The sequence below is a fragment of the Exiguobacterium sp. s40 genome, from assembly GCF_018617905.1.
Lineage (GTDB): Bacteria > Bacillota > Bacilli > Exiguobacteriales > Exiguobacteriaceae > Exiguobacterium > Exiguobacterium mexicanum_A.
On sequence record NZ_JACSLC010000016.1, the window covers coordinates 1 to 56997 of the forward strand.

The 56997-nt window shown below is 53.1% G+C and carries 58 protein-coding genes, 1 pseudogene and 2 other annotated features; of the genes and pseudogenes, 36 read left to right on the plus strand and 23 right to left on the minus strand.

The annotated features are described in order from the left end of the window. Positions 1-174: 174 nt before the first annotated feature. Positions 175-1029 (plus strand): HAD family hydrolase, encoded by an 855-nt coding sequence (locus tag KNP02_RS12605; protein WP_214709739.1) that lies wholly within the window; start codon positions 175-177, stop codon positions 1027-1029. Between the two features lie 559 nt (positions 1030-1588). On the opposite strand, the gene KNP02_RS12610 is transcribed toward KNP02_RS12605, so the two are convergent. After that, positions 1589-1921 carry a hypothetical protein gene (locus KNP02_RS12610; RefSeq protein WP_214709741.1) on the minus strand — a complete coding sequence of 111 codons (333 nt, stop codon included), beginning with the start codon at positions 1919-1921 and terminating at the stop codon, positions 1589-1591. A gap of 97 nt (positions 1922-2018) precedes the next feature. Here KNP02_RS12610 and KNP02_RS12615 point away from each other — a divergent pair, with 97 nt between their 5' ends. Beyond that, positions 2019-2180, plus strand: coding sequence for a hypothetical protein (locus KNP02_RS12615; RefSeq protein WP_214709743.1), 162 nt, complete (start codon positions 2019-2021; stop codon positions 2178-2180). 15 nt (positions 2181-2195) lie between these two features. On the opposite strand, the gene abc-f is transcribed toward KNP02_RS12615, so the two are convergent. Next, the gene (gene abc-f, locus KNP02_RS12620) at positions 2196-4034 is read right to left on the minus strand and encodes a ribosomal protection-like ABC-F family protein (RefSeq protein ID WP_214709745.1); all 1839 of its coding nucleotides are present in this window, start codon (positions 4032-4034) and stop codon (positions 2196-2198) included. A 326-nt stretch (positions 4035-4360) separates the two neighbouring features. Here abc-f and KNP02_RS12625 point away from each other — a divergent pair, with 326 nt between their 5' ends. Continuing rightward, positions 4361-5278 (plus strand): DMT family transporter, encoded by a 918-nt coding sequence (locus tag KNP02_RS12625; protein WP_214709747.1) that lies wholly within the window; start codon positions 4361-4363, stop codon positions 5276-5278. A 37-nt stretch (positions 5279-5315) separates the two neighbouring features. Here KNP02_RS12625 and KNP02_RS12630 read toward each other — a convergent pair whose 3' ends face one another. The 5 genes from KNP02_RS12630 to KNP02_RS12650 form a co-directional block, all read right to left on the minus strand. Beyond that, positions 5316-5501, minus strand: coding sequence for a hypothetical protein (locus KNP02_RS12630; RefSeq protein WP_021065953.1), 186 nt, complete (start codon positions 5499-5501; stop codon positions 5316-5318). A 15-nt stretch (positions 5502-5516) separates the two neighbouring features. Further along, a complete protein-coding gene (locus tag KNP02_RS12635) occupies positions 5517-6428 on the minus strand; it encodes a Gfo/Idh/MocA family protein (RefSeq protein ID WP_214709749.1) in 912 nt (303 codons plus the stop codon). Positions 6429-6512: 84 nt separating this feature from the next. Then, on the minus strand, positions 6513-7226 hold the full coding sequence (locus tag KNP02_RS12640; RefSeq protein WP_214709751.1) for an anti-sigma factor: 714 nt from the start codon (positions 7224-7226) through the stop codon (positions 6513-6515). Continuing rightward, positions 7223-7780 (minus strand): RNA polymerase sigma factor, encoded by a 558-nt coding sequence (locus KNP02_RS12645; protein WP_214709753.1) that lies wholly within the window; start codon positions 7778-7780, stop codon positions 7223-7225. Before KNP02_RS12645 ends, KNP02_RS12640 begins: the two co-directional genes overlap by 4 nt. A gap of 115 nt (positions 7781-7895) precedes the next feature. Further along, entirely contained in the window at positions 7896-8147 is a 252-nt protein-coding gene (locus tag KNP02_RS12650; protein WP_214709755.1) for a hypothetical protein, read from the minus strand. Between the two features lie 62 nt (positions 8148-8209). Here KNP02_RS12650 and KNP02_RS12655 point away from each other — a divergent pair, with 62 nt between their 5' ends. After that, positions 8210-8998: an HAD family hydrolase gene (locus KNP02_RS12655; RefSeq protein ID WP_214709757.1), complete on the plus strand. Its 789-nt coding sequence runs from the start codon at positions 8210-8212 to the stop codon at positions 8996-8998. A gap of 6 nt (positions 8999-9004) precedes the next feature. Here the strand turns inward: KNP02_RS12655 and KNP02_RS12660 are convergent, their stop codons facing one another. Together KNP02_RS12660 and KNP02_RS12665 are read right to left on the minus strand one after the other, a co-directional pair. Further along, positions 9005-9277: a hypothetical protein gene (locus KNP02_RS12660; protein WP_214709759.1), complete on the minus strand. Its 273-nt coding sequence runs from the start codon at positions 9275-9277 to the stop codon at positions 9005-9007. Positions 9278-9441: 164 nt separating this feature from the next. Then, positions 9442-9657 carry a hypothetical protein gene (locus KNP02_RS12665; RefSeq protein WP_251126428.1) on the minus strand — a complete coding sequence of 72 codons (216 nt, stop codon included), beginning with the start codon at positions 9655-9657 and terminating at the stop codon, positions 9442-9444. A 130-nt stretch (positions 9658-9787) separates the two neighbouring features. Here KNP02_RS12665 and KNP02_RS12670 point away from each other — a divergent pair, with 130 nt between their 5' ends. From KNP02_RS12670 to KNP02_RS12685, 4 genes are all read left to right on the plus strand, one after another. After that, the gene (locus KNP02_RS12670; protein ID WP_029594535.1) at positions 9788-10021 is read left to right on the plus strand and encodes a hypothetical protein; all 234 of its coding nucleotides are present in this window, start codon (positions 9788-9790) and stop codon (positions 10019-10021) included. After that, on the plus strand, positions 10018-10218 hold the full coding sequence (locus tag KNP02_RS12675; RefSeq protein ID WP_029594536.1) for a helix-hairpin-helix domain-containing protein: 201 nt from the start codon (positions 10018-10020) through the stop codon (positions 10216-10218). Before KNP02_RS12670 ends, KNP02_RS12675 begins: the two co-directional genes overlap by 4 nt. Before the next feature lie 155 nt (positions 10219-10373). Then, entirely contained in the window at positions 10374-11834 is a 1461-nt protein-coding gene (locus KNP02_RS12680) for a UDP-N-acetylmuramoyl-L-alanyl-D-glutamate--2,6-diaminopimelate ligase (RefSeq protein WP_214709761.1), read from the plus strand. Between the two features lie 96 nt (positions 11835-11930). Continuing rightward, the gene (locus KNP02_RS12685) at positions 11931-12275 is read left to right on the plus strand and encodes a YflT domain-containing protein (protein ID WP_034779525.1); all 345 of its coding nucleotides are present in this window, start codon (positions 11931-11933) and stop codon (positions 12273-12275) included. Between the two features lie 58 nt (positions 12276-12333). Here the strand turns inward: KNP02_RS12685 and KNP02_RS12690 are convergent, their stop codons facing one another. Beyond that, positions 12334-13329: an MDR family oxidoreductase gene (locus tag KNP02_RS12690; protein WP_214709763.1), complete on the minus strand. Its 996-nt coding sequence runs from the start codon at positions 13327-13329 to the stop codon at positions 12334-12336. A gap of 146 nt (positions 13330-13475) precedes the next feature. Here KNP02_RS12690 and KNP02_RS12695 point away from each other — a divergent pair, with 146 nt between their 5' ends. Next, the gene (locus KNP02_RS12695; protein WP_034779522.1) at positions 13476-13907 is read left to right on the plus strand and encodes a hypothetical protein; all 432 of its coding nucleotides are present in this window, start codon (positions 13476-13478) and stop codon (positions 13905-13907) included. Between the two features lie 19 nt (positions 13908-13926). Here KNP02_RS12695 and KNP02_RS12700 read toward each other — a convergent pair whose 3' ends face one another. The 4 genes from KNP02_RS12700 to KNP02_RS12715 form a co-directional block, all read right to left on the minus strand. Then, positions 13927-14133: a hypothetical protein gene (locus KNP02_RS12700; RefSeq protein WP_034779520.1), complete on the minus strand. Its 207-nt coding sequence runs from the start codon at positions 14131-14133 to the stop codon at positions 13927-13929. An 88-nt stretch (positions 14134-14221) separates the two neighbouring features. Then, on the minus strand, positions 14222-14926 hold the full coding sequence (locus tag KNP02_RS12705) for an SDR family NAD(P)-dependent oxidoreductase (protein WP_214709765.1): 705 nt from the start codon (positions 14924-14926) through the stop codon (positions 14222-14224). 11 nt (positions 14927-14937) lie between these two features. Beyond that, the gene (locus tag KNP02_RS12710) at positions 14938-15324 is read right to left on the minus strand and encodes a GNAT family N-acetyltransferase (RefSeq protein WP_214709767.1); all 387 of its coding nucleotides are present in this window, start codon (positions 15322-15324) and stop codon (positions 14938-14940) included. Then, positions 15321-16217, minus strand: coding sequence for a serine hydrolase domain-containing protein (locus KNP02_RS12715; protein WP_353047326.1), 897 nt, complete (start codon positions 16215-16217; stop codon positions 15321-15323). The genes KNP02_RS12710 and KNP02_RS12715 overlap by 4 nt, the downstream gene beginning before the upstream one ends. A gap of 276 nt (positions 16218-16493) precedes the next feature. Here KNP02_RS12715 and KNP02_RS12720 point away from each other — a divergent pair, with 276 nt between their 5' ends. Continuing rightward, positions 16494-17396, plus strand: coding sequence for a sensor domain-containing diguanylate cyclase (locus KNP02_RS12720; RefSeq protein ID WP_214709769.1), 903 nt, complete (start codon positions 16494-16496; stop codon positions 17394-17396). Between the two features lie 39 nt (positions 17397-17435). Here KNP02_RS12720 and KNP02_RS12725 read toward each other — a convergent pair whose 3' ends face one another. After that, positions 17436-19217, minus strand: coding sequence for a solute:sodium symporter family transporter (locus KNP02_RS12725; RefSeq protein WP_214709771.1), 1782 nt, complete (start codon positions 19215-19217; stop codon positions 17436-17438). 145 nt (positions 19218-19362) lie between these two features. Beyond that, entirely contained in the window at positions 19363-20721 is a 1359-nt protein-coding gene (gene mgtE, locus KNP02_RS12730) for a magnesium transporter (RefSeq protein WP_214709773.1), read from the minus strand. 341 nt (positions 20722-21062) lie between these two features. On the opposite strand from mgtE, the gene arcA reads away from it, so the two are divergent. From arcA to cydC, 8 genes and pseudogenes are all read left to right on the plus strand, one after another. Then, positions 21063-22292, plus strand: coding sequence for an arginine deiminase (gene arcA / locus KNP02_RS12735; protein ID WP_214709831.1), 1230 nt, complete (start codon positions 21063-21065; stop codon positions 22290-22292). A gap of 16 nt (positions 22293-22308) precedes the next feature. After that, on the plus strand, positions 22309-23337 hold the full coding sequence (gene argF / locus KNP02_RS12740; RefSeq protein ID WP_214709775.1) for an ornithine carbamoyltransferase: 1029 nt from the start codon (positions 22309-22311) through the stop codon (positions 23335-23337). A 54-nt stretch (positions 23338-23391) separates the two neighbouring features. Then, a pseudogene (gene arcD / locus KNP02_RS12745) lies at positions 23392-24866 on the plus strand (arginine-ornithine antiporter). A 15-nt stretch (positions 24867-24881) separates the two neighbouring features. Beyond that, positions 24882-25844: a carbamate kinase gene (gene arcC / locus KNP02_RS12750; RefSeq protein WP_214709777.1), complete on the plus strand. Its 963-nt coding sequence runs from the start codon at positions 24882-24884 to the stop codon at positions 25842-25844. Positions 25845-26023: 179 nt separating this feature from the next. Further along, positions 26024-28366 (plus strand): glycoside hydrolase family 31 protein, encoded by a 2343-nt coding sequence (locus KNP02_RS12755; RefSeq protein WP_214709779.1) that lies wholly within the window; start codon positions 26024-26026, stop codon positions 28364-28366. A 135-nt stretch (positions 28367-28501) separates the two neighbouring features. Continuing rightward, complete coding sequence (locus KNP02_RS12760; protein ID WP_214709781.1) at positions 28502-29191, plus strand: Crp/Fnr family transcriptional regulator; 690 nt, start codon at positions 28502-28504, stop codon at positions 29189-29191. 124 nt (positions 29192-29315) lie between these two features. Next, positions 29316-31040, plus strand: coding sequence for a thiol reductant ABC exporter subunit CydD (cydD, locus tag KNP02_RS12765; protein WP_214709783.1), 1725 nt, complete (start codon positions 29316-29318; stop codon positions 31038-31040). Further along, entirely contained in the window at positions 31037-32752 is a 1716-nt protein-coding gene (cydC, locus tag KNP02_RS12770; RefSeq protein ID WP_214709785.1) for a thiol reductant ABC exporter subunit CydC, read from the plus strand. Before cydD ends, cydC begins: the two co-directional genes overlap by 4 nt. A gap of 247 nt (positions 32753-32999) precedes the next feature. On the opposite strand, the gene KNP02_RS12775 is transcribed toward cydC, so the two are convergent. Both KNP02_RS12775 and KNP02_RS12780 read right to left on the minus strand, forming a co-directional pair. Beyond that, complete coding sequence (locus tag KNP02_RS12775; protein WP_214709787.1) at positions 33000-33524, minus strand: hypothetical protein; 525 nt, start codon at positions 33522-33524, stop codon at positions 33000-33002. A 147-nt stretch (positions 33525-33671) separates the two neighbouring features. After that, positions 33672-34742 (minus strand): GGDEF domain-containing protein, encoded by a 1071-nt coding sequence (locus KNP02_RS12780; protein ID WP_214709789.1) that lies wholly within the window; start codon positions 34740-34742, stop codon positions 33672-33674. A 221-nt stretch (positions 34743-34963) separates the two neighbouring features. On the opposite strand from KNP02_RS12780, the gene KNP02_RS12785 reads away from it, so the two are divergent. From KNP02_RS12785 to KNP02_RS12810, 6 genes are all read left to right on the plus strand, one after another. Then, complete coding sequence (locus KNP02_RS12785) at positions 34964-35146, plus strand: hypothetical protein (protein ID WP_029594567.1); 183 nt, start codon at positions 34964-34966, stop codon at positions 35144-35146. Positions 35147-35227: 81 nt separating this feature from the next. After that, positions 35228-36178, plus strand: a complete 951-nt coding sequence (gene msrA / locus KNP02_RS12790) for a peptide-methionine (S)-S-oxide reductase MsrA (protein WP_029594568.1) — start codon at positions 35228-35230, stop codon at positions 36176-36178. Between the two features lie 13 nt (positions 36179-36191). Beyond that, positions 36192-37487 (plus strand): DUF2252 domain-containing protein, encoded by a 1296-nt coding sequence (locus KNP02_RS12795; RefSeq protein ID WP_214709791.1) that lies wholly within the window; start codon positions 36192-36194, stop codon positions 37485-37487. Positions 37488-37555: 68 nt separating this feature from the next. Then, entirely contained in the window at positions 37556-37828 is a 273-nt protein-coding gene (locus KNP02_RS12800; RefSeq protein ID WP_214709793.1) for a DUF5327 family protein, read from the plus strand. Between the two features lie 103 nt (positions 37829-37931). After that, entirely contained in the window at positions 37932-38297 is a 366-nt protein-coding gene (locus KNP02_RS12805) for a rhodanese-like domain-containing protein (RefSeq protein ID WP_035385631.1), read from the plus strand. A 149-nt stretch (positions 38298-38446) separates the two neighbouring features. After that, positions 38447-39079, plus strand: a complete 633-nt coding sequence (locus KNP02_RS12810; RefSeq protein WP_214709795.1) for an HAD family hydrolase — start codon at positions 38447-38449, stop codon at positions 39077-39079. Positions 39080-39117: 38 nt separating this feature from the next. Here KNP02_RS12810 and KNP02_RS12815 read toward each other — a convergent pair whose 3' ends face one another. Next, positions 39118-40530: an NAD-dependent succinate-semialdehyde dehydrogenase gene (locus KNP02_RS12815; protein ID WP_214709797.1), complete on the minus strand. Its 1413-nt coding sequence runs from the start codon at positions 40528-40530 to the stop codon at positions 39118-39120. Between the two features lie 88 nt (positions 40531-40618). On the opposite strand from KNP02_RS12815, the gene KNP02_RS12820 reads away from it, so the two are divergent. From KNP02_RS12820 to KNP02_RS12830, 3 genes are read left to right on the plus strand one after another with little or no spacing between them, the layout of a single operon-like run. Next, complete coding sequence (locus tag KNP02_RS12820; RefSeq protein ID WP_029594574.1) at positions 40619-41134, plus strand: glycerol-3-phosphate acyltransferase; 516 nt, start codon at positions 40619-40621, stop codon at positions 41132-41134. Then, entirely contained in the window at positions 41127-41354 is a 228-nt protein-coding gene (locus tag KNP02_RS12825) for a GNAT family N-acetyltransferase (protein ID WP_214709799.1), read from the plus strand. Before KNP02_RS12820 ends, KNP02_RS12825 begins: the two co-directional genes overlap by 8 nt. Positions 41355-41356: 2 nt before the next feature. After that, complete coding sequence (locus KNP02_RS12830) at positions 41357-42718, plus strand: aminotransferase class V-fold PLP-dependent enzyme (RefSeq protein ID WP_214751547.1); 1362 nt, start codon at positions 41357-41359, stop codon at positions 42716-42718. On the opposite strand, the gene KNP02_RS12835 is transcribed toward KNP02_RS12830, so the two are convergent. Continuing rightward, a complete protein-coding gene (locus tag KNP02_RS12835) occupies positions 42657-44294 on the minus strand; it encodes an ABC1 kinase family protein (protein WP_214709803.1) in 1638 nt (545 codons plus the stop codon). The genes KNP02_RS12830 and KNP02_RS12835 overlap by 62 nt on opposite strands. Positions 44295-44388: 94 nt before the next feature. On the opposite strand from KNP02_RS12835, the gene KNP02_RS12840 reads away from it, so the two are divergent. The 3 genes from KNP02_RS12840 to KNP02_RS12850 all read left to right on the plus strand — a co-directional run bounded on the left by KNP02_RS12840 (position 44389) and on the right by KNP02_RS12850 (position 47370). Next, the gene (locus KNP02_RS12840) at positions 44389-44994 is read left to right on the plus strand and encodes a trimeric intracellular cation channel family protein (RefSeq protein WP_021065994.1); all 606 of its coding nucleotides are present in this window, start codon (positions 44389-44391) and stop codon (positions 44992-44994) included. Between the two features lie 13 nt (positions 44995-45007). Then, positions 45008-45373: a DUF423 domain-containing protein gene (locus KNP02_RS12845; protein ID WP_034779481.1), complete on the plus strand. Its 366-nt coding sequence runs from the start codon at positions 45008-45010 to the stop codon at positions 45371-45373. A gap of 461 nt (positions 45374-45834) precedes the next feature. Then, positions 45835-47370, plus strand: a complete 1536-nt coding sequence (locus tag KNP02_RS12850; RefSeq protein WP_214709805.1) for a murein hydrolase activator EnvC family protein — start codon at positions 45835-45837, stop codon at positions 47368-47370. A gap of 90 nt (positions 47371-47460) precedes the next feature. On the opposite strand, the gene KNP02_RS12855 is transcribed toward KNP02_RS12850, so the two are convergent. Next, positions 47461-48822 (minus strand): amino acid permease, encoded by a 1362-nt coding sequence (locus tag KNP02_RS12855; RefSeq protein ID WP_214709807.1) that lies wholly within the window; start codon positions 48820-48822, stop codon positions 47461-47463. A gap of 195 nt (positions 48823-49017) precedes the next feature. After that, positions 49018-49247, plus strand: a binding site (T-box leader). A 50-nt stretch (positions 49248-49297) separates the two neighbouring features. Then, positions 49298-49522, plus strand: a binding site (T-box leader). A gap of 56 nt (positions 49523-49578) precedes the next feature. Here KNP02_RS12855 and trpD point away from each other — a divergent pair. From trpD to trpA, 5 genes are read left to right on the plus strand one after another with little or no spacing between them, the layout of a single operon-like run. Beyond that, on the plus strand, positions 49579-50568 hold the full coding sequence (gene trpD / locus KNP02_RS12860) for an anthranilate phosphoribosyltransferase (RefSeq protein ID WP_214709809.1): 990 nt from the start codon (positions 49579-49581) through the stop codon (positions 50566-50568). Then, on the plus strand, positions 50565-51326 hold the full coding sequence (trpC, locus tag KNP02_RS12865; RefSeq protein ID WP_214709811.1) for an indole-3-glycerol phosphate synthase TrpC: 762 nt from the start codon (positions 50565-50567) through the stop codon (positions 51324-51326). Before trpD ends, trpC begins: the two co-directional genes overlap by 4 nt. Next, a complete protein-coding gene (locus KNP02_RS12870; RefSeq protein ID WP_214709813.1) occupies positions 51302-51874 on the plus strand; it encodes a phosphoribosylanthranilate isomerase in 573 nt (190 codons plus the stop codon). Before trpC ends, KNP02_RS12870 begins: the two co-directional genes overlap by 25 nt. After that, positions 51856-53037, plus strand: a complete 1182-nt coding sequence (trpB, locus tag KNP02_RS12875) for a tryptophan synthase subunit beta (protein WP_021066001.1) — start codon at positions 51856-51858, stop codon at positions 53035-53037. The genes KNP02_RS12870 and trpB overlap by 19 nt, the downstream gene beginning before the upstream one ends. Further along, on the plus strand, positions 53037-53813 hold the full coding sequence (gene trpA / locus KNP02_RS12880) for a tryptophan synthase subunit alpha (protein ID WP_214709833.1): 777 nt from the start codon (positions 53037-53039) through the stop codon (positions 53811-53813). The genes trpB and trpA overlap by 1 nt, the downstream gene beginning before the upstream one ends. Positions 53814-53839: 26 nt before the next feature. On the opposite strand, the gene KNP02_RS12885 is transcribed toward trpA, so the two are convergent. Further along, a complete protein-coding gene (locus KNP02_RS12885) occupies positions 53840-54283 on the minus strand; it encodes an Hsp20/alpha crystallin family protein (protein ID WP_214709815.1) in 444 nt (147 codons plus the stop codon). 114 nt (positions 54284-54397) lie between these two features. Further along, positions 54398-55894 carry a potassium/proton antiporter gene (locus tag KNP02_RS12890; protein WP_214709836.1) on the minus strand — a complete coding sequence of 499 codons (1497 nt, stop codon included), beginning with the start codon at positions 55892-55894 and terminating at the stop codon, positions 54398-54400. Positions 55895-56049: 155 nt separating this feature from the next. On the opposite strand from KNP02_RS12890, the gene KNP02_RS12895 reads away from it, so the two are divergent. After that, the gene (locus KNP02_RS12895; RefSeq protein WP_214709817.1) at positions 56050-56985 is read left to right on the plus strand and encodes an ATP-grasp domain-containing protein; all 936 of its coding nucleotides are present in this window, start codon (positions 56050-56052) and stop codon (positions 56983-56985) included. The last annotated feature ends 12 nt before the right edge of the window (positions 56986-56997 follow it).

Sequence of the window (56997 nt, forward strand, 5' to 3'; positions counted from 1 at the left end):
GGCTGAAGGACAAGGAAAACAGATGAGCGTCATCCCAAACGGGACGACGCTCATCTGTTCAAAATCATTTGAAGTTTTTCAGTGCCCTCTATGCCAGAATGGTGTTTTCTTTGCATTGAGATGGATGAATTCGGGGAATGGAATGATGAGACGCGTTTGAAAGGAGATTGGAACATGAAATTGATTGCCATCGATTTAGACGGGACGTTATTGTCTCGAACTGGTGTCATCACAGAAACGAACCAAGACGCAATCCGGCGTCGCCAAGCCGAGGGAGATTTGGTCGCCATCTCTTCGGGCCGATCGATTCACGATATCGAAGAGTTGCTGCGACGGAGCAGATTGACTTGTCCAATCTTGTCCGGGAACGGGGCAATCGCTTTCTATGAGAACGAACGCATTTATTACCACGCGCTCCCGAAAGACGTCGTACAGGAGTTGTGGGATGTGGCCCATGAGCACGGAGCGTATGTCGAATTTTATACGAATGCCGGGGTGAAAGTACTCCGTTCGGGTACCGATTTACTGAAGGGCGAGTTGGATGAGGTGTTGCCGCACGACCAATCGTTCACACGAGAATGGGGCGAGCGGGAGATTGAGATTCAAAACGAACAGTTCGGGCTGACCTATGTTGATGCGATCGAGGACATCGACTTTGAGGCCGACGAAGTGTACAAAGTCTTTGTCTATTCATTCGATCGGCGCAAACTGCACGAGCTCCGGAAACTGTATGAGCCTCGGACCGACATTTTGATCACGACGGCAGGCTGGACAAAAATCGAGATCGGTCATCCGAATGCGAGCAAAGGGATGGCCTTGACGCAGTTGGCAGAGCATCACGGCATTCCACAAGCGGATATTGTGGCCATCGGGGACAATTTGAACGACATCTCGATGTTCGAAGTGGCGGAAACGAGGATTGCGATGGGGAACGCCGTCGATCCGTTGAAAGACATCAGCACCCATATCACGAAGGATGTTGAGGACGATGGCGTCGCCTATGCGCTCGACCATTATATCGACGACTAAATTTTGAAGAAATGGTGAACAGGGATTCGATGTCACGTAAAACGGTTAATGTATTAGTGTAGTCCTCATTCAACGTGTTGAGCTGAAAGGGGGCAACGGATGAAACGAAGATTCAATCGTTGTTTGACTGAGGCCGGCTCGGTGAAACGAGAGACAAGTTGGTTGAAAGACCGGCGGACTAGGTGATCTCCTGATTCAAACTGTCGTCCACCTGACCTCGCGCGAGAGGTGAGGGGCAGACAAAAAGGATATGTGGGAGGCAAAACGTCTAGGAAGCTCGGTGTTTCAAAACAGGTGGGCATGATGAGGTTCATGATGGATCTCAACCTTATTACGTCGAAACGCAGTTATGGCCGTTTTGGAGGCAATGTCTCTGTGCAGGGCCAGATTGATGTTCAGACGAACGAATGCTCCGAAATCACGTTCTGAACCGCGTCCATTTTCTAGCACGTATCGATTGATTGCACGGGACGGTCGACTGGGAACTTTCTCGGTCGGATGAAAGTCCGCTCTACTAGAATCGCTCACCGTTAAGCGCCACGATACGTGGCGCTTTTTCTTATGGGGCGAACGTGGCGACCCGATCCGGTTGTTTGCCATCTGCTCGTTCAAACTTCACACGATGGCCGTCTGCGGCCTGTTCGACCTGAAACGTGTAAGCGACGCCAGGTTCGTCTTCGAACGTCACATCATAGACGTAGCCGCTTAAGGAAAGGGTACCGTCAATCGAATAGGTTTCCGCCGAAATGTTATAATGAGTCGCAAGGTACTGCTCTAAGGCACGTTCGCGTTCTTTAATTTCGGTCGAGTAGCGGACGTAGAGGAAAGTAGCGGCCGTGATGGTGACGACGAGGGTGAATCGGAGAATCGTCTCCCAGTTTCGTTTTGGCATGAGCGCGTCTCCTTTCCATATCTGTAAATAAGAATTTCAAAATATTTTACGAAAAATTCTGACAAATTACAAGAAAAAAATGTAGAGGAGTGACGACATGCCGAAAATATATTGGCTCGGGACGTTCGTGAGCGGATTGATCCTCATGATGATGGGGGAAACGGATGCTGTCCCACGTATCGTGCCCTATTTTTTGATGGCGCTTGGCGTGACGGGCTTTCTTGTCCAAGCTTGGTTCGAACAAAAACGACGCCGCTAAGGGCGTCGTTTTTGATTAAATCGATTCGAGCAACTGATTCAACAATGTGTCGATGTCTGCTTGGAGCGCATCGGCTTGTTGCTGCAACGTCATTAATTCTTTTAAATCGTTCGTCTCATTCATCTGGTGCAGGAGTGCTTGATGTGATGCTTCGAGCTCGGTCAGGCGAGCTTCATCAACTGAGGTGTCGCGAGTCGTTTCTTGCTTCGGTTTCACGAGTTTCGGTTTAGGAACGGCGACCTCTGTGTTCATTTCATGTTGCCGTTTCTCGAGCGCATACGACACGTTTCCCGGGAAATGTGTCGCTGTCCCATCAAGCCAATACGTGATCGGGAACAGCTTGCTCAAGAAGTAGCGGTCGTGTGAGACGGCGACGAGCGTGCCGGTAAAACGGTCGAGTGCGTCTTCGAGTGCCTCACGCGCTTCGATGTCGAGATGGTTCGTCGGTTCGTCTAACACGAGCACGTTGATGTCCTCGTGCATGAGGATGGCGAGCATGAGCCGCATCTTCTCACCGCCGCTCAAATCTTTGACCGGTTTGAAGACGCTCGCGCCATAGAAGAGGAATTGGGCCAGCAATTGACGGGCCTTCCCTTCATCGACAGCGATGCGGTCACGGAACGCCTCGATAAGCCGATGGGAGTCATCAAAGTCGATGTGTTGGGACAAGTAGCCGATTTGGGCCCGTTCCGCTCGTCGCACCTCGCCTGTCGCCGGTTCGAGGTGACCGAGCAATACTTTCAACAGGGTCGACTTGCCGCTCCCATTTGGGCCGACGATGGCGATGCGTTCGCCATGACCGGCGTAGAACGAGACGTGTTCGAAGACGGTCCGGTCGTAAGTGACCGTCACGTCGGTCGCCTCGAACACATCGCGTCCGGTCCGCCCCTGAGCCGTGAACTGAATGTCCGGTTGAACGGCCTCGAGTCGTGGTTTTTTGATCGTCTCGATGCGGGCGAGCGCTTTCTCCATCGATTTGGCGCGCCGATAAAACTTCTCGTTCGGTGGATTGCCTTCGTTCGCCCACTGTCTTAGCTGTCGAATCGTTTCCTTCATCTTCTTGATTTTCTTTTGTTGCTCCGTATAGGCATGGAATTGATCGAGCAACTTCTTTTCTTTTTGGGCGACGAACGCGCTGTAGTTGCCATCAAAACTAGCCAACTCCCCGTCCTCACATTCGACGATGCGTGTGGCGACGGCGTCGAGAAACACGCGGTCGTGTGAGACGAGGAGAAGCGTGGACGGACTGTCACGCAGGAATGACTCGAGCCAAGTCATCGCTTCTAAATCGAGATGGTTCGTCGGTTCGTCGAGGATGAGCAGTTCCGGCTCTTGGAGCAACGCCAAGGCGAGCCCGACTTTGGTCCGTTCTCCGCCGCTGAGTGTGTCGAATGGGCGGTCGACGAAACTTGTGAGCCGTAATCCATCGATCATCGCATTCACTTTCGAATCGATGGCATAGCCGCCGCCGTTCTCATAGCGCATCTGCAGGGCGCCGTACGTCTCGAGGAGTGAGTCGATGTCGTCACTTGAGATCATCTGTTCCTCGAGTCGTCGCATCTCGTCACCGAGTCTCGTCAACTCGGCGAACGCGGTATAGAGTACGTCTCGCCCTGATTTACCGGGATGGGCAGGAATCTGGGCCAAATAGCCAATCGTCAGCCGTTGTTTTCGATAGATCGTCCCTTCGTCGGGCGAATCGGCGCCGACGATGAGGTGTAGGAGTGTTGTCTTGCCGCTCCCGTTCCGTCCGACGAGCCCGATTCGCTCGCCTGCGTTTACCTGAAGATTGGCATCGATTAAGACGGCGTGGCCGCCGAATTGTTTTTGAATATGTTGTAATTCGATTAACATAGATGGTTCCTCCTAAAGTAGAGGCCTATCAAAAAAACCGAGCGCAAAGAAGCGCTCGGCAAGAAAGAGAGGCGCTTTGTCGTATTTCAGCAATGTCTAAAAAAGGACAGACGGGTCCTGTGGTTACGCGACATCGTGAAAAATCGCACGCAAAATGTACAAATGTTCTGTTGACCAATGCGTACGTCCGACAAAGTTCACCTTTCTCCCTCCTTTCTATCATCATTACGCTCATTGTAAGCGATTTCGGTCAGTTCGACAACTAGAGAGACAGGAATTTCAGGAAACGGTGTCGTATTGTTTAGGCATCAGAAAGGAGAGACGCTATGCGCAAGGAATGGCTCGGTGCTATCAGTTTAACGCTCGCCGCCAGCATTTGGGGCGGGATGTACGTCGTCAGTAAGTATGCGCTCGGCTATATCGAACCGTTCACGCTCGTCTGGATGCGTTACGCCGTCGCTTTTGTCGTCCTGTTTATAATGTGGTGGGCGTTCGGACGCGAGCAGATTGCCAGGGGCGCCTGGAAGTGGATTGCGCTCGTCGGAGTCGTCGGCTATGTCGCCTCGATTTCCTTTCAATTTATCGGCACGAAACTCTCAAATGCCCATACCGGATCGCTTGTGACGGCGGCGACGCCGGCGTTCATGGTGATCTTCGCCCGGTTGATCTTGAAAGAGCGGCTCACACCTGTCAAAATCGGGTCACTTCTGTTGGCGTCGCTCGGGGTCATCATCGTCGTCGGCTGGCACGTCGAAGGCACGTATTTCATCGGTAGTCTCGTCTTGGTCGGTGCCGCCATCACGTGGGCGCTCATGTCCATCTATGTGAAAATCGCTTCCGAGACGATGTCGTCGTTAACGATCACGACGTTCGCCATCGGCATCGCCTTCGTATTGATGACGCCGCTCATGGGAATGGAAGTGGCTGCATCCGGTTTACCGGATATGACCACGGTGTTGTGGCTCAGCGTGTTATACGTTGGCATCATTTCGACGGCCGGGGCGTTCTTCTTTTGGAACAAAGGGATCGAACTCATGGATGCGAGCGTCGGGTCGCTGTTTTTCTTCTTCCAACCGCTCGTCGGGGGTTACCTCGGCTGGCTCGTCCTCGACGAACGGCTCGACCGCAACTTCTTCATCGGTGCCGCCTGCATCATCACGGCCGTCACCTGGTCGACACTCACCGAACGACGGCAAAAGCGTGTCCGCGAGACACGTCAAGCTGAGGAGCGCCATATCTTATAACCAAAGACGACCGACCCGCTCTGGGCCGATCGTCTTTTTAAAATCCGTGATGATCGAGTTTGTCTTCGTCGCGCTTCATCTCGAGTTCGAGCCGCTGAATCGCGAGTTTCTCTTGCTCGATTTTGAGTCGAAGTTCTTCTAAACGCGCCTTCCGTGTCTTGTTGAACGTGTCTGCGGCGATGGACACGACGACGATGACCATGATGTAGAAAAAGAAATCCATTTGATACGCCTCCTTTTAGTGTGAGCCGAACAAATCCGTCACCAGCTGTTGTGTGAGGAGCGCCTCACGACCGTCCGTCATGATGGCCGTATCGTCGGTCAACGCCGAGATAAAGTGGTCGATCGCTCCTTGAAAGCCTCGTTGAGTCAAGAGTGTGTCCCATGACCCGAACGTCTTCGTCGAATGGGCGCCGTGCTCGAAGCGCTGAAGCGTCACCATCTCATCGACCGTCACGCGAAGTCCGTCCCGGATGGCGCTCAGCCCTTCGTGATTGGTCCCGGCCTTGCGGTGCATCGATGTCGTGTGCAGTCCGTATTCGTCTTGCCAGACGTGGCGGGCGAAATGAAGCTCGTTCGCTTCGGTCTTCTCCAAATGCCCTGTGACTAGACGCAACTCGCTTCCGGTGAGATACCGGATCGTGTCGACGACGTGTAAATAATCGTCGAGCAACGTGAACTGATAGTCGTGGCCGCGCAAACCGTCCCCGCGATGCTTGACGAAGTCGAGCGTGCGGAACGGAGCGGCTTCTTTCACGTGCTGATACATCGGGGCGAAGCGGCGATTGAAACCGACCATGAGCTTCCGGTTCGTCTGCTCGGCCAGCTCGACGAGACGTTCCGCCTGTTCGATTGTCGCAGCGAGTGGTTTATCGACATACACATCGACACCGTGTGCGAGCAGATAGGAGACGACGTCGAAATGCGTCTCGGTCGAACTGTGGACGAACGCCGCATCGACGGACGCCGCAAGCTCGGGAAGTCCTGTGAATGACTCCATCCGATGGGCCCGACAGATCGCGTCGCGTTTGGCGACGGTCGGAGAATAGGCACCGATCAGTTCGAACGATGTGCTGTTCGATAAAATCGGTAAGTACGCTTTCTGAGCGATGCCGCCGAGACCGACGACACCAATTTTAGGCTGACGCATATGTACCACTCCTTTTCTATCATCATAACGAAAAAAGAACCGAATGACACGTACGCGCGGTGCGTCAGGTCATTCGGTTCTTGCTTATAAGCTGGCAATGAGGACGATGTCGCCCTCGGGTGCCGTGTTACCGCGTTCGGGTTCTTTCGTGACAGCGACGGTATCCCAGTCCGTCTCCGATTCAGTCGAATCGAGTGTATAGATGACGGTCCCGTTGCCTTTAGCATCCGTCACGAACGCCCCGGTCGGAATCGGGGAGTCGTCTTTTATGAGCCAAACTTGATATACCTCGTTCGCTTCGAGCGCATCGAGTCCGTTCGTTTGGACGATGAGCTGGCGCTGGCCGTCCTGTTCGGCGAGGTAAGCCACGCCTTCCGATTCGCCTTCGAGCGGGACGGTCTCGGTCAAGGCGATGCCGCTCGGGTCATCTTGGTTCAATAGCAGGTAGCCGTTCCCGATCAAGGAGAGCATGAGTGCGGCTGCGAGAGCGAGCGCTCCCCAGGGCGTCTTCTGGTTCTTCTTCTTGGCAGTGAACGGTGTGATCGGGGTCGGTTCGTCTGGTTTCGACGCTGTCTCCGTATCGTCTTCTGCGAACACGTTGTCGAGGATGCGTGCCTTCATCCCGCTCGGTGGTTCAGCCGGTTCAGAGAGGAACGCGACGCCGCCGACGAGGGCCTCGAGTTGTTCGAGCTCTTCTTGACACGATTGACATGTCGCGAGATGCGCTTCGAACCGGATGCGTTCGTCTTCCGTCAAATGCTGGTTGAAATAATCAATCAATTGGTCACAAGCGTTCATCGTTCCACCTCCTTATCGATCAAATCATGGGATAGATGCCTTCGTAACTGTTTCAACGCTAATCGAATCCTTCCTTTTACGGTGCCGAGCGGGATGCCACACGCATCGGCGATCTTTTGTTGGCTGAGCCCTTGGAAATACATGAGACGGACGACTTGTTGTTGCTCGACCGGAAGCTCGGCCATCGCCGTCTCGATTTGCGTTCGCTCTTCTTGCCATTCGACCTCGGTCTCGACGGACGGGGCCGGGGCCGGGATGGCTTCAGCGTAAGACTCGTCTAGTTGCAGGTCGGGTTTTCGTTTGCGAATCAAGTCGATCGTGACGTGACGGCTCATCGTGAACAGCCACGATTTGAATTTTCCTTTTGAGTCATCATATACGCCGCCGCGCCATAGTTTGATGAATACTTCCTGCATCGCTTCTTCGGCGAGGTCGCGGTCTTTCGTCAACTGCATGACAAAGGCATACAGGATTCGTTCATAGCGATCATAAAGTGCCTCGAGCGCTTGTTTGTCTTTTTGCCTGACGCGCTCGTACAATTCAATATCAGTCATGGCTGTCTCCTTTATCCATAAGGGAATCCCTTGTATTGATCTAACGGATGAAACCGTGAAATGGATGCCTATTTGAGGTGACTATTTTGTGAACGGTCGTTATGTAGTCCCGTGTTTAACGGGAGCATGTCGATGTCGCGTCGCCGAGTCGGTGAAAGAGTTTCAAATTCAAGGCACAGAGCAGTCGATACGTCACGTAACTAAACAGCATTGCTGTGAGGAATGTGATGAGAAGCGCAAATCCGTTCGGGAGCCATTGTTGCCAAAATGAATATGTCCGTATGCCGAACAAAAAGGCGAAGACAAGTCCGAACCCGATCACGATTCCGCTATACTGACAGTAGTAGCGGCTTAAACGATTTTTCATGTTGCACGTCCTTTCTCCTTTTACTATACGAGAAGGGGTATGGCGACACAAGGAGGATGACGATGAAACGATTTACAAAGGAAGGACGGACGCTCATCTGTTTTGATTTCGACGAGACGTACTTCCCGCATGCTTGTTCCGCAAAGCAGTTGGAGCACTTGCGGCAACTCGAAGATTTTCTCGATCATCATTCACATCGCTTATCGACGATGTGGGTGACGGGGAGTTCGCTCGAGACGATTATGGAGAAAGTGAAGCGGGCCGAGATGCGTTACTTCCCACATCGAATCGCGGTGAGTCTCGGGACAGAGCTGTATCAAGTGACGGCGTCCGGACAACTGGAGCTTGATCCCGGTTATTCGTCACGGTTTCCCGATGATTTTTCAGACCGCGTCACCCAAGTCGTCGACAGGCTAGGGCGAACACTCACGATTGAACCACAGACGAATCTTGGCACAAGCGGCTGGATGCACAATTATTATTACTTCGGCAAGAGCGCACAGGAGCTCGAGCATATTCGTTCGAGTGCCGGTGACTTCGGAATCGCGGTCAACGTCAGTCGTTGCAACCCGCTCGCCGGGGATCCGGCAGACGCCTACGATATTGATTTCATCCCACGAGGGGCGGGGAAAGTCGCTGCAGTCGACTACGTGTGCGACCGATATACGTTTCAAACCGAGCACGCCTACGCGTTCGGGGACAGTGGGAACGATTTAGGAATGTTGGGGTATGTCGGTAACGGCTATGTGCTTGGCAACGGGACGGAAGAAGCCAAACGAGAACATGGTCGTGTCACCGAGGGCATGTATGCGGATGGGATTCTAGAAGTGTTGCATCGAGCGATGCGATAGACGAACTCAAGCGCTGGCAACTAGACGTAGCGCTGCGGTCTCCACCCGCTCGAACAAATGAGTTTTCAGCCGGTGGGTCGTCAAATCGAGCGGGAGACGCTGCTTCCAAAGCTCGGTGAACACCTCGAATAGGACGGCCTCGGCCCAGTCGGCTCGCGTCGTCAAGCGGTGGGTGAGCGAATATAAGATGCGCTCATAGCGGTCGTACAGCAGTTCGAGCGCGGAAGTGTCGCGGTTTAACAATCGTGCGTATAAATCGTGATCGGATATGAATGACATGGTGAACTCCTTTAAGAATGAGACTATCTCGGGTTAAGTTGCGGGAAAATGACGGAACCTTCTTATTTCTCTTATAAGGTGAGCGTAAACGGTTACTTGCTGATTCGAGCACATTCAAAAAACACCCGAGGTCCGCGTCTAGCGGCCAGGCGGGTGTTTTTGGGTTAAAACGACGTATAGCAGTGAGGGCATGTCTGGGTGTTCCCACCGGACCGTTTGAACGTTTTCTTACAGTTCGGACACGTGACGGTCTCGGTGTCTTGGCCGAACAGGCTGCCGCGGTTGAATAAGACATTTCGCAAATTTGGCAAGGCTTTGGCGGTATAAATCATGGAGATGAATAGGACGATGGCCAAAACGGCCAACATGACATATGTCATAACGGGCGTACTCCTTTCGCAAAAGATTCATTTCTTCTAGCATACGGCAAATCGCTCAAACGCACACCTCTAGACTGGAATTACGAACAAATGTTCGATATAATAAAGGTGACAAAAGGAGGGAGATCAGATGAGGCAAGAGGTCATGCGTTGGATGCGGAACGGACAAGTCGTAGAAATGGTGTATATCGATCGGAACGGGGTCATTTCAAAGCGACGCGTCAAACTGATGAAGCTGCAAGGCGATCGACTTGTCGCATGGGATATACGCAAGAAGGCCCGTCGGACATTTTGTATGGAACGTGTCCTCGCCTGTCTCCCGACGATCGAACGAGATTCAGGACGAGAGGAGGGAATTGGATGACACCACTTCCGAAATGTTCGGCGCCGGCCGAACGGGCGCTCAAGGCCGCCTATATCGATACGCTCGAACAGTTGGCCACGTATACGAAGCAAGAGATTGCGGCCTTACATGGGGTCGGGCCAAGTGTGCTGCGAATCTTGGAAACCGCGCTTCATGAGCAAGGACTTCGGTTCACCGACAGCGAGATACATTCCTAGTCCCGTCCTGGACTAGGAATTTTTTGGTTGGGCGATTGCATTGCACGTAAAAAGGGAAGTAATATATTTGTCATCTCCATTACAGCCTAATATCTAGTACTATGACGATAAGGTTTGCGAACCTAGCGACACCCATGAGAAAGGAAGTACACAGCATGAGGACGAAACGTTTATCCGCCATTCTAGAAAATGAGATGGATGACATCGAACGCGATCCATGGGTGACCGGAATTGAGACAGATTCCAGAAAGGTCAGTCCAGGGAATTTATTTATCTGTATCCGCGGTTATACGGTGGACGGACATGAATTCGCTGAGGATGCCGTCTCCAAAGGAGCGGTTGCTGTCATCTCGGAATACCCGCTTGATCTTGAGGTGCCGAACCTTGTCGTCGCGGACACGAAGCGGACAGCCGGCGTGGTGGCCAGTGCCTTTTATGACCACCCTTCACATCGGATGCGTATTTACGGTGTCACCGGTACGAATGGCAAAACGACGACCGCGACATTGACATATGATCTATTTCGTCTGTCCGGACGACCGGTCGGGATTGTCAGTACGATTGGAGCACGTTATAAAGATCAAACATTAAAAACACCAAATACGACGCCGGAAGCCGTCGTCTTACATCGTATTTTGGCCGAGATGGCGGATGCCGGCGTGACCGACTGTGTCGTCGAAGTCTCCTCGCATGCAATGATGGAAGGACGTGTCGAAGGCGTCCGATTTCACGCGGCGGCGTTCACGAACTTGACGCATGACCACTTGGATTACCATCGCTCAATGGACGAGTACGCCCGGGCCAAAGCCCGATTATTCGAACAAGTCGAAACGACAGACGGGGACGCCATTATTTTGAACGCCGAAGACCCGGCCAGTAAAACGATGGCCGCCTTTGCCCCGACCCGTCGACGTATCATGTATAGCACGCATGCGGACGTACCGGCCGATATCCAAGTCATTTGGCATGACCAAACGGTAGTCGTCAAAATGAACGCACTGACGATTGAGGCGCCGGTCCGCTTCATGGGCGCATTCAACGCCGCCAACCTGGCTGCGGCCATCGGTCTCGTCTCGACGTCGGAACTGATGTTGCGCTCCATCATCGCCAACGTGCCGGGACTCACGCTTCCGAAAGGTCGGCTCGAACGACTCGATACGGAAGACGCCGAGATTTATCTCGATTATGCCCATACGCCTGATGGTCTCGAGAAGTGTCTATCGACGCTTCAGCAAGGGGAACGTGAACTCGTTGTCGTCTTGAGTGCGGCCGGAGACCGAGATCCGACGAAGCGGGCAGAGATGGGTCGAATCGCGAGCCGCTATTCAGACGATTTAATCGTGACAGTACATGACGTGCGGACGGAAGACCCGAGGCACATCATCGATGGATTGCTCGAAGGTGTTGATTCGAACACGCATTACGTGACGTTCGAGGAACGGCGAGATGCCTTGCGCCATGCAGCGCAACAAGCGCTCGTCGGGAAACGGATCGTCGTCGTCGGAAAAGGTCATGACCATGTCGAACGAGTCGGACAAGAGTCGATTCCGTTCAACGAATCGGACATCTTGCTCGATGAATTAAAAAAATTAAAAGGCCAAGAACCGGCCGTTTAACGAAACGATGACAGCTGTCATCGTTTTTTAATGTGTCATTTTAGGAAAAGAAGGTAATTACTCTTACTGTAACGCTATCGAAGGAGGGAACTACACATGTCAGTTTTGTACAAAGAGTTCACAAATGATGAAGAAGTCGTGACCGCCATTCAATCGATGAAAGCGAAAGGGATTGAGGACAAGCACATTTATGTCATCACCCATGACGATGACCGGACCGACCGTGTGGCCGATAATGCCGACGCGAATACGGTGACGGCATCAGACGTCGGCCTGGGGACGGCCGCGAAAAATGTGTTCCGTAAAAAAGGGGACGAGCTTCGAGCCCAATTCGAACAGCTCGGCTTCTCATCGACCGAAGCGGATCAACTCGAGAAAAAATTAGACCAAGGCAAGGTGATCGTCGTCGTCAAAGACGCACCAGCCGGATTCACGTTATAATTCCACCACCATGGAGAATACAGAGACAGGGCTGAATCGATGGATTCAGCCCTGTTTGTTAGTCATGGATCCGAACGACGGTCCGACCGCTCAGTTCGCCGCGCATCATCGCCTCAGCGTGGCGAGGGATGTCATGCAACGGAATCTCATGAATCATATGGTTGAGCACGTTAGAATCAAGCAGCTCATCCAGTCGTTCCCACGCCTTCAGACGACGTACGATGGGTTGCATGACCGAGTCGATGCCGATTAATTTGACTCCGCGCAAAATAAACGGATAAACAGTTGTTGGAAGGTCGGAACCGCCGACAAGTCCGCAAGCTGCAACGGCACCTTCATAACGCGTTTGACTCAAAATATTCGCAAGAGTGGCCCCGCCAATCGAATCGATTGCCGCGTCAAACCGCTGTCGAGCTAACGGACGAACCGCTCCCTCAAGCTCGTGTCGATCGATGACGGTGTCAACGCCAAGTGCTTGCAAATAAGGGGAGTCTGTCTTTCCTGTGGATGCGATGACGTGATAGCCAAGTTTATGAAGTAAGATAATCGAAAAACTGCCTACGCCTCCAGTTGCACCTGTTACTAGCACTTCTTCCCCTGGTCGAACGCCAGCGGACTCAAGCGCATCGATTGAAAGCATGGCTGTCAATCCAGGTGTCCCGATTGTGATGGCATCACGCATGTCCATACCTTCAGGCAGTTTTACAAGCCAGTTTCCGGGAACTTGTGCAAATTGACTGAATCCGCCGAAGTGTCGTTCGCCGATCCCGAAACCGGTGGCGATGACTTCATCGCCGGCTTTGAAGTCGAGATGATCGGACTCGACGACCTTGCCGACAAATTCACATCCAGGGATGAACGGGTATTGATTAATGATTTTTCCGGGTTCGGTAAGACCGAGGGCGTCCTTATAATTGAGTGCGGAATAATGGACCTCGACGAGGACGTTACCGTCTTCTTCTTTTGGAAGCGCGTCGAGTTTGACGTCCGTCACCTTGGCGTGAAGATGGTCATCGGTCTTGTCGAGGACGAGTGCTTGAAATGATTCGTTCATGGTCAATTGGCCCCTTTCGCTGATCCGTATTCTATTCCTTTGTTATGATTCCCTACCTGCCAAAATATATACACGAATGTTTCGTTCTAACAGGGAGTGGAATGGTACAATGAAAGAGATTCAACTAGAGTGAGGAGGAATGAAGCATGCGGCACGACGACTATGAGTTTGATGAAGAAGTAGAAGAAGGCGAATTGTTCAACGTATACGACATTCTGCCACCGGATGGTACCATTCTTGAGATGGCAACGGCCGAAGAGATGGTACGTGCGGCGGAACTCGAGGCGACACATAATGCGCTCGAGCGAATCCAAGACTCAAACTTTCAGTTGTCAGGGGTAACCTTTAAAGAGTTGCTGGCAGAGTTCGAACGATACGAGCAAGAATCGATGGAATTCTGGACAGGTGTTTATAGCCGATTGCGCATTCCATGGGCATGGACGATTCGAATCGATGTGGCCAACGGTCCGATTCACGTCGTCAATGACCGCGACATCTTTATCGATGAAGCGGACTTCGAAGAGTACGATTTCGAGGAATATGCTGATGATGATTACGAAGAAGAAGACAATCAATGAATCTAAAAACGTCTTTCCCTCATTCAGGGAAAGACGTTTTTTTGCTGTCGAGGAGAGCAACACGGATGCGCGTTACTTCTGTTGCTCCGAACCAAAGTCCGACGCTACATAAGATGGCGACACCGCTCACCATCGCTCCGACAATCGCCGTGTCCCCAATCATCGTGAACGACAATCCGAGACTGAACAAGCCGAAAAATAATAATCCTCCTGCAATCGTCTTCATGACTTAGCCACCCTTTCTCATTTCATCTGTCTCTAGTGTAGGCGGTTGAACCTAAAAAGGGTGGCTGAATTTTATACCAGGTGAAAAATCAGTCTAGGTCATACACCGAATATGTCTTGCCATTCTCGAACGGCTCGTCTAGCAAGTGTTTCGCCAAGATGCGGGCGACCGTTTCAGGGGTGCGCAATCGTCCTTCCGTCACATAGGAGCGGAACTGTTCAACGTCACGGAACGCGTCTTCTGACGAGGCCCGAATGCTTTCCTGCATCGCGGTGTCCATGACGCCTGGATTGAACAAGGCGACCTTGTCGTCCGTATCGGTCAATTCAAGGGCGACCGTCTCGGTGAAATGATCGAGCCCGGCTTTCGTTGCACAATAGGCACTCCAGCCCGAGATGGGGCGCTTGGCGGCCCCAGAGGTCACATGGATGAGCGAGACGGGCAGGTCGCATGCGAGCACCGCGTTTGTCAAGAGCATCGGGGCGAGCAGGTTGGCTTGGACGTGGGCGATGAGCTGCGCAGCGTCCAATTGACCGGCCCGATGAATCGGTTCAATCAACGCCGCATTTTGGACGACGAGCAAAGACGTTGCCGTCTCGATGAGCGGCTTCATCTGTCCAATTGCGGCCAGTGTGCTTGTCGGATCAGCTAAGTCGACCTTGACGTGACGGAACAAAGCATCGGTCGCCTGCGTCCGTGAAAAATTGACGACCTCGTAATCACGCTTCAATAGTTCTTCGGCGATGGCACGGCCGAGGCCGCGCGATGCACCGGTCACAATGGCTAGTTTCATGACAGTTCCTCCTATTCGTGAATCGTCTTTCGATACCCGTAAAACGGGCGGAAATTCAATTTCTCGTAGTACGTGTGGGATGAAGCGCTCGCGAGCATCTCGAGGCGCGTTTCGGGGTAGAGCGCATGCACGTGTGACAGCAGTCGCTCGCCAATCCCGAGGCGACGGTGCGAGGCCGCGATGAGCAGTTCGCACACGTACAGGCTCACGGTCGTGTCGGTCAATCCAAGCAAGTAGGCGATCACCTGTCCTTCTGACTCGACGACATAGGCGACGTTCGATTGCCGCCACACCTGTTTCGTCAACTCGTGTTGTCGGACGAGTTGACTCCAACCTTCCGTTTCATTCAACGCTTGAATCTGTTCGAAGTCACGTTCTTCGTATGGGCGGATGTTCAAGAAGACACACCTGCTTTCTGTTCGATGACTTTCATGAGGTCGAACGCCCCGTCTGACTCGTTCGAACAGACGACCGAGACGATGTCTGTGGCCGGATAGTAAGCAGAATGAAAACTGACGCCGGGGTCATAGCCCATGACATGATATTTGAAGACGTGTCGATTCGCGTCCAATTGAATCCACAGACCGTAGCCATAATGTACGCCTTTGTCGTTTATCTTCACATGAGGAGTCAGCAGTCGTGATGTCATCTCCTCATCAAGTAGGCGATGAGCGAGCAGGGCGTTCCAAAGTTTGGCCATATCTTGTGCCGTCACGAACGCACCGCCGTCCGCGCCGCCTTTTATGGGAATCGAGTAGTGGTTCGTCCGCCAAGAGCCGTCCGCGTGGTCGATATACCCGAGCGCCGTGTGCGCTGGTAAGGCATCGAGGGAGAAGTACCCCGAATCGGTCATGTCGGCCGGTTTGAACACGAATCGTTCGATATAGTCCGAGAACGTCAACCTGCTCGCTTGTTCGATGATGAGGCCGAGCAGGATATACCCGGCATTATTGTATTGGAACATGCCCTGTTCTTGTCGCATCGGTTTGTGCTGGAACATCGGGAGAAAGTCACGTAGCTGTCTGATGTGATACATTGGACGCTGTCGCCACAATTCCTCGAAATCGTCCATGACAGATTCGTCGAAATAGTCGGGGATGCCGGACGTGTGGGTGAGCAACTGTTCAACTGTCACGGCTGGGTCAAATCGGGGGAAGTCGATGTCCAAACTCTCGCGGAGTGTCGACGTAAACGACAATTTTCCTTGTTCGACGAGCTGGCAGATGGCAATCGCTGTGAACAGCTTACAGCCCGAAGCGATGCCGAAGCGGGTCGACGTTTGATTTTCGATTTGTTCGGCCCGATTCGCTTAGCCTTGCTGAAGTTCGAACAGGATGTCGTCTTGTCGCATGACGAGCGCCGATCCAGAAAAAGTAGATGAAACTTCATAGCGTGACCAGTCAGGATTCATGGTTGACCTCCAACTTCTAATTTTAAGTTTAAGTTTACATTCATCAACAAATGAACGTTACATTTAAACATTAACCTAAATAATGGAAAAGGTACAGGCGGCGTTTCGCTAACATGATACGATAGAATAGTACGTTTAGATGGGGAGCGGGAAAACATGGAACAATTTTGGTTAGGTTTATTAGTTGGATTGATTTTGGTACTTGTTGCGCAGAAGACACTTCAATCACGTAAAGAGGTGGACGGAGCCTTTGCACATTTCGGTAACCACGTTAAAGATGTCATCTATATATTTGAAGTCAAACCGACGTTTCGTTTTCGTTACATAAGTCCTTCCCTTGATTTGTATCTAGGTGAGGGCGTTGTAGCGGAAAACTATGAAAATCCAGATGATTGTTTTCGTCGTATTCACCCAGATGATTATCAACTTCTCATGAATAAAGTTTCAGGAAAGATGAGTTACGATGAGGCTATCTCGCAACGTTGGCGCACTAATGACGGTCGTTACTTACGTTTTGAAGAATACACAACCCCAATCTATAAAAATGGTGAGATTGTAGCTGTACAAGGAATCATTCGGAATGTAGAAGCGGCTGTAATGAAACGTGAGGAGTTAGAATATGTGAGCCGTCATGACGAACTCACTGGGGTTTTGAACCGACGTGCCTTTAACGAAACAATTGATCGTCTTTCTTTTAAAAAAGTAGGATTGATAGTCATCGATTTAAATGATTTGAAGAAAATTAATGACCATCAAGGTCATTCGGCTGGTGATCAGTTACTTCAGAAAACGGGACTCCTCTTGCAAGGGTTAAGCGAAAACGTTTATCGGATTGGAGGGGACGAATTTGTTGTATTAACTGATCAACTACAACAAGATGAATTGTTAGATTTGACGGTCTCCATTAGGAGCATGTTTGAATCGAATGATATTTCAGCCGCTGTCGGTGCAGCTTGGGAGGAGCAGTTAAACGATTTCAAGAAATTATATGATCAAGCGGACCAAAACATGTATAAACAGAAGAATAGAAGTAAGACAAATCGACACGTTCCTTGCTAAAAGATATCAGCAAGGAACGTGTCTGTTTGTCTAAATATATTATTCACCCATCGCTTCTTCACGCTCGGTGTCTGTCGTATCGAGATTGTTCAAGTATGCCTCATAACGCGGCAACCAGTAGCGATACGATGTCCAGACGAGCCCACTCGTCGTCGCGACCAAAGCGAGCGTCGCTGGCCAGAACCAGCTCGACACGATCCCGTCCGCGTAGGCGAGACCGATTGGTGAGAAGACGAAGTAGACGAACACCATCGAAGCAATCAGGATGATTGACGTCGAGATGGCATGGCGCCAAGGTTTGACGCGACCGAGGTCGATGCGAATCGGATTGATGTGTTGCATCGGACGAACTTTCGCGAACACGAGCATGATGGCTGTCTCGAGAACGAACAAAATCCCATAAATGTGAATGAAATTGATACCGAGGTCGAAGCCGAACCACTGCTCCGTTCCCCAGACGAGGAAGTAATACGTGACGACGTGGAAGCCGATGACGAGTTTCGCAGCAATCGGCGGTACACGCTTCACGAGCATCCCGATTAAGACGATGACGAGAATCGGGATATTGAAGAAACCGGTGAAACGGCGAATCAAGTCCCACAGTCCGTCCGGTGCATACATCAAGTTTGGAGCGACGAAGAACGAGACGAGCGCGACGAACGTCCCAAACCATTTGCTGACACGAATCAAATCTTTGTCAGACGCGTCCGGTTTGAACTTTGGCTTATAAATATCGAGCACGAATAAGGTGGCGATACTATTGAGCAACGAGTTGAACGAGCTGAACACGGCACCGAGCAAGACGGCGAGGAAGAAGCCCATGAGCCACATCGGCAACAAGTCGGCAATCAAGCTCGGATAAGCGAGGTCCGCTTTATCGACGTTCGTGCCATACAGATGGAACGCGATAATCCCCGGGAGCAACATGAAAATCGGGACGAGCAACTTCAAATAGCCGGTGAAAAGCACCCCTTTTTGACCCTCGGCCAAGTTCTTCGCCCCGAGCGCCCGTTGGATGACGTATTGATTGAGCGCCCAGTAGAATAAATTCGCGAAAATCATCCCTGTGAAGATGGACAAGAACGGGACGGAATCGTTCTCTGAACCGATTGCGTTCAGTTTCTCTGGATTCTCGGTTGCAATCGTCTTCATCCCATCGACGAGGTTGCCGTCACCGAGCGCGATGAAGCCGAGCGTCGGGACGAGGAAACCGATGATGATCAAGCCGATTCCGTTCAACGTGTCGGAGACGGCGACGGCGCGGAGTCCGCCGAAAATGGCGTAAACCGCTCCGATAATCCCGATGAACCAAATGACGAGCCAGAGCGACTGCTCGAAGCTGATGCCGAGTAATTCCGGTACGTCAAACAGTTGTAGGACGGCCAGTCCGCCGGAATAGAGCATCGATGGGATCGTGACGCACATATATCCGAACAAGAACAACAGGACCGTCAAGCGGCGGACGTCCTCGTCATACCGTTGGCTCAAAAATTCAGGAATCGTCGAAATACCGATTCCGAGAAAACGCGGCAGTAAAAAGAGCGCCATGATGATGGCGGCGATTCCGGCTGTGACTTCCCAAGCCATGGCCGACATGTTGCCGGCGAACGATTGCCCGTTTAAGCCAATCAACTGCTCGGCTGATAAGTTCGTTAATAAGAGCGATCCGGCGATGAATAGACCGGTGAGACCACGTCCAGCCAAGAAATAATCGTCGGCACTCTCGACTTTTCCTTTCGTCATGCGGTATGACACATATGCGACGAGACCCATGAAGAGAGCCCCTGTGATCAATATGTAAACAACTTGTTGAATGGTCAACGACATTCCCTCCCTCAACTTCTTCTTATTTATAAGTACTTTTTCATAACTACCCTTCACGAAGTATGATTATTTCCCGTTTTCTCTTTTGTAAAAGAACTGTAACGAACCTCACAACAAAAAAAGACACCTGAGAGGTCAGGTGTCAAAAAAAGCGAAGCAACGAAGTCGCGACCGTGAAATAAATGATTAAGCCGAGATTGTCGACGACCGTCGTGATGAACGGACCGGACGCGACGGCCGGATCAAGTTTCAATCGATTGATGAGGAGCGGCACGAGTGTCCCGACGATGGTCGCCACGCTGAGCGACGCAAAAATCGACAGACCGACAATCATACCGATTAAGGCACTGTCATAGAGGACGGTGATGACGCCGAAGATGACGACCATACAGGCGAGACCGAGCAATAGCCCCGTCCCGAACTCACGGCGAATCATCTTCAACACGTTCTTTCGATTGATTGTGCCGAGCGCAATCGAGCGGACGGCGACGACGAGCGATTGGGTGGCAGCGTTACCGGCCGAACCCATGACGAGCGGCATGAAGACGGCGAGTAAGACGATCGTTTCAAGCGTGTCCTCGAAACCACCGATCGTCGACGCGGTGATCATCCCGAGGAACATGAGGCTGATAATCCATGGCGCCCGTTTCATCGCCGCCTCGACCGGTCCCATGTTGATGTCAGACGAACCTTTCGTCGCCGACAGTTCTTCAAAGTCCTCGGTCGTCTCGCGTTCGATGACGTCCATGACATCGTCGACCGTGATGATTCCAAGCAGATGGTCCTCGCTGTCGATGACAGGCAAGGCCAGTAAGTCATACTTTTGAACGGTCCGGGCCAAGTCTTCCTGGTCGGCGAGAACGTGGGCCGACACGACACGCCGGCCCATAATGTCCGCGATTTGCACGTCGAGCGGGGAGACGATCAAATCGCGTAGCGAGACGACGCCAACGAGGCGCCGGTTCGTATCGATGACATATAGATAATAAATCGTCTCAGCTTCCGGTCCAAGTTCGCGTAAGTCTTCGAGCGTCGCGCCAACAGTTTTGTCCGCCTTCAACACGATGAATTCGGTCGTCATGATGGCACCGGCCGTATCGTCCGGATAACGCATCAAGTCTTTGACCTCGGTCGCCTCGGTCTCGTCCATCAACTCGAACAGTTCGTTCATGAAATCATCGGGGAGCTCGGTCATCAAGTCGGCGGCGTTATCCGAGAACATGTCGTTCAACACACGCACGGCGAACGGACGGGGCATCTCTTGAATGAACTGTTCCTGCTCATCGAGCTCAAGCTTTTCAAACAGGTCAGTAAACTCTTCCGGGGACAGCGCCTCATAGACGAACTCACGGCCCGAACGTTCGAGTTCGATGAACAGGTCGGCCTGTTCACCCGGGTGGAGGGTGAGGAACACGTCGCGGAAATCGACCGGGTCTCCTTTTTGAATGAGCGCTGTCACTTGAGCTTCGTGACGGGCGCGTTCTGTACGTTCGATTGCCATCGACTCACTTCCTTTTCACATCATTTGTCTATATTATGTCACGACTTCAAGGGGGCTCAAACAAAATCAAAAAAATGTTATGAATTTTTTTCACAATCTATACAGCATGTATACAGTGTATCCCCTCGATTCGTGGGTCACACCGTTTCTCGAGTGATTGTTCATTCAAATCACGTCATAATCTATGCACTTTTCTGTGGAATCCACCACAGTCCAAACGTCGGACTTGCCCATCGTGGAAATGGGTAAGTTGATAATGTAAGGGTAGCAACACACCCGAATCACAAGGAGGAAGCGAGATGATATCGATGACGGATCAACAAACCGCACGGGACACGATGCTGAAACATCCGATCCACGTGTATTCAGAAATTGGTGAACTCAGGACCGTCCTGTTAAAACGTCCAGGACGCGAACTCGAAAATTTGACCCCGGAATATTTGGAACGCCTTTTGTTTGACGACATTCCCCATCTTCCGGTCATTCAAAAAGAACACGACTACTTTGCGAGCGTGCTCCAAAATCGCGGCATCGAAGTGCTCTACCTTGAAAATTTAATGGCCGAGACATTATCGTTGCCAGGAGTGCGCGAACGTTTCATCGCCGATATCTTGTCGGAGTCCAAATCAAATATCAACGGCTCATACGAGACACTGAAAGAATATTTGCTTGCCTATGACAATGAGAAATTGATTGAGACCGTCATGGCCGGCATACGCAAATCTGAGATCAAGCCCGAAAAACGGCGTCATTTGCACGAGATGATTGAAGATACGTATCCGTTCTATCTCGACCCGATGCCGAACTTATACTTCACGCGTGACACGGCCGCAGCCATCGGGAACGGACTATCGATCAACCGGATGAAAGAACCGGCGCGCCGGCGTGAATCATTGTTCACGCAATATATTATGCGCTATCACCCACGATTCGCGAAACATGACATCCCGATTTGGTCGGACCGCGACTACCGCTTCGCGATGGAGGGTGGGGACGAGCTCGTCTTGTCGAAAGAAGTCGTCGCCATCGGGATTTCTGAACGGACGACGGCCCAAGGGATTGAGCGGGTCGCGCTCAACTTGTTGAAAAACGGCGGCACGTTCAAGAAAGTCATCGCCATCGAGATTCCGAAGTCACGTGCGTTCATGCATCTCGATACGGTCTTCACGATGGTCGACCATGACAAGTTCACGATTCATCCGTTCATCCAAGGGCCAGGAGGCAAGATGAACATCTTTGAACTGACGTTGAACGCTGAAGGCGAACTTCACATCACGCAGCATACGGATCTGTTGAACGTGTTGAAAGCCGCACTCGGTCTCGATGAGATCGTCTTAATCCCATGTGGGGGCGGGGACCCGATTGCCGCTGCCCGCGAGCAATGGAACGATGGGTCGAACACGCTCGCCATCGCCCCAGGCGTCGTCGTCACGTACGACCGCAACTACGTCTCGAACGAGTTGCTCCGTTCCGAGGGCGTTGAAGTCATCGAAATCATGTCGAGTGAACTGTCGCGTGGCCGTGGGGGTCCACGCTGTATGAGCTGTCCAATTATCCGCGAAGACATTTAACGAGGAGGAAACGAGCATGTCGACAACGTACAACTTTGATTTGAAAGGCCGTCATTTTCTATCATTGAACGATTTTTCAGGAGACGAGTTGAACTATTTGATCGATTTATCGGCCGCCTTCAAGCGTCAAAAGCAACAAGACGTCCCGCACCGCATCTGTGAAGGGAAGAACGTGGCGCTCTTGTTTGAAAAACCATCGACACGGACGCGTTGTGCGTTTACCGTGGCGGCCATCGATCTCGGCATGCATCCGGAATACCTCGGGAAATCGGATATCCAGTTCGGCAAAAAAGAATCGGTTCGAGACACGGCCATCGTGCTCGGACGTATGTTCGACGGCATCCAGTTCCGTGGCTTCGCCCATGAGACGGTCGAAGGATTGGCTAAAGACGCCGGCGTCCCGGTATGGAACGGGTTGACGGACTTATATCATCCGACTCAAGTCTTGGCCGACTTCTTGACCGTCAAAGAACAGAAAGGCGAGTTGTCTGGCATTCGCTTCGTCTATGTCGGCGATGGACGCAACAATATGGGCAACACGCTTCTGATTGGTGGGGCCAAAGTCGGAATGGACATGCGCATCTGCGCGCCGAAATCGCTCTTGCCGTCAGATGAAGTCGTCGATTTTGCCCGCTCGGTCGCGGCCGAGACCGGGGCGAAGATCACGTTGACCGAAAGCATCGATGAGGCGGTCGCCGACGCCGACGTCATCTACACGGACGTCTGGGTGTCGATGGGCGAAGAGGCGGAATTCGCCGAGCGGATCAAGTTGCTCTATCCTTACCAAGTGAACATGGACATGCTCATGAAGACGAATAATCCGGACGTCATGTTCCTCCACTGTCTGCCGGCCTTCCACGACTTGGAGACCGAAGTCGGCCGGGCGATCCATGCGGAGTACGGATTGAGCGAGATGGAAGTCACGGATGAAGTGTTCCGGAGTCGTCACTCCTTCGTCTTTGACGAAGCCGAGAACCGGATGCATACGATTAAAGCGGTGATGGCCGCGACGCTCACCGACACGAACGAATGGCTTGAACGCTGACGGATGGGAGGGGACCTCCCCTCCGGCCCGTACTAAACGAAAGGGATGAGTTCAATGTCTACGAAAATAGCACATGACTCAAGTGGAACGGCTGGCGTGCAACCAGAGAAGAAAGATCGACGTTTAGGGCTCGGGGCGCTGACGGCACTCGTCGTCGGTTCAATGATCGGCGGCGGCGCCTTCAACTTGGCGGCCGACTTGGCCCAAGGTGCGAACGCGGGAGCGATTTTGATTGGGTGGGGCATCACCGGAATCGGGATTATCGCCCTCGGCCTCAGTTTTCAAAATTTGACGATGCGTCGTCCGGATCTCGATGGTGGGGTGTACAGTTACGCCCGGGCCGGCTTCGGTCAGTTTGTCGGGTTCAACTCGGCGTGGGGCTACTGGCTCTCCGCGTGGCTCGGCAACGTCGCCTATGCGACGCTTCTGTTCAGTTCGGTCGGCTATTTCTTCCCAATCTTTGAAGGCGGTCAAAACATCGCTTCGATCATTGGTGCCTCGATTATGCTATGGCTCGTGCATTCGTTGATTTTACGTGGTATTCACGAAGCGTCGATGATCAATATCATCACGACGATTGCGAAACTCGTACCGATTTTTGCTTTCATCACCATCACCTTATTCTTCTTCAACCTCGATAATTTCACGTTCGATTTCTGGGGACAGGGTGGTTTCTCATGAGGTAGTGTGAGAGACCAGGTCGTCTCGACGATGCTCGTCACACTATGGGTGTTCATCGGGGTCGAAGGGGCGGTCGTCTTATCTGGACGGGCCCGCAAGTGCTCGGACGTCGGGAAAGCGACGGTCATCGGATTGCTCGGGACGCTCATCATCTATCTGCTCATCTCGGTCATGTCGCTCGGTCTTATGAATCCAGAGAACGTGGCGAACGCCTCGCAACCGGCGATGGCGTACTTGCTCGAGTCAGCGGTCGGACCGTGGGGCGCGATGCTCATCAATGGCGGTCTCGTCATCTCGGTTCTCGGAGCATGGCTCGGCTGAACGTTGCTCGCCGCTGAGATCCCATTCGTAGCCGGGAAAGACGGCGTGTTCCCGAAATGGTTCACGAAAGAGAACAAAAACAACGCACCGGCCAACGCGCTTTGGCTCACGAACGGGTTGATCCAGCTGTTCCTCTTCACGTTCCTGTTCTCGGATGCGGCGTATAATTTCGCGTTCTCGCTGCCTCGAGCGCCATTTTGATCCCGTACGTCTTCTCGGCCTTCTATCAAGTCAAAGTCGCGAAGAACGGCATCGGCTACAATGCCGGTGAACGTCGGACCCGCGACCTCATCATCGGAGCCGTCGCCTCGATTTACGGGATTTGGCTCATCTATGCGGCCGGAATCGACTATCTGCTCTTAACGACGTTACTGTACGCACCAGGTACGTTGCTCTACATCAAGGCGCAACGTGAGAACGGCATCAAGACGTTGACGAAGACGGAGTGGATCGTGGCCGGTGTCTTGACCGCGCTCGCCATCTTGGCCGTCGTGCGCATCGTCTCAGGAAATATCTCAGTCTTTTGATCGGGGGAAACCAATATGCGGAATAAACGAGTAGTCATCGCACTAGGTGGAAATGCGATTCAACAAGGTAAAGATGCGACGGCCGAGGCTCAAATTCGAGCCGTTGAGGCGACGGCGGAATCACTGGCCGCGCTTGTCGCCGAAGGGATTGAGGTCATCATCACCCATGGCAACGGGCCGCAAGTCGGAAATTTGATGTTGCAACAGGCTGCGTCGGACAGTCCGGCGACGCCAGCCTTGCCGCTCGACGTTTGCGGGGCGATGACACAAGGGATGATTGGCTATTGGTTCGAGAACGCCCTCACGAAAGCACTGAGATCTCGTGGTTTGGAACGTTCGGTCGCACCGATTGTCACGCGGTCGGTCGTCGACCCGAACGATAGTGCCTTCAGTCACCCGACGAAGCCGATTGGTCCTTTCTACGACGAGTCGGAAGCGCAGCAGCTTGAACGGACGACCGGTTATGTGTTCAAAGAAGACGCCGGTCGCGGCTATCGCCGCGTCGTCCCGAGCCCGTTTCCGGTGGCGATTCTCGAGCACGCGATCATCCGTGACCTTGTCGCCCATGAGCACATCGTCGTCGCCTCTGGCGGCGGCGGGATTCCCGTCATCGATACACCAGATGGTTATGTCGGTGTCGAGGCGGTCATCGATAAAGATTTCGCCGCTGCGAAACTTGCCGATCTCGTCGACGCCGACATGCTCCTCATTTTGACGGCCGTCGAGCACGTGTTCGTCAATTTCGGGACCCCGTCGGCTCGGGCGCTCGAGGAGACGACGAAAGAACAACTCGAGACGTATATCGCCGAGGGCCAGTTCGCACCGGGCAGCATGTTGCCGAAAGTTCGGGCCGCCCTTCAATTCGCCGAATCAGGACACGACCGGGTTGCCGTCATCACGTCGCTCGAACAAGCCCTTGCGGCGGTCCGAGGTGAAGTCGGGACGCGCGTCCGACTCGCCGCGACGCTCCAACAATAAGCTCAACGCCACAGACATCAGCGTCTGTGGCTTTTTTCCTGAATTGGCAGCTCGTCGTTTTTTATGGCCCGACATGGGGAAGGAATGTTGTATGTCGATTTAGACATTGCTATCATTTTGAGTGTAAACGTTTGCACAATTTAGAAGGGGAGTGACGAAGAGCGGTAACGCTCGAGCTTATGCGTCTATTTGAAGAGGAGAACGTCTATACGCAACAAATGAAACCGCAGGCAGATGATCGGGCGATCGTCCAAGGGAGCTGCTATCGCTTCACGGTGCTGACGAGCCAACTGATTCGGATGGAATACGCGGAAGATGGGGTGTTCGAGGACCGGCCGACCCAAGTCGTCTTTAACCGGGCGTTCGCAGTCCCGGAGTTTCGCGTGATCGAAGATGAGACAGAACTGCAAATCATCACGGAGCACGTCCACCTCTACTACACGAAAGGGCCGTTCGCGCCGAACACGCTTTACGTCGACGTGAAAGGGAACTTCAGTACGTACTATAGCCGCTATACGTTTAACGGACCGGAGCGGACGTTGAAAGGGACGGCGCGAACGCTCGACCACGTCGACGGGGCGACCGAACTCGGTGAAGGCATCGCCTCGAAACAAGGGTATGCCGTCATCGATGACTCTGATTCGTTCATCATGACCGAGGACCGTTTCGTCGAATCGCGGCGTAAACATATCCATGACTTGTACTACTTCGGGTATGGGCATGAGTATAAGCGTGCACTCCGTGACTTCTATCAATTGACCGGCCCGACGCCGCTGTTGCCACGAAAAGCGCTCGGCAACTGGTGGAGCCGCTATTGGCGCTACGACGAGACGGAATATAAAGAACTCATGCGTCGGTTTAAGACAGAAGACATCCCGTTCTCGGTCAGCGTCATCGACATGGATTGGCACGTCACCGACGTCCCGGAAGAATACGGGAGCGGATGGACGGGCTACTCATGGAATAAGAACTTGTTCCCGGACCCGAAAGGATTCTTGACGTGGCTCAAGCAAGAAGGGTTGCTCGTCACGTTGAACTTGCATCCGGCGGATGGCGTGCGTGCGTTCGAAGACCAATATGTGGCGATGGCCGAGGCGATGGGCATCAATCCGTCCCAAGGCGACCGCATCCCGTTCGACTTTTCCGATAAACGCTTCATTCAAGCCTATTTCGAGCAGATGCATCATCCGCATGAAGACGACGGCGTCGATTTCTGGTGGATCGACTGGCAACAAGGCTCGACCTCGAAAATGGAGGGGCTCGACCCGCTCTGGATGTTGAATCACTATCATGCGACCGATATCGCCCGGGATGGCAACCGTCCGCTCATCTTCTCCCGTTACGCGGGGCCGGGCAGTCATCGCTATCCGGTCGGATTCTCGGGTGACACGCTGATTTCGTGGGCGTCCCTGGCCTTCCAACCGTACTTTACAGCGACGGCGGCCAATATCGGTTACGGCTGGTGGAGCCATGACATCGGCGGGCATTATCGCGGTTCGAAAGACGACGAGCTCGCCGCACGCTGGGTCGCGTTCGGGGTGTTCAGTCCGATTATGCGACTGCACTCGACATTGAGTACGTTCAACGGCAAAGAACCGTGGCGCTTCGGTCTCGAGGCGGAGCGGTCGATGAAGACGTTCTTGCGTCTGCGCCATCAATTGATCCCGTACATCTATACGATGAACTGGCGGAACCACGCGGGTGCCTTGCCGCTCATCTTACCGATGTATTATGAACATCCGGACGAGGACGCGGCGTATGAAGTACCGAACGAATACTACTTCGGCAGTGAGCTCATCGTCTCCCCGATCGTCGAACCGATGAATCGACAGCTCCATGTGGCGGCGACGAACGTCTGGCTACCGAAAGGTGACTGGTTCGACTTCTTTACCGGTCATCGCTACAGTGGGGACAAATCGGTTCGCGTGTTCCGCGGACTCGAAGATCAGGCGGTGTTCGCCAAAGCCGGGGCGATTATCCCGATGGCACCACACCATTCGGGTCGAAACGATACCGACAACCCAGCCGATTTGGAAGTGCTCATCTTCCCAGGCGCCTCGAACACGTTCACGCTCTATGAAGACAATGGGAAGGACCGTGGCTATGAGACGGGAGCCTACGCCGAGACGACGTTCACGCTTGATTGGGAGGAACGGAGCCTTCATATCCAAGTGACAGGTGACCGGACCGTCTTGCCGTCTGACCGTAACGTCACGTTACTCCTCCGAGGGGTGACCGGGTCTGGTGAATACAAACGGGAGACACAGACGCTGCGCCTCGAGCTCGGACCGATCAGAGACGAGCTGACCGTGGAACTCCCGGTCGATGTGACGGCGAACGACCATCGTCTCGATCGGTTGTATCGCTTCTTGGACCGTGCGGAAATCTCATACGATTTAAAAGACCGGTTATACCGGTCAGCGGCCGCGAAGACGCGACTCGAAGCATGGCTGTTCGATTTACATGCGCTCGAACTCGACCGTGACCTGCAAGACGCGATTATGGAATTGATGCTCGACTGAATACTTTATTGTGACGAAGAGGGGCGGTTCATGCCCTTCTTTTTTTTGTAAGAAAATCGTTGGATTTTGTAAGCGTTTTCACAAAAGAGTCGTTTTATACTTAAAAGAGAGGCAAGATGGATTGGAGGATGCGACATGAAACCAAAATGGACGGTGGACGATTTGAGGCAGCTTGATGTGTTCGCTAAATGTGCCACACGAGAGCTCGAGGCGCTGTTGCCGCATGTCTATTGCCGCACGTATCGGAAAGGTCAATTCTTGTTCATAGAGGGGGATCCCCGGGAACGGGTCTATTTCTTGATTAGCGGTTATGTAAAGCTCGAGCGCAACAACGAGACGGCGACCCATCAATATACGGACTACTTGAAACCAAAGCAACTGTTCTCGTATCGTGGCTTGATGACGGAACCGTATTATCAACATTCGGCGGAGGCGTTGACCGATATCGAGGTCATCTATATGCCGACGGACCGATTCGAACAACTCGTCTCTCGGAACGCGTCGATGTTACTCCATATCGTCGGACAGATGAATCGGATTCTCGACTTGCACGAACGACGGGTGCAGGACATCATCACTCCGAGTGCGACCGAACGCGTACTCAACACGATCCATTACTTGATTGAAGACCTCGGGGAACCGGAAGCAGAGGGGGTTCGCGTCCGGTGTCCGTTCACGATGATTGAAATCTCACGCTTATCCGGCACGTCACGGGAGACCGTGTCGAACATCTTATCGCGCTTACGAAAAGAAGAGGTGCTTCACTTCGATGCGCGTGAATTGATGATCGGCCATCCCGAATACTTTGAACAGTCGACCGTATGACGCCACATGATATACGCGGCGTCTTTTGCATGTCTGGCTAAGCGAAGCGTTCGCCATGGTCGTAGGCATCAGTTATAATTAGTGAGAATCCTCACAAAGAAAAGTTTTGGATAGTATAGAAAGGATGAACGCATTGAAACGACTGCAAGCTCTCGCTTTAGCTGAAAAACGCCATATCGTCGGACTCGTCATCGCCGCGGTGATGATCGGATTGTCGATTTTGGCGCAGGCGTATTTAATCGTCGATATCGTCGACCAGGTCTTTTTAAAAAATGCATCGTTTGAAAGCATCATCCCGGCGCTCGGCTGGCTCATTCTCGCCCTCGTCACGCGTGCTTTGTTCGGCTACATGTCAGGACGAATCGGAGCTAGTCTAGCGGAGAAAGCGAAACGGACACTCCGGTTGCAGTTGCTTGACCGTTATACATCGAATCCGATCGAGACGTCACTATCCGGTCAATCCGGTAAAAAGGTGAGCGTGTTCATGGACGCGGTCGATGAAGTCGACGCCTACTTCAGCCAATATTGGCCGCAAGTCATTCAAACGTCGATCATTCCGCTGCTCATTCTCGTCGTCGTCTTCAGCCAACATTGGATCTCGGGCGTCATCATGATGGTGACGGCGCCGTTCATCCCAATCTTTTTCATTATCATCGGGATTGCGACGCAGAAAAAATCCGAACAACAGATGGAGAAGATGAACCAGTTCTCCGGAAAGTTCTTGGACGTGTTGCAAGGATTGACGACGTTGAAACTCTACGGTCGGACCGAGCGTGAGGCGCAAGCGATTGAAAAGAGCAGTCTCGACTTCCGCGACGCGACGATGGTCGTCTTGAAGACGGCGTTCTTGTCGGGTCTCATGCTCGAGTTCATCTCGATGCTCAGCACAGGGGTCGTGGCGCTCGAAGTGGCGCTGCAAATGGTCGTCTGGCAGAACTTGACGTTCTTCTCCGGCTTTTTGATTCTCGTCTTGGCTCCGGAATACTATTTGGCCATCAAAGACCTCGGAGGTGCGTTCCATACCGGACGCGGCAGCATGGGGGCAGCCGACCGCATTTTCGAGGCGCTCGATGCACCGGATGAACGCTTGATCTGGGGCGACCGGACGTTGACGAGCCCGACACCCGACCTTGAGCTCGACGCCGTCTCGTTCGCCTATGAAGGGGGGCGTTTCACGCTCCAGCCTTTAAGCGGCGTAATTCCTGCCGGCGCCCATGTGGCGCTCGTCGGGGCGAGCGGGTCCGGCAAGACGACCGTCTTGAACGTGTTGTCCGGGCTCGTGAAACCGGACAGTGGACGTGTCCTCGTCGACGGAGAACCGCTCGAGACATACACCGATTCGTCATGGTATGACACGATTGGCTACATCTCACAAAATCCGTATTTGTTCGCCGGTACCGTCGCCGATAATATCGCCCTCGGGGAAGCAACGGATGAAGCGAGCCTCCTCGAAGCGGTGCATGCGGCCGGACTGACCGATGTCATCGCCCAATTGCCGAACGGCATTCATACCGAGCTCGGTGAAGGCGGTTATGGATTGTCCGGAGGCGAACGACAACGACTCGCCTTGGCCCGTGCCTTCTTGAAACGTCCCGGCATCATTTTGTTCGATGAGCCGACGACGGGACTTGACTTAGTGACCGAGCAAATCGTCCGCCGCTCGATTGAGGAGTTGTCGCGTGAGGCGACGCTCGTCACGGTCGCGCATCGGTTGCATACAATTAAGCAGGCAGATGCGATTTGGTTCATGGACGATGGAAAGCTACTCGCCCAAGGCACGCATGACGAACTGCTCAGCGTTCCGCAATACGCTGACTTGTTCACGCTACAGAAAGGGGTGAGAGGATGAATTCACTTTGGACGATCACGAAATGGATGGTGCGAGAGAAGAAAGATATCGTCCTCTCGATCTTCTTTGGGTACGTGGCCGGCATCGCGGCCGTCGCCTTGTTCGCGGCGAGCGGTTATCTTGTCTCACGGGCCGGTCTCGTACCGCCGCTCTATGCGCTCATGGTACCTGTCGTCTTGATTAAATTGTTCGGTGTGATTCGGGCGAGTGCGCGTTATCAAGAGCGCCTTGCCTCGCACCGGGCGACGTTCACGATTTTGAGCGAGCTACGGGTCCGGTTTTACCGCCAGCTTGAACCGCTTGTGCCGAGCATCTTTGCCAAGTATCGGAGTGGAGATTTGCTTGCTCGCGTCGTCGGTGATGTCGAGAGCTTGCAAAATTACTTTTTACGGGTATTCTATCCGCCGATGATCTTGGTGCTCGTCTTCTTGAGCACGATTTTCTTCGTCACGTACTTCTCGATGTGGGTCAGCCTCTGGATTTTGTTCGGTGTGTTCGTGACCGGTTTCTTGATTCCGGCGTTCTTCGCCCGAATCCGTGCCAAGCACGACCGCGAGCTTCGCGCTTTACGGGGTGACCTGTCGAGTGGGATGACAGAGATGATGTACGGATATCGCGATTTGTTGCTTCATCATCAACTTGGACGGACACGCGGCGAGCTGCTCGAACAGAGTGACCGTTACGCCGAAGCACAGAAACGGGATGTGACGAATCAGTTCTTCAACTCGTCACTCGTCGTGGCGGCATCCCTACTCGTCTCGTGGGGTGTTCTCGCTATCGGGGCCTATCTCGTCGTCAACGGGGAATTGAATGGCCTATATTTGGCCATGCTCATCATGATGTCGCTCACCGCGTTTGAGAATGCGACACCGATGGCGGTCTTCCCAGGTCATTTTGCCGACAGCAAGCAAGCGGCCGATCGACTGCTCGAAGTCGTCGAGCCGAGTGAAGCAGTCGTCGCGGCCGAGGTCGCCCGGACGGACATGGTACTCGAATCCGCTCCGGACGTATCGTTTGAGCGCGTGACCTATCGCTATCCGGATACGTACCGCGACGTCCTGAGCGACGTGGATGTGACGTTACGAAGCGGGACGAAGACGGTCATCGTCGGGCCGAGCGGCTCAGGGAAATCGACGCTCCTGCAACTGTTGCTCGCTTTCGTCAGACCCGATTCCGGTGAGATCCGATTGAATGGGCAACGGTTGGACGATGTGACCCAAGCATCGGTCTGGCGTGAAGCCAGCGTCGTCCTTCAAGAGAACCACTTCTTTTTCGGGACGGTACGGGAGAACTTGGCGCTCGTCGGAGAGTTCACCGACGCTGAGATGGAAGCGGCGCTCACGAGCGTCCGGCTCGGTTTCTCGCTCGACGAGCCCGTCCTTGAGAAAGGGGCGAACTTATCGGGCGGCGAGCGGCAACGTCTTGCCATCGCCCGAGCCTTGTTGAAGAATGGATTGCTCTGGATACTTGACGAAGCGACGTCGGCCCTCGATGCGCGGACCGAGGCGGACGTGTTCGCCGAAGTCTTCCGCCGTGCCGAGTCATCGACACTCGTCATGGTCAGCCATCGCCTGACCGGGCTCGAGCGCTTCGATCACATCATCGTCATGGAAGGCGGTCGCGTCGTAGAGACGGGAACGTATGATGAACTGATGCGGTCCCGCGGTGTCTTCTATGGCTTGAAACAGATCGAGCAAGATATTTTCGCATGAAAAAACGAGCGGCTCCGTCGGAGAGCCGCTCGTTTTCTGGATGGCAAATTTGGGTGCAACAAATGGGGGTTGTCGCATTGCTTTCAAAAAGAGTGTCGTGGAGGGGAATCCACGTGACGCAATAGTTTGGGGAACGGTTACGTCAAGCTTTTGGGAGCTACATCTTGAGTATAGATGATAACGATTCTCATTGTCAATTAGAAAATGATATAAAAAAACCACAACCGGTTTGGGTTGCGGTCAATCGTCAGCTTGATGGCACGCCCTTGCGGAACGTGAAGCGAATCAAGCTGAACAAATAGCGGATATAGAAGAGCGCGAACGCATAAAATACAGCGATGGCTGATGTGCCGAGTTCAACACCTGGAATGTTCATCAAGAACTCGAGGATGAGAATCGACAGCAAGAAGATGTAGAGGCCAGCGTCGAGATAGAGTGGCATCAATTTGCCACGTTGATGCCAGAACGTCCGGACGAGCGGAGCGACGATCATCCCGATGATGCGTTCCGCGAAACCGATGCTAAGCACGGAAATCATGAACGCAGCGACCGTTTCGAACGAGACGAGCTCTGAGAACGCAAACATCGAGATAAGCAAGAGCGGGCCGATGAAAATCATCATCGAGAGTGACGTGCGTAAAAAGATCAGTAAGTTCCGTTTCATCGTGTCGACTCCCCCGAAGAGCGACTGCCGGAACGTCTTGCCACGTTGATAGTCGAGGATGAACGATCCCACAAACATCAAACCGAATAGTGATAACAATACTGTCATGAAATGTGTTTCCCCTTTTTCTGTCCAAATCTATGATCAACTGTAAGAATCATCGAATCAAAGTCTAGCCTAGTGTACCGATTCACTAGTTGAAAGTAAAGCGGGAAAACTGCGTAAAACCGCAATCTTTAGCGAACGATTCGCCGATTACGACGCCAAGATGAAGCGATTGCGACCAGATTCCTTAGCATGGTATAACGCTTCGTCGGCATGCTTCAACACGCTGTCGACTTCGATGTCGTTCGAATGGCAGGCGCCGAGCGAGACCGTGATATGTAACGTCCCGGCGCTCGTCTCGAACGGGAATGTCGAGACTTTTTCTCGTATAGATTCGGCGAGGCGAGTCACGTCCTCTCGATTGGTGTTCGGCATGATGATTAAAAATTCTTCTCCGCCGAAGCGGCCGACGAGATGACGCTCTTCGCTCTCGGCAACGAGTAGCATACCGAGCTCACGCAACACGTCGTCGCCGACGTCATGACCGTACGTATCATTCACGCGTTTAAAGTGATCGATGTCGACGAGGATCAACGCGTACTCTTTCGCCTCGACGTTCAGGTTGGCCATGGCCTCGTTCAATAGACGTCGGTTGGCGATGCCGGTCAATGCATCCGTCCGAGCAAGTTGTTGCTGATGCTGGACGTTCTCAAAGTGACGGCGCAGTTCTTGAAGTAACCGGTAAGCTGCACAGGCACCGCCGTATGTCATCACGACGTAGGCAAAAATGATAGGGTAGAACAATTGAAGCGGTAACGCATAATACGTGGCGGCGCCGAAGACGACAATACTAATCGTCGTGAAAATGAGTAGCGTACGGCGAGTGTTGTCGAGTCGAAGCCGGAGCAGGCTAATCGGGAAGACGAGTCCGACCATCGTTAAGACGGCCAGATAAAAGCCGATGTACGCTCCATCCGTCACCATGAAAAATCGGACGATTAAAAAGATGACGGCGGCGACCGTTCCGCTCACCCAGCCACCAAACAGGACGGCGAGCGAGATTGGGATGGAGCGCAAGTCGATGAGGACGCCTTCGAGCGGCAATGCGTTCGCGAGTAAAATCAAAGCGACAAACCCGGTTTGGACACCTAGCAAGATTCGGCTTTTCAAAGGAGAATTTGGTGTGAGCCGCGGACGATTTCGAAACGGGAGGAACGAGATTGTGAATAGTGTGAACAGGATACATAGATTCAGAAAAAAAGAGTTAACAATTGTGAGCATGACCGCATCCCCTTGTATGAAATGGAAATAATTAGTTTTAGTTTAGCATATTCAAATAACATTGACTGCTTATGAAAGAGGGCACAATGTGTCCACCAGTCACGCCATTACCCCCATAATCGTTCAACTTCCATCTGATGTGCTTCCTTTGAAATGAAACATCATCTTCCTCTCTATCATAGCAAACAAATTTGGTATGATAGAGAAAAGGGGGACTGTCCGTGCGGTATTGGGATCATTTTAAGCGAGCGTTCATTCCGATCGCGCTCATCTTGATCGGGTTGGCCATCTTTTATACATTATCGGCTCGAGGGAATATGGCGTTGACTATTCTCGGGGCGCTTATCGTCGGCGTCATCTTATTTTTAGTGATGCGGCACATGAATCAGGTCGAGGAAGACTAAGACGAGAACACGTTCATGGTTCTCGTTTTTTGTTGTCGACGAGATTTTTTGGGTACACTACATAGTAAGGAGGGATTTATTATGGCAAAAGCTACATTTGCGGGAGGCTGTTTTTGGTGCATGGTCAAACCGTTTCATAAATACGAAGGGGTCGAGCGCGTCATTTCCGGTTACACGGGCGGGCACGTCGACAACCCGACCTATCAACAAGTCTGTTCGGAGACGACCGGTCACCTTGAGGCGATCGAGGTCACGTTTGACCCGGAAGTCATTTCATATGAGGAACTGTTGCGCATCTATTGGCGTCAAATCGACCCAACCGATGGCGGCGGACAGTTCAACGACCGCGGTGAGTCTTATCGACCGGCCATCTTCTATCATTCGGAAGAACAGCGCGTGGCAGCGGAACGTTCAAAGCAAGAAATCGAGGACTCAGGTCGATTCGACCGACCGATTGAAGTCGAGATTCGTCCCGCGAAAACGTTTTGGGAAGCCGAAGACTATCATCAAGACTACTATAAGAAAAATCCGTTCCGCTACGAAATGTACCGGGTCGGTTCAGGCCGTGCCAAGTTTGTAAAAGAGGCGTGGAGCGACAAGAAAATTCAGAAAGAACTGAAAGACCGCTTGACGCCGATCCAATATAAAGTCACGCAAGAGAACGGGACCGAACCCCCGTTTCAAAATGAGTATTGGGACGAGGAACGAGAAGGATTGTATGTCGACGTGATTGATGGTACGCCGCTCTTCACGTCGCGCGACAAGTTCCAGTCGAATTGCGGCTGGCCGAGCTTCGCCCGTCCGATCGAGGAAAAGCGTATCGACATGAACATGGACACGACGCACCACATGGTCCGGACTGAAGTCCGCTCGAAAGGAGCCGACAGTCACCTCGGTCACTTATTCGATGACGGCCCGAAAGAACTAGGGGGTCTGCGCTACTGCATCAACTCGGCAGCACTCCGTTTCATTCCAAAAGAAGAGTTAGAGTCTGCAGGTTATGGAGAGTACAAGCACTTATTCGATGCGTGAAGGGGAGAAGGTCATGTTCACATCCGTCAAACAACAGATCCGTCGTGAGACGCTCGCGACCGTCTTGGATTACTACGACAAATCGATTCGAAACTTGTCTGAAGCGGCTAGAGATGAGAAGTACAACAAGATGAGCGCGACCCCGTTCTCGTTTTTCCGGGGGAGCTCCCACTTGTTCTATTATGACTTTGCGAAAGTGCCGCTCGCGTTCGATACCGACGCGTCTTATCCGACGTTCATTCAAGGGGACTTGCATTTTGAAAACTTCGGTGTGTTCGAAGATGGCGCCGGGACCATCATTTATGACGTGAACGATTTTGACGAAGCGTATCTCGGGTCTTATTTGTTTGACGTCCTTCGCATGGCGATCTCGGTCGATTTGTTTGCCGCGGAGTCAGGATTTGATGCGAGACGAGCCATTGAGACGTATGCAGAGACATACGCGCGTGCGATGGAACGCTATGCGAATGGGAAGGATGAAGATGTCCAGTTCACGAAAGCGAACACGTGCAAAGCGATCAAGAAAGTGATTAAAAAGGCAGAGAAGAAGAAAGACGCATTCATGGCGGAGCGAACGGAAGTCCGGGATGAGGAGCGTTACTTCGCGACAAGTGACGACCTCGTCCCGGTTAGTCCGAAGACTGCCAAACAAATCAAACAGGCATGGCCTGACTATTTGGCATCCTTGTCGGAAAAGCATCGTCACCACGCCGACCATTATGAGATTAAAGACATCGCCATCAAACGGGAGAGCGGTACCGCTTCAATCGGGCTCGAACGGTATTATATTTTGATTGAAGATGCGGACGCTGAACATGACGAGGATATCATTCTCGAAATGAAGCAGGCGCAATCAGCTGTCCCTTCACTCTTTTTGCCGACGCATCCGTTATTTGAGGACGGCTTATCACATCAAGGAGCCCGTGTCATCGCGGCTCAGCGCGCCATGGTGCATAGTCGTGACCCGTATCTCGGCTACTTGACGATGGACGGGAACGAGTATTACGTGCGGCAACGGTCACCTTATAAGCGAAAAGTGAAAGCGAAGCACATCAAAAATGAAGAATCGCTCATTGAGACGTTGAAAGTACAGGCGGAGATCACGGCCAAGATCCATGCCCGGGCGGACGCGGATGCGAACGTGCTCGATTACGAGGCGAGTGAACGGATTGCGGCGGCCATCGGGGCGTCGCGACCGCTATTCATTCGTCAAATCTCGCGTTGGTCCCAATTTTACGCCAATCAAGTCAGGTTCGACTTTGAGGCGTTCCAATCTTGGCTTAAGACGCGTGCGGAGACCCACGTCTGACGAGCACCGGACTTGCGGTCGGCCCCACGTTTGCCTCAGAATGGAACGGTAAAGGATGTGTGCGACGTATGATTACAGAACAACAGGTCATCACGCAGATGAAACAAGTGATGAGCCAAATTGAACAGTCGAGCGGAGAGACCCAGAAGCGCCATTTGGCCAAGCTGATGGGGTATTGCGAGCTTTTGCTCGCCGATTCGGCTCCAACGCAGCCCACTGCGGCTCCCGTGGCCCAACCGACCGAGGCGAAACCGCCGCTTGATCGGCAGATGGCAGCGTTTCTCGGGATTCCTTTAGAAGAGGAAGACAAACAAAAAACCGATTCATTGCTCGACTTCTAAGCTGTGCCCCGAGGCACAGCTTTTTTTCGAGCGTTCGCGTTGACTTATATACCGTAGGGGGTATAATGAGGTTAACTAAACTATACCTAACGGAGGCGTGACTATGCTTGATTTCTTGTTTGTCGCAGTAGTGATCGGATTGATTTATTTTTGGTGGACGAAGCGAAACAGCGTCAAAACAGTTTCGACGGATGAATTGAAACGGAAGATTGCCGAAGAGCGAAACATTCAACTGCTCGACGTTCGTGAACCACACGAATACCGGGGCGGGCATATCAAGCAAGCGAAAAATGTGCCGTTATCGGGATTCGGGAACGCGAGTGCTCAATATCCGAAAGATAAAGAACGTCCGGTCTACGTCATCTGTCAAAGCGGGATGCGAAGTCAACGGGCCGCGGCCATGTTGAAGAGCGCGGGTTATACGGACGTCTACTCGGTCAAAGGCGGTATGAGTTTCTGGCGTGGCTGACAGTTCTCGGTTGAACATTTGTTCAGCCGTTTTTTTATGGACTCTGAATTTCACTTTTAGAGGTGAGATTTGCGTGTGACGTTTCCGCTTTCGGTTTTCAGGGGATTCTGCTACGGTAGGAACATAGGAAAGAGAGAGGGGACCAGACAATGGCAGTCATTTTATTTGATATCGATGGGACGCTCGTCGACACGACCGGACCGATGACGCAAGCAATCCACGAGGTGTTGGAACAACTTCCACATTTACCGAAACCGAGCGAGGACGCGGTCCGATCGGGATACGGATTGGCCGGTAACGCATTTTGGGAGCACGTCATCCCGGAGGCGACAATCGAGGAGATCCGCCAAATTCGCAAACTTCGTCATGAGACGCTCGAACGAGCGATGGAAGGCCAACACGTCTTGTTCGACGGGATTTACGAGATGCTCGAGGCGCTTCATAAAAAAGGGCACACGTTGACGACCGCGAGCAACTGCGGTGTCCATTATTTGAACTTGATTCTCGACTCGCAAAACATTCGCCAGTTCATGACGGCGCCAGAATGTCTTGAATCCGTGAGCGGGGAGAAGAAAGCCGACATTTTGACGGCGCATCGTCTCCGTCACGGCGAGAACGACTATGTGATGGTCGGGGATCGTAAATCTGACGTCGAAGCGGCTCGGGCCCATGACTTCCCGGTCGTCTTGACTGGATTTGGGTTTGGAAACGAGGACGAATGGGCGCTCGCGGATCATGTAATTGTGACGCCGAACGACTTGATTACGTATATCGAATCATAAAAAGTTCCGGTTGAACGCGATGTTCAACCGGAATTTTTTTAAAGTCCAAGCGAGATATATTTAATTTCTAAAAATTCTTCGATGCCATGGTGACCACCTTCACGGCCGAGACCGCTCTGCTTCCACCCGCCGAACGGTGCTTGCGGCGTCGACGGGAGACCGTCATTGACGCCGACGATGCCGTATTCGAGCGCTTCGGCCAAATAGAGAGCCTCGTTGATGTCTTGCGTGAACACATAAGCTGCGAGACCGAACGGGGTCGCATTCGCCCGCTCAATTACTTCCTCGAGCGTATCGAACGACGCAATCGGTGCGACGGGGCCGAATGTCTCCTCGTTCATGCACAGCATATCCTCATTCGCATAGCGGACGACGGCCGGCCGGACGAATAGGCCGTCGAGCTGCTCCCCGCCCGTGATCTCGCCTCCGCGGATTTGAGCGTCCTCCAAGTGCTTCATCACTTTCTCGACCGCGGCCTCGTCGATGAGCGGACCGATATCCGTCCCTTCGTCGAGCCCGTTGCCGACTTCGAGCGCTGCGACGGCCTCGATGAATTTTTCGGAGAACGCATCGACGATGGACTGCTCGACATAAATCCGGTTGGCGCAGACACACGTCTGTCCGCCGTTACGGAATTTCGTCGCGACCGCTTGCAGTACAGCCTTGTCGAGATCTGCCTGTGCCGTGACGATGAGTGGCGCGTGACCACCGAGCTCGAGCGAGATTTTCTTCATCGTATCGGCGGCACCGCGCATGAGCGTCTTGCCGACCTCGGTCGAACCGGTGAACGTCAATTTGCGGACACGGGGGTCGTGTTGCCACGTGTTCACGATGTCAGAAGCTTTCCCGGTGACAAGATTGATGACACCGGGTGGGAAGCCTGCTTTCTCGGCCAGCTTGACGAGTTCGATCGCCGTCAATGGTGTCGCTGATGCCGGTTTCAATACGACGGTACAACCTGCGGCAAGCGCCGGCGCCAATTTTCGGGTGATCATGGCGGCCGGGAAGTTCCATGGGGTGATGGCGGCGACGACGCCGACCGGTTGCTTGATGGCGAAGATGCGTTTCTTGTTTGACGATGCCGGAATCGTCTCGCCGTACACCCGTCGTCCTTCGGCGGCGTACCATTCGATGAAGCCGTTCGCATAGCGGACTTCGCCGATGGCTTCTTGGAGCGGCTTGCCTTGCTCTTCGACCATCGTCCGAGCGATGGCTTCCGTATGTTCATCGATCAGTCGATTCCATTCGAGCAGGAGGGCGCCTCGTTCTTCTGCCGTTTTCTCTTGCCAGTCCTTCAAGGCGTCGTGGGCGGCATCGACAGCCTGTTTCGCTTCGGCGGTGTCGCTCTTTGTCACCGTGGCCATAATGTTGCGGGTCGCGGGATTCCGCACCACGATCGTGTCCGATGTATCAATCCATTCTCCGTTGATGAAATTGTTCTCCACTCGCATCTTGATTTCCCCTTTCGTCTAGGTGCACATTAAGAAGGTACCCGATTTCAAAAATCATACACAATTTTACAACGGGGGAGGGGTCGCTATGTGGGTCATCATCTTGGGCTATGTCGTCGGCAGTATACTTGGCGGGCGCTTATACGGCAGGTGGAGCGGTCAAGACTTGGCAACGAGTGGGTCGGGAAACACCGGTGCCCGCAATGCGTTACGGATTGGCGGGAAGCGAGCGTTCTTGTTCGTTTACGGATTCGACGTCTTGAAGACGGTACTCGTGTTGTCAATCAGCGGTCCATATTTTTTTGAGACCGGACTCGCCTTGACGCTCGGGCACATTTATCCGATGTGGCATATTCGCACCGGTGGGAAGGGGTACGCCGTATTTTCTGGAATTATATTAGCGTACAGCCCGTTATGGTTTTTAGCAGGACTTGCCATGTTGCTCATTCTCATCAAACTGACGCGTAACTCGCGCGAGACGGGGCTTGTCATGCTCATGCTCTTGCCGCTCGCGGCCTGGGGGGACGCAACAGATGTCAGTGTGGCCAGTTTGACGATGATTTTGATCATGTACCATCATATAAGGGGGAAACAACGTGCTTGAATTTCGAAGAGCGACGCCGGGGGATGCGGAAGCGATTCATCGATTGAACTATGAGACGTTTGTCGAAGAAATCCCGCAACACCATCCGAACGAGGAGCGACGACTCGTCGATCGCTTCCATGATACGAATACATACTGGATTGGATTGGTAGACGGGCAGCTTGTCGCCATGTGTGCCATCCGTGACGAGCGACCGTTCTCACTTGAACAAAAAGGGTGACGTTGCCACCGGGAGAGTGGATTGAAGTCCGGCTATTGGCGGTGACGCCCGCTTATCGGAACACGAGGACGTTTGCCGGACTCATGCGAGCGATGCTCCTGGAAGCGACAGACCGGGGCGTCGAAGGGATTGTCATCAGCGGAACCGTACGCGAACAGAAGCTATATCGACGGTTCGGGTTTATCCCGTTCGCAGAACCGGTCGGGACGGCGGAGGCGTTATACGTGCCGATGCAGTTGACGCGCTCTGGGTTCATGCAGTCAGAGACCGCTCGAACGTTGCGGCCAAAGTTACTACTCGCCGGTCCCGTCGAACTGTCGAATCAAGTGCGCGCTGCGCTTGCCGCTCAGCCGGTATCACATCGGTCGACTGAGGCCAGCCGTTTGCTCCATTCGGTCCAGTCGAGGCTAAGCCATCTCGTCAAGTTGCCTCATGTTTACACATTACTCGGGAGCGGGACGATTGCGAACGATGCCGTCGCTGCCCAGTTGCACGGACGTGGCGTGATCATCGACACAGGGGAGTTCGGACGGCGGCTGATTGATCATGCCAATCGGGCTGGTCTTGAATTTGATGTCGTCCCGCTTTCGGCTGGGCGTCGTCTCGACTTAAAGCGAATCGGACAACATGCACCAGATTGGATTTGGACGGTCCATTGCGAGACGTCGACGGGGAAGCTGGTCGATTTGGACCAGTTGCGTCAGTACGCACAAATGTATCCCACGAAGATTGCGATTGATGCCATCAGTGCGGTCGGGACGAAAGTGACCGACTATTCGTTCGCGCATCTGGTGACGTTTGTCTCGGGGAAAGCGCTCCGAAATGCCCCTGGATTGGCGTTTGTCGCCATGCGAGAACGAGCTGTCCCGAACCCGTCGATTCCGCGTTATTTAGACTTGGCAGGCTATGACCCAATCGCCTTCACGCAATCGGTCCCGCTCATTCAAGCGATGGACGTCGCCTTGCGCGAACTGACGGACGCGGAGATTGCGACCCATCAATCCAAACTTGATGCGTTCGTACATGAACTGGTGCGCCGCGGTATATCGGTTGAACTCGGGGACGATCAAGCGCCCGGCATTTTTTCGCTCGCGCTGCCAGACACACTGTCCTCGATTGAGCTAGGATATCAATTGGCGTTCCATGGCTATCAAGTGCAGTACGAGAGCGTTTATTTGCGGCGTGCGAACTGTCTCCAAGTCGCGACGATGGGATGGACGACCGACCGGGACTTGCAGCAAGTCGCCGCCTATATCGGGACGTGGCTCCAGAAAAAAACCGCCACTCCAGGGAGTGACGGGTTCAGACGCGGAAATCTTGGCGGGCCAAATGACGAATCTTTCGACCGAGGCGTCTTGAGTTGAAATAAGCGATGACCGAGACGACGCCACCTGACCAGAACAGCCACTCATCCGGTCGGAGATAGCCGAATAGCCCGACGACAAGGCCGAGGATAATCAAGCCAGCGTTGAACGTTTGACGATGGAGCAGTTCTTTCGACTCGAGCTCACGTTGGAACATCGCTTGTTCGGACAGGCGCTTCCGGGTCGGCTCTTTCAAATAGTTATCGAGGAGTGGCGGGACGTTCAGCAACTTCTTGCCGTAGTTGAGCGCCGTCATGACGTAACGGTTTTGAATTGTCGTGCCGTCGGCCTCGAGCCATTGAATGACAATCGGTTTACCGAGCGTAAACAAATCGATTTTTGAATCAAGGATTTGCAGAATCCCGAGCAGCGTCGAAGCGGCCCGACCGAAGAAGGCGAACTCGGCCGGCAGTTGGATCGGCTCGTTCTTGACGAGCAACTGGATGTCTTGCAACACTTTTTCGATCAGCTTCGTATCGACCGTATCGATATCGGTCTCTAAATAGAACGTGACGGCTTTTTCAAGCGCTTGACGAATGTTATGCTTGTTCGCCGTCGGCAACAGGAAACGCAAGTCCTCAAGTCCGTCGACGACACCGTCATAATCAAGCGAGATGAACGCCTGCAAGATTTTACGGATCGTCGCCATGTCTTGGGCAGTCGATGACCCGACCATTCCGAAGTCGAGCAGGATGATTGTCCCGTCGGCCCGGATTTGGACGTTTCCTGGGTGGGGGTCGGCGTGGAATTGTCCGCCGAACAACAGTTGCTCGGCTGCCATCGTGAACAACCGTTTGGCAAGTGCGGAGCGGTCGATATTATTTTCTTTTAAGAAAGCGAGGTCGGTGATGCGGCGGGCTTCGACCCAATCCATCGTCAACACCCGATTCGTACAAAGGTGGTCATAATAGTCCGGGATGTACACGTCGGGGTTATCGGCGTATTTCGCTTTGAAATAATGGGCGTTCTTCAATTCGGTTTGGAAATTTAACTCGTCCCCGATGACAAAAATCATTTGGCGATATAAGCTATCTAAGTCGGTCGATTTTGCCAGCGATGTCCGCTTGAGCATCGTCGTGACGATTCGCATCGCTTTGAAGTCGGTCCGAATGATTTTTTCGATATCCGGACGTTGGATTTTCAGCGCGACACGCTTCCCAGTTTCCAGGAGTGTGGCGCCGTACACTTCCCCAATCGAGGCAGAGGCGACGGCGTCGATGCCGACGTCCTTCACGACTTGGGTGTACGGGACGCCCCATTCTGCTTCCAAGATGGCGCGAGACTTGTCCCAGCCCGATGTCGGGACGCGGTCGACAAGCTCGGATAACTCGTTCAATACGGACGGAGGCAACAAGTCGGCCCGAATCGATAGAAACTGCCCGAGCTTGATCAACAACCCCTCGAGCCGGAGCGCGTTCCGTTTATACTCGCGGGCAAGGTTCAACATGAGCGCCTCGTACTCTTCGGTCGACGCGAGACCTTGCTGCTGTTTGCGGGAGAATGCATAAATTTTAATGATGAATCGGGCGAACATCGTGACGATAATCCATATGCGGAACAAGGCGATTCGTTTCATAAAAGTACCGACATCCTTTACAAGCAGTCGCTCGACTGATCTGATTTTTTGTATCTTAACTTTACCACAGAATGCTTTCAAGAAAGGGCAAGGGATGTTTATGGAGTGGGAATTACTCAACGTCGTCGGAACAATCGCATTCGCGGCGAGCGGTGCCATCATCGCGATGGACGAGAAATATGATATTTTTGGGGTGTGGTTGCTCGCCTTTACGACAGCCTTCGGCGGCGGAGCGATCCGAAACGTCTTGCTCGGCAACCCCGTCAGCTTGATTTGGCAACAAAATGATCTCTTCATCCTTTGTTTTCTTGTCGCATTGCTCATCTTCCTGCTGCCGAGCGTCGTTTTGCCCCATTGGGAACGCTGGGGTGTCATCGTCGATGCGATTGGGCTTGTCGCCTTTTCGTTTCAAGGCGCACAAGTCGCCATCAAACTGGATTTACCATTATCGGCAGCGATTGCGGCTGCCGTCTTGACAGGTGTCGGCGGGGGTGTTGTCCGTGATTTGTTGGCCGGCCGTAAGCCGCTCGTCTTACAATCGGAAGTATATGCGATTTGGGCCATCATCATCGCGGTCGTCACGTATTATTTCCGGCTCGAAGGTGGGCTTGCGGTGTATGCGCTATTAATTGTCGTGGCGACGCTTCGAGTGATATCCTACTATCGGAAGTGGAATTTACCTGCACGGAAAGTGCGATAAGGGGGAAATTAGTATGAAACTATTGCTCATCATCGGCGCCGCCTTAATGGCGCTTGGCGTCGCTCTCGGTGCGTTCGGGGCCCATGCTTTGAAAGAACGTCTGGCACCGAACATGCTCGCCAACTGGCAAACCGGCGTGCTCTACCATATGATTCACGCCATCGGCATCATCGCTTTAGCGAGCATCTTGATGAAAGTGAGCATTAGCCAGTTCAACACAGCAGGCTGGCTCATGTTTGCAGGAATTCTCTTTTTCTCAGGCAGTCTATACGTCATGGCATTGACTGGAATTACGAAGCTCGGGGCGGTCACGCCAATTGGCGGCGTCTTGTTTATCGCAGCCTGGGTGTTCGTCATCATCGGTGCGCTCAAATTGTAATCAAACGTTAACGTGTGATTAACAGTCGTCGTGTAACATTCTAAGTGTGAGAGCCCTCGTCTTCACACGACAACGAACAATTGGCCCGGTTGGCTTCTTCGCCTTGAGCGAGACACCAACCGGGCCCTTTTTTACGTTTTTTGGGAATGGTTAGACTTAGAAAAACGACTAGATAACGTTATTTAAATATAAGGTCAATGATTTCCTATTTTCAACTATTGTTACATAAGTGTTTCGAGAAAAGAAAAGTGAAAAAATGTTGAAATATAAAGGAGTGGGGAGCTACATGAAGTCTTCGCATCATCAGTCGTAATAAAAGTGAAATATAACTTTAACAGGAAAACATTCGACAGTTCGATATAATTAGTCGTGTTCAAACTAAAAAATTAACCGTTTTTGTTACATAGCAAAACGACTGAACTTAAATAGAACGTGAACGCCAACCCCTTAAACTAGAAAGGATGTCCCCATTGATCAATTGGAAACGCACCGTCTCGACACTTACGCTTAGCGCGCTTCTTCTTGGGACGCACTCGGTGGCTGATGCCTCGACGTCAATCAAGGAGAAACAAGAACAGCAGAAAAAAGTGCAAGAGCAACGAAATAACGTCAAACAGAACCAATCGAACACGTCTTCGAAAATCAAGCAAAACAAAAATGAAATCTCGAAAGTCCAAACGGAAGTCAACAAGATGGACGCCCAGCTTCAAGACATCATCAACGATGTCGCGGCAAAACGCCAAGAAATCAAGCGGACTGAATTGAAGATTGAAGACCTCGAGAAAGATATTAAAGGTTACGAGAAGAAGATGAAAGCCCAAGAAGAGATGATGAAAGAGCGCATGGCCACGATGCAAACGAACGGCGGCGGCTCAATCAACTGGGCGGAGTTTATTTTCGGTTCGAAAAACTTCTCGGACTTGATCACACGCATGATCACGGCCGGAACGATTCAACGGAGCGACCAAGAGTTGTTTGAAGATTACGAAGCGACGCGCCAATCGTTAAAAGAAGCGCAAGCCTCACTCAAAGAAGAGCGTGCTTCGCTCTTGAAACAACAAAAAGCGCTTGAAGTGCGCCAAGCTCAACTCGAGAAGAAGATGAAAGAGCGCGAAGCCCGCATCAAAGAGCTCGAGAAGAAGAATATTAAGTTTGAATCGCAAATCTTCGACCTTCAAGAAATCGAAGCGACGTTAATCGCCCAAGAAGAAGCGATTGCGGCTGAAATTGAAGCACAGCGTCGTGAGGAAGAAGAAGCACGTCGTCGCGCTGAAGAAGCGGCTCGTCAAGAAGCGGCACGCAAGGCTGAAGAAGCTCGTCAAGCGGAAGCGGCTCAAGCGGCAGCAGCAGCGCGTCAAGCAGAAGAAGCAAGAGCGGCAGCGGCTAAAGCCGAGGCAGAACGAGCAGCAGCTCAAAAACAGCAGAACAGTAACAATAATACCCAGTCATCTGCATCTTCAAACCAAACGACACAAAATAATACACCAGCGCCAAAACCGGCAGCACCGAAACCAGCGCCTGCACCAGCGCCAAAACCGAAACCAGCACCAACTGCACCGACGACGTCAGCACCAGCACCGTCTGGCGCGATGTTCATTCAACCGACAACGGGTCGTTTCTCACAAGGATGGGGACCGGCAAGCGGTCAATTCGGCTACTCGTTCCATAACGGTGTCGACATTGCAGGACCTGTCGGGACGCCAATCCGTGCCTCGGCAACCGGAACGGTCATCCGTGCCGGCTGGGGTGGAGCATATGGGAATCACGTCATGATCGCCCACGTCATCAACGGACAAGTATGGACAACGGTTTATGCGCACTTGAACTCGGTCTCAGTCAGTGCCGGTCAACGTGTGACGCAAGGATCAAACATCGGTGGACTTGGTAACACGGGTAACTCTTCAGGCCCGCACCTTCACTTCGAGATCCATCAAGGCAGCTACTCGTACTCGGGAACGAGCGCGGGCAGCACAGTCAATCCACGTCAGTTCTTCTGATGTTCAACGAGCACCCGTCAATCGTGACCGGTGCTCGTTTTTATGTATGCGAAAAAAATAGCGCCTCTCCGTTACGGATAGGCGCTTGTTTCAGTTCGCTTGTTCGATATCGTCTGATTGATTGTTCGCTTTACGGAACCGTTCACGGACGAGATAGACGATGGTCAATCCGACCAACCACGGAATCCCGAACTTGAGCAAAATGTTGAAATCGGTGAACCATGTCGTGATCATGAGGCTGAGCAAAAGCCCGGCACCGAGTAACGGTAGGAACGGATATCCGATCATGCGGACCGGCAATTTGCGCCCAGTCCATTTTTTGCGGAAGAACAAATGCGAGACGAACACCATGAACCATGTGAAAATCGCTCCGAACATCGAGATCCCCATGAGGAACGGATACGACGATTCCATGAACACTTGAAGCAGCGCCGCGAGAATGATTCCGCATGTCGAGACGAGCAAGGCGGGCATTGGAATCCCGCTAGTGCTGACTTTTTTAAAGAGACGCGGAGCATCACCAGCTTCGGCGAGGGAATACATCATTCGCGTTGAAGCATAGAGCTGAGCGTTCATCGCTGACAAGGCAGCGATCAAGATGACAAAGTTTAAAATGCCGGCTGCGCCAGGCACGTCGAACTGCTGCATGACGAGAACGAATGGGCTTTGATCGATCCCGGCTTGCTGCCAAGGGATGAGCATGAGCATGATGCCAATCGTGATGAGATAAAAGAACGTCAAGCGGAACACGGTCGCGCGCAACGCTTTCGGGACGGCACGGTCCGGGTCTTTCGCTTCGCCGGCCGTGACGGCGACGAGCTCGGTCCCGAGGAAACTGAAGAGCGAGATGAAAATCGTCACCCACATCCCGTAAAACCCGAAGGCGAAGAAACCTTCATCACCGGTCGTGATCGATTCGATTGGTGAACCGGGTTGACCGAACAGCGTGGCTGCCCCGAGCACGATGAAGAGGATGATGGCGGTCACTTTGATGAACGATAACCAGTATTCGGTCGTCCCGAACGTATGGACGTGCCGGGCGTTCACATAGATGAGCAAACCGCCGAATACGGCGACCCAGACGAATCCGTTCACATCGGGGAACCAGTAGCGCATATAGATGGCGATCGCGCTCACTTCGACGCCGATGGCGAGGACGTTGGCGACCCAGTACGAGTAGCGGACCAAAAAGCCGGCGAGTGGATGGACATATCGCTCGGCGATCGTGCCGAATGAGCCTGAGGTCGGATGGGCGACCGTCATCTCGGCGAGACAGCCCATCAGTAAGAGGACGATGAACGCCCCGATGGCGTAACTGACGAGCACGCTCGGTCCTGCCGTTTGGATGGCGAGCCCGCTTCCGAGGAAGAGGCCCGTCCCGATGGCGCTACCGAGCGAAATCATCGTCAACTGCCGTGTGGACAGTTCACGTTTTAATTTGCTAGTTTCCAAAGTTGATTCTCCTTTAGTTGAGTGAAGTGTTGTTGGGGACGACTATAGCAGACAAAAAAATCGGGTGTCAACTCGCGAAATCGTAAAAAGCGGTATCGATTCGGCCGCACCTATAGAAGCAAAGTTTTTTTGCACGCTTTTGTTTGACAGGAAGTTTCCTGGCCTGTATAGTACGAGTTAACTTAACTGAAACGAATAAAGGCGTCGACGAAGAGAAGTAACGACGGTCCCCGTATGACAGAGAGCTGATGGTTGGTGTGAATCAGTATGCGGGACGTCGCGAATGGACTTCCGAGCTCTAAACCGAAACTTTTAGTAGGCTTTAGCGGGTCACCCACCGTTACCATGGGGAAGCGGATGATTGTCCGTGAAGTGGGTTCTACGGAACCAACGAAGGTGGCACCACGGGGTTACTCGTCCTTCTCATAGCGCAAGCTATGAGTCGGGCGGGTAACCCTTTTTCGTTTCAACACATCATAAATCAGTGATTGAGAAGAGTAGCGTGAACAAGTCTCGTCAAGAGAGCCGGGGGTGGTGGGATCCCGGCCGAGGCCATCACGTGAATGGGCTCATGAGAGCATGGCTGAATCAAGTAGGTCATGACGGTTTCCTCCGTTATCGGGATACGATGTGATAGCATCGGAAAGTGGGATCAATCGATCCAACGAGAGGTGGCACCGCGGTCCATACCGTCCTCCATACGACAGACGTCGTATGGAGTTTTTTTATACCCAAAATGCTTGAGGAGGAACGGACATGTTAACACGACTATTGACGAACCCATTGACGACGAATGAAATGAAACGGGCGGCGGCCGAGTTGTTCCAAGCCGACGAAGCGCAAATCGCCGAGGTGTTACTCGCCATGAAAGCGCGCGGTGAGACGGCCGAGGAGATGGCCGGACTCGCTGATTATATCCGTGAGGCGGCAACGTTCCCCGAGACGGCGCTTCCTGTGCTCGACGTCTGTGGCACGGGCGGCGACGGGGCGAACACGTTCAATATCAGCTCGACGGTCGCGTTCGTCTTGGCGGGGCTCGATATCCCGGTCGCCAAACATGGGAATCGCAGCGTGTCGAGCCGGTCAGGCAGTGCCGACGTCCTCGAGTCATTGAATATCCCGATCGTCCAAAGTCATGAGGCGATGCTCGCCGACCTCGAGCGGACGAACTTGAGCTTCTTGTTCGCCCAACACATCCATCCGGTCATGAAACACGTCATGCCGGTCCGGAAACGACTCGCAACGGCGACCATCTTCAATCAAATCGGCCCGTTGACGAACCCGCTCAAGCCGAAGCGGCAATTGATCGGCGTGTACCATCCATCGCTCATCGAGAAGATGGCGACGGCGATGCGCCACCTCGGCGTCGAGCGCGGAATGGTCGTCCATGGGGCGGGCGGGCTGGATGAAGCGAGTCTCGCCGGCAGAAACGACGTCTTGTTCTTCAACGGCGACAAAGTGGCCCGTTACACCGTCGACCCGCGCGACGTCGGATTGATGCGAGCTCCGCTGTCGGCCTTGCAAGGCGGGACACCAGCTGAGAATGCGGCGACGCTCCTGGCCGTCTTGAACGGAGAGCAGGGACCGGCGCGAGACGTCGTCTTATTGAACGCCGCGCTCGCCCTCTGCACATATGGGACGGTCCAGACGCTTCGTGAAGGTGTCGCGGTGGCAACGGCAAGCATTGATGAAGGGCACGCCATCCGCGTACTCAAACAGTTACAACGAACGGAGGTTGGCGCATGAGCTACTTGACGAAAATCATCGGAACGAAAATCGAAGAGGTCAATCAAATGGAAGACATCGAGGTGGCGAAGACGACACCGATCTCGCTACAGCGATTGATGGGGGAAGGGTTTCATGTCATCGCGGAGATTAAACGGGCTTCTCCGTCGAAAGGGTTGATTCGCGGCGAAGTGGACGTCGTGAGCCGGGCCCGGACGTATGAACGGGCGGGAGCGACAATGATTTCCGTCTTGACGGACGAGACGTATTTTCAAGGTTCGTTCGACGACTTGCGCGACGTCGCGGCCGCCGTTGAAATCCCGGTCCTCTGTAAAGATTTTATCATCGACGAACGGCAACTCGACCGGGCCAAAGCGGCCGGGGCGAGTGCAGCACTGTTAATCGTCGCGGCGCTTCATCCGAGCCGGATCCACGCCTTGAAGACGTATGCCCGATCAATCGGCCTCGACGTGCTCGTCGAAGTACACGATGAGGCCGAGCTCCAGACGGCACTCGAACTCGGAGATGTGTTGATTGGCATCAATAATCGGAACTTGAAGACGTTCGAGGTATCGCTCGATACATCGGTCGACTTGATGACGAAGTATCCCGATGTCGCGTTCGTCAGCGAGAGCGGTGTCAGCACAGGAGAGGCGGCCCGTCGGTTACAGACAGCCGGGGCCCGGGCGATTCTCGTCGGAGAGGCGCTCATGCGACAGGACGACCCGACAGCCTTGATCGAGGAGTTGACGTCATGTTCGTTAAAATATGTGGACTGACGACCGAGGCCAGTGTCGTCACGGCGGTAGAGGCGGGAGCGGACGCCATCGGGTTCGTGTTTGCGGATAGCCCGCGCCAAATCGATATCGCGACAGCGCAGCGGTTGCGACGGTTGATTCCAAATGAAGTTCGGGTCGTCGGCGTGTTTCTCGACCCGACAGTTGAAGAAGTCGAGGCTGCCGTCGCTTGTGGTTTGACCGACATTCAACTGCACCGTCGGACGCGTCCGCTTGAAGCGTTCCGTCAGTTCGAGCTTCCGCTCATCGAAGCGAATCACCAGTCGGAGGCTGACGTCATTTTACTCGACGCGCCGACACCGGGCAGTGGGCAGGCGCTCGATTGGGAGACGCTCGAACGGCCGGAACAGACGTTTTGGCTCGCCGGTGGATTGACAGTCGACAATGTCGGCGCGGCGATTCGCGCCATGCGACCGGACGGCGTCGATGTCTCGAGTGGTGTGGAGACGAACGGACAGAAAGATCACGATAAGATTCGCGCGTTCATCCGACGCGCCAAGGAGGAAACACGATGTATACACAACCAGTGAACGGAAAGTTTGGACCATATGGCGGAAAATATATCCCTGAGACGCTCATGCAAGCAGTCGAAGAGCTCGAAGTGGCTTACGAGGAAGCGAAACAAGACCCTGAATTCCAGGAACGCTTCAACGATCTCCTCAGCGAATACGTCGGTCGAGAAACGCCACTCTATTATGCGGAGAACATGAGCCGCCGCCTCGGGACGAATGTCTATTTAAAACGAGAAGATTTGAACCATACCGGTGCCCACAAAATCAACAACACGATCGGCCAGGCGCTCCTCGCCAAACGAATGGGCAAACAAAAAGTCGTCGCCGAAACAGGCGCCGGACAGCACGGAGTCGCTACGGCGACGGTATGTGCGCTCCTCAATCTCGAATGTACGATTTTCATGGGTGAGGTCGACGTCGAACGTCAAGAATTGAACGTATTTCGGATGGAGTTACTCGGTGCGAAAGTCGTTCCCGTTAAGTCGGGGAGTCGAACGTTAAAAGATGCCGTCAACGAGGCGCTCCGTTACTGGGTCAAACATGTCGATGACACGCATTACGTGATGGGGTCGGTGCTCGGACCGCACCCGTTCCCGACGATGGTCCGCGATTTCCAAAGCGTTATCGGGACAGAGACACGTCGTCAAGTGCTCGAGAAGACAGGTCGTCTCCCTGACGCGGTCGTTGCCTGTGTCGGCGGCGGTAGCAATGCGATGGGCATGTTCTATCCGTTCTTGAATGACGAAACAGTCGCCTTATACGGTGTCGAGGCAGCAGGGAGCGGTGTCGACACGGACAAGCATGCGGCAACGCTCACGAAGGGCGAGGTCGGGGTGCTTCACGGGTCGCTCATGTACGTGCTCCAGGACGCAGCCGGGCAAATCCAGGAAGCCCACTCGATTTCGGCCGGACTCGATTATCCGGGTGTCGGACCAGAACACAGCTTCTTGAAAGATATCGAACGGGTCCGCTACGCGGCGGTCACGGACGAGGACGCACTCGCAGCCTGCATGTCGCTCAGCCGCCAAGAAGGGATTATTCCGGCACTTGAGTCATCGCATGCGCTCGCTTATGCGGAAACGCTCGCCCAAACGATGGACGAGGACGACGTGCTCGTCATCTGTCTATCTGGTCGCGGGGATAAGGATGTTCATACGATTCGAGAAAGGGTGACTCAATGATGAGATTAGATGAAGCGATTCGACAGCGGAGTGAAGGGACGGCGTTCGTCCCGTACATCATGGCCGGGGACGGCGGACTCGATCACTTGATTCCGACGATTGAACGGCTAGAAGCGATGGGAGCGACGGCCATCGAACTCGGAATTCCATTCTCGGATCCGGTGGCAGACGGTCCCATCATCGAGGCGGCTGGAATGCGCGCCCTCGAACAAGGTGTGACGTTGACGGACGTGTTGGACCATTTAATAGAAGGAACGGGTCATTTTTCGGTGCCGATCGTCTTGATGACGTACTTGAATCCGGTGTTCCGGTTCGGGGTCGAGCGTTTCTTCGAGCGGGCGGCAGCGTCTGGGGTCAGCGGCGTCATCATTCCCGATTTGCCGTTTGAAGAGAGCCTCGATTTGTTCGCTGGCATCAATCGTCACGGAGTCGCGGTCGTACCGCTCGTCACCTTGACGAGCAGTCAGACCCGCATCGACACGATTTTGGATCAGGCGGAAGGATTCGTCTATGCGGTGACGCTCAAAGGGACGACTGGGAAGACGGACGTGTTCCCGGATGAGTTACTCGAGCACTTGCGTTCGTTGACGGCACGTTCGCCCGTACCGGTGCTCGCCGGTTTTGGTGTCCATCGCACCGATCAGGTCCGGACGCTCGGATCAGCCTGTGACGGGGTCGTCGTCGGTAGTTTCATCGTCGAGGCGCTCCATGCGGGACGTGAACAGGACGTGGCCACGTTGATTGCATCGGCGCGGACGGTCAACGCAAAAAAATAAGGGTCGTGCCTAGGCACGATCCTTATTTATTCTTCGATTTCAATGGTGCGGGTGCTCGAGCCGTCATCGGCTTTCGGTACGGTCAAGTGGAGCACGCCGTCTGACAGTTTCGCTTTGATGGCATCTTCTTTCACGTTCGGTAGATAGAGTGAACGTTGCATCGATGTGACGCGGCGTTCCCGATAGACGTAGTCTTTGTCTTCTTCCCTCTCTTCACGTTGGTCGACCGAGAGGATGAGATAGTCTTTGTCGTAGCGGATGTGAATGTTATCTTTTTTGATACCTGGCATCTCGGCCTCGATGACGTATTGGCCGTCCTGGTCCCGAACGTCGAGTTTGAACGAGTCGAGGAACGACGTCGCCCCGTCTTTCGGGTCGAACAGATGATTCATCCGATCAAAGACATCCCCAAACAAGTCTTTGCGCAATCGATCGAGTTCATTCTTCCGAAATGGCGTCAAATCGAACATACAAATTCCCCCTTCAAAAAAACGGACAGAGTAGAAGTGTTGTCACTTTTACTGTGTCCGTTTTTAGCTAGGGATAAACGTAATCGACGTGACAGTTTATTGAAGAAACGAGAGTCACAATTCGACGCGCTCTAACCCGTCTTCCCCGAACTTGCGATCGAGTTGGTCATGGCGATACGTCGAGGCGAGGACGTATAACAAGTCGCCTGGCTCGATTTTCGTCTGGCCCGTCGGCGGGATGAGATAGTCTTGACGGACGATTGCATTCACGACCGTGTTCGGTGGCAAGGTGATATCAGCGAGCGTTTTTCCAATCATTGATGATTCTTCGGTCGCCACGTAAGGGACGAGCTGATGTTGCGATTGCTTGCTCGAGACGAGTGCGATCGTATACGGCGAGCGAATTTTATCCGGCCCGAGCAAATTGAGTTTCGCCGCGAGCGGTGTCAGTGTCGTGCCTTGAATCAAGGCGCTCGTCACGACGACGAAGAAGACGGCGTTGAAAATCAATTGGGCGTTGTCGATGCCTGCGATGAGCGGGAACGTGGCAAGGACGATCGGGACGGCGCCTTTCAGTCCGGCCCAAGAGATGAATAACTTCTCTTTGTTCGTGAATTCCATGGTGATCGTCGATAAATAAACGGCGATCGGCCGGGCGATGAACATCAGGATGAACGAAATCAACAAGCCTTTCCAGATGAGCTCGGGGTCGAGCAACTGTCTCGGGAAGACGAGCAGACCGAGGATGACGAACATGATGATTTGCATGATCCAGGCGAGCGCCTCGGAAAATTGAACGATCGTTACTTCGTGGGCCGTATGCGCATTTCCGACGATCATCGCGGCGAGGTAGACCGCGAGTAGTCCGCTGCCCGCAAAGTAAGCAGCGACGCCGTACGTCATGAACGCCATCGAAATCATGAGGACCGCATGGAGACCACTCGACTCGAGTCGTAAGTGATTGAGCATGAGACGGGATAAGTTTCCGAGCATGTAACCGACGAACGCCCCGACGATGATTTGCAGGACGAACATCCAGAGACCGTCCCAAATCGTCGTGTCGGGTTTTAACATGAAATCGAGGGCGAGAATCGTCAAGAACATTGCCATTGGGTCATTCGTGCCGGACTCGGCTTCGAGTGTCGCGCCGACTTTCGGCGAGATATTCTTTCCTTTAAAGGCGGCGAAGACGGCAGCCGCATCGGTTGAACCGATGATCGCGCCGAACAGGAAAGATTCAATCCAGTCGAAACCAAATACGAAACGAACGGCCACGGCGATAAGTCCGGTCGTCAACAAGACGCCGATCGTGGCGAGCGAAGCGGACGGAGCAAGCACACTTCGAATCGACGACCATTTCGTCTGCAGTCCACCTTCGAACAAGATGACGACGAGGGCCGCGACCCCAATCATTTGAGCGAGGTTGGTGTCATTGAAGAAAATCAGCCCAGTAATATCGCTACCCATCAGCATGCCAATACCCATAAACAGGATTAAGGCAGGCAAGCCGAAACGAGTCGATACGCGTGTGGCTAACACGCCGGCGACAAGGAGCAGACCAAATAAAAGAATCGAAAAATCGGTACTCAAAATCGGTGCGGTCAAACACATCACTTCCTTCTTCACGTTAATAGTCGCATTGTATTATTAAGTTCATTATACCATGAAATGGTTATGAAGTAAGAATCAACGCACTGTCGATTATGCAGATTGGAATAATCGGATATGGATATGGTAAAGTAAGGACAATCAAAAGGGGGATTCACATGGCCAAAATTCACGTGCTCCACGAAAACAACGAATGGACGGACCATCTCGTCCGACGACTCGAGGAATTATCACTTCCATATGAGCTGTGGCATCTCGATCAAGGCATCATCGACATCGCGGCCGAGCCGCCAGAGGGCGTCTTCTATAACCGGATGAGTGCCTCGTCGCACACACGGGGGCACCGGTACGCGCCGGAGTTGACAGAAGGTGTGCTCGCTTGGCTCGAGGCGAACGGACGGACCGTCTTCAACGGCACACGCGCGATTCGGCTCGAAGTGAGCAAGGTCAATCAGTATACGGCGCTCCGCCAAGAGGGAATTCGGGTGCCGAAGACGATTGCGGCCGTCGGGAAAGCCCAAATCATCGAGGCGGCCGAGAAGCTCGGGATGACGCCGTTCATCACGAAACATAACCGAGCCGGCAAAGGACTCGGTGTTCAACTGTTCCATTCGATCGATGCGTTGAAGGCATACGTCGAGGGTCCGACGTTCGAGGAATCGATTGACGGAATTACGCTCATCCAACAATATATCGAGGCGCCCAAACCGTACATCACACGCTGTGAGTTCATCGGTGGTAAATTCGTTTACGCGGTGCGTGTCGATACGTCAGACGGTTTCGAACTCTGTCCGGCCGACGCCTGCTCGATTGAAGACCAGTTTTGCCCGGTCGGCAAGACACCACCGGCGAAGTTTGAAATCGTCGAAGGATTCAATGACCCAATCATCGGACAGTTGGAAACGTTCCTCCAGAAGAACGAGATTGCGGTCGCGGGGATTGAAATCATCGAAGACGCGGACGGGAACGTTTACGCGTATGACGTCAACACGAACACGAACTATAATTCTGACGCCGAAGCGAAAGCGGGGCAGTACGGTATGCTCGAACTTGCGACGTTCCTTGGGGACGCCTTGGCGGTCACGACGAAATAAAGACAGAAGAAA

Bases quoted from the DNA above. Each gene is read 5' to 3' on its own strand.
- arcC (WP_214709777.1), top strand. From the start codon at position 24,882: ATGCGGAATAAACGAGTAGTCATCGCACTAGGTGGAAATGCGATTCAA.
- KNP02_RS12820 (WP_029594574.1), top strand. From the start codon at position 40,619: ATGTGGGTCATCATCTTGGGCTATGTCGTCGGCAGTATACTTGGCGGG.
- KNP02_RS12885 (WP_214709815.1), bottom strand. From the start codon at position 54,283: ATGTTCGATTTGACGCCATTTCGGAAGAATGAACTCGATCGATTGCGC.
- KNP02_RS12640 (WP_214709751.1), bottom strand. From the start codon at position 7,226: ATGAACGCTTGTGACCAATTGATTGATTATTTCAACCAGCATTTGACG.
- KNP02_RS12800 (WP_214709793.1), top strand. From the start codon at position 37,556: ATGATTACAGAACAACAGGTCATCACGCAGATGAAACAAGTGATGAGC.
- KNP02_RS12850 (WP_214709805.1), top strand. From the start codon at position 45,835: ATGTCCCCATTGATCAATTGGAAACGCACCGTCTCGACACTTACGCTT.
- KNP02_RS12810 (WP_214709795.1), top strand. From the start codon at position 38,447: ATGGCAGTCATTTTATTTGATATCGATGGGACGCTCGTCGACACGACC.
- KNP02_RS12890 (WP_214709836.1), bottom strand. From the start codon at position 55,894: ATGTGTTTGACCGCACCGATTTTGAGTACCGATTTTTCGATTCTTTTA.
- KNP02_RS12695 (WP_034779522.1), top strand. From the start codon at position 13,476: ATGCGGCACGACGACTATGAGTTTGATGAAGAAGTAGAAGAAGGCGAA.
- trpC (WP_214709811.1), top strand. From the start codon at position 50,565: ATGAGCTACTTGACGAAAATCATCGGAACGAAAATCGAAGAGGTCAAT.
- KNP02_RS12895 (WP_214709817.1), top strand. From the start codon at position 56,050: ATGGCCAAAATTCACGTGCTCCACGAAAACAACGAATGGACGGACCAT.
- KNP02_RS12680 (WP_214709761.1), top strand. From the start codon at position 10,374: ATGAGGACGAAACGTTTATCCGCCATTCTAGAAAATGAGATGGATGAC.
- KNP02_RS12685 (WP_034779525.1), top strand. From the start codon at position 11,931: ATGTCAGTTTTGTACAAAGAGTTCACAAATGATGAAGAAGTCGTGACC.
- abc-f (WP_214709745.1), bottom strand. From the start codon at position 4,034: ATGTTAATCGAATTACAACATATTCAAAAACAATTCGGCGGCCACGCC.
- KNP02_RS12760 (WP_214709781.1), top strand. From the start codon at position 28,502: ATGAAACCAAAATGGACGGTGGACGATTTGAGGCAGCTTGATGTGTTC.
- cydD (WP_214709783.1), top strand. From the start codon at position 29,316: ATGAACGCATTGAAACGACTGCAAGCTCTCGCTTTAGCTGAAAAACGC.
- KNP02_RS12635 (WP_214709749.1), bottom strand. From the start codon at position 6,428: ATGCGTCAGCCTAAAATTGGTGTCGTCGGTCTCGGCGGCATCGCTCAG.
- KNP02_RS12755 (WP_214709779.1), top strand. From the start codon at position 26,024: ATGCGTCTATTTGAAGAGGAGAACGTCTATACGCAACAAATGAAACCG.
- trpD (WP_214709809.1), top strand. From the start codon at position 49,579: ATGTTAACACGACTATTGACGAACCCATTGACGACGAATGAAATGAAA.
- KNP02_RS12650 (WP_214709755.1), bottom strand. From the start codon at position 8,147: ATGAAAAATCGTTTAAGCCGCTACTACTGTCAGTATAGCGGAATCGTG.
- KNP02_RS12720 (WP_214709769.1), top strand. From the start codon at position 16,494: ATGGAACAATTTTGGTTAGGTTTATTAGTTGGATTGATTTTGGTACTT.
- KNP02_RS12605 (WP_214709739.1), top strand. From the start codon at position 175: ATGAAATTGATTGCCATCGATTTAGACGGGACGTTATTGTCTCGAACT.
- KNP02_RS12665 (WP_251126428.1), bottom strand. From the start codon at position 9,657: ATGACATATGTCATGTTGGCCGTTTTGGCCATCGTCCTATTCATCTCC.
- msrA (WP_029594568.1), top strand. From the start codon at position 35,228: ATGGCAAAAGCTACATTTGCGGGAGGCTGTTTTTGGTGCATGGTCAAA.
- KNP02_RS12805 (WP_035385631.1), top strand. From the start codon at position 37,932: ATGCTTGATTTCTTGTTTGTCGCAGTAGTGATCGGATTGATTTATTTT.
- KNP02_RS12655 (WP_214709757.1), top strand. From the start codon at position 8,210: ATGAAACGATTTACAAAGGAAGGACGGACGCTCATCTGTTTTGATTTC.
- KNP02_RS12700 (WP_034779520.1), bottom strand. From the start codon at position 14,133: ATGAAGACGATTGCAGGAGGATTATTATTTTTCGGCTTGTTCAGTCTC.
- KNP02_RS12840 (WP_021065994.1), top strand. From the start codon at position 44,389: ATGTTTATGGAGTGGGAATTACTCAACGTCGTCGGAACAATCGCATTC.
- KNP02_RS12795 (WP_214709791.1), top strand. From the start codon at position 36,192: ATGTTCACATCCGTCAAACAACAGATCCGTCGTGAGACGCTCGCGACC.
- KNP02_RS12870 (WP_214709813.1), top strand. From the start codon at position 51,302: ATGTTCGTTAAAATATGTGGACTGACGACCGAGGCCAGTGTCGTCACG.
- cydC (WP_214709785.1), top strand. From the start codon at position 31,037: ATGAATTCACTTTGGACGATCACGAAATGGATGGTGCGAGAGAAGAAA.
- KNP02_RS12615 (WP_214709743.1), top strand. From the start codon at position 2,019: ATGCCGAAAATATATTGGCTCGGGACGTTCGTGAGCGGATTGATCCTC.
- KNP02_RS12835 (WP_214709803.1), bottom strand. From the start codon at position 44,294: ATGAAACGAATCGCCTTGTTCCGCATATGGATTATCGTCACGATGTTC.
- KNP02_RS12630 (WP_021065953.1), bottom strand. From the start codon at position 5,501: ATGGATTTCTTTTTCTACATCATGGTCATCGTCGTCGTGTCCATCGCC.
- KNP02_RS12815 (WP_214709797.1), bottom strand. From the start codon at position 40,530: ATGCGAGTGGAGAACAATTTCATCAACGGAGAATGGATTGATACATCG.
- KNP02_RS12780 (WP_214709789.1), bottom strand. From the start codon at position 34,742: ATGCTCACAATTGTTAACTCTTTTTTTCTGAATCTATGTATCCTGTTC.
- KNP02_RS12625 (WP_214709747.1), top strand. From the start codon at position 4,361: ATGCGCAAGGAATGGCTCGGTGCTATCAGTTTAACGCTCGCCGCCAGC.
- KNP02_RS12675 (WP_029594536.1), top strand. From the start codon at position 10,018: ATGACACCACTTCCGAAATGTTCGGCGCCGGCCGAACGGGCGCTCAAG.
- KNP02_RS12845 (WP_034779481.1), top strand. From the start codon at position 45,008: ATGAAACTATTGCTCATCATCGGCGCCGCCTTAATGGCGCTTGGCGTC.
- KNP02_RS12690 (WP_214709763.1), bottom strand. From the start codon at position 13,329: ATGAACGAATCATTTCAAGCACTCGTCCTCGACAAGACCGATGACCAT.
- argF (WP_214709775.1), top strand. From the start codon at position 22,309: ATGTCGACAACGTACAACTTTGATTTGAAAGGCCGTCATTTTCTATCA.
- KNP02_RS12775 (WP_214709787.1), bottom strand. From the start codon at position 33,524: ATGACAGTATTGTTATCACTATTCGGTTTGATGTTTGTGGGATCGTTC.
- mgtE (WP_214709773.1), bottom strand. From the start codon at position 20,721: ATGGCAATCGAACGTACAGAACGCGCCCGTCACGAAGCTCAAGTGACA.
- KNP02_RS12610 (WP_214709741.1), bottom strand. From the start codon at position 1,921: ATGCCAAAACGAAACTGGGAGACGATTCTCCGATTCACCCTCGTCGTC.
- KNP02_RS12645 (WP_214709753.1), bottom strand. From the start codon at position 7,780: ATGACTGATATTGAATTGTACGAGCGCGTCAGGCAAAAAGACAAACAA.
- KNP02_RS12705 (WP_214709765.1), bottom strand. From the start codon at position 14,926: ATGAAACTAGCCATTGTGACCGGTGCATCGCGCGGCCTCGGCCGTGCC.
- trpA (WP_214709833.1), top strand. From the start codon at position 53,037: ATGAGATTAGATGAAGCGATTCGACAGCGGAGTGAAGGGACGGCGTTC.
- KNP02_RS12670 (WP_029594535.1), top strand. From the start codon at position 9,788: ATGAGGCAAGAGGTCATGCGTTGGATGCGGAACGGACAAGTCGTAGAA.
- KNP02_RS12660 (WP_214709759.1), bottom strand. From the start codon at position 9,277: ATGTCATTCATATCCGATCACGATTTATACGCACGATTGTTAAACCGC.
- trpB (WP_021066001.1), top strand. From the start codon at position 51,856: ATGTATACACAACCAGTGAACGGAAAGTTTGGACCATATGGCGGAAAA.